51 protein-coding genes and 5 pseudogenes (1 of these 56 running past the window's edge) are annotated in these 57671 nt (G+C 46.4%); 43 read left to right on the top strand and 13 right to left on the bottom strand.

Annotation, left to right across the window (positions count from 1 at the left end; all coding sequences use genetic code 11):
* Positions 1 to 328 precede the first annotated feature (328 nt).
* From Q0174_RS00760 to gltX, 3 genes are read right to left on the bottom strand one after another with little or no spacing between them, the layout of a single operon-like run.
* Positions 329 to 1993: a lytic transglycosylase domain-containing protein gene (locus Q0174_RS00760; RefSeq protein WP_298040968.1), complete on the bottom strand. Its 1665-nt coding sequence runs from the start codon at positions 1991 to 1993 to the stop codon at positions 329 to 331.
* A complete protein-coding gene (locus Q0174_RS00765) occupies positions 1990 to 2286 on the bottom strand; it encodes a YggT family protein (RefSeq protein WP_177387724.1) in 297 nt (98 codons plus the stop codon). The genes Q0174_RS00760 and Q0174_RS00765 overlap by 4 nt, the downstream gene beginning before the upstream one ends.
* Positions 2280 to 3587: a glutamate--tRNA ligase gene (gltX, locus tag Q0174_RS00770; protein ID WP_298040970.1), complete on the bottom strand. Its 1308-nt coding sequence runs from the start codon at positions 3585 to 3587 to the stop codon at positions 2280 to 2282. Before gltX ends, Q0174_RS00765 begins: the two co-directional genes overlap by 7 nt.
* A 114-nt stretch (positions 3588 to 3701) precedes the next feature.
* On the opposite strand from gltX, the gene mscL reads away from it, so the two are divergent.
* The 11 genes and pseudogenes from mscL to Q0174_RS00820 all read left to right on the top strand — a co-directional run bounded on the left by mscL (position 3702) and on the right by Q0174_RS00820 (position 15268).
* Positions 3702 to 4106, top strand: a complete 405-nt coding sequence (gene mscL / locus Q0174_RS00775; RefSeq protein WP_297897758.1) for a large-conductance mechanosensitive channel protein MscL — start codon at positions 3702 to 3704, stop codon at positions 4104 to 4106.
* Positions 4107 to 4115: 9 nt separating this feature from the next.
* Positions 4116 to 4754, top strand: a complete 639-nt coding sequence (locus Q0174_RS00780; protein ID WP_295151931.1) for a Crp/Fnr family transcriptional regulator — start codon at positions 4116 to 4118, stop codon at positions 4752 to 4754.
* A 3-nt stretch (positions 4755 to 4757) separates the two neighbouring features.
* Entirely contained in the window at positions 4758 to 5885 is a 1128-nt protein-coding gene (locus Q0174_RS00785) for a metallophosphoesterase (protein WP_298040972.1), read from the top strand.
* The gene (gene asd, locus Q0174_RS00790; protein WP_298040974.1) at positions 5886 to 6887 is read left to right on the top strand and encodes an archaetidylserine decarboxylase; all 1002 of its coding nucleotides are present in this window, start codon (positions 5886 to 5888) and stop codon (positions 6885 to 6887) included.
* 82 nt (positions 6888 to 6969) lie between these two features.
* Positions 6970 to 7455 (top strand): prepilin-type N-terminal cleavage/methylation domain-containing protein, encoded by a 486-nt coding sequence (locus Q0174_RS00795; protein ID WP_297923772.1) that lies wholly within the window; start codon positions 6970 to 6972, stop codon positions 7453 to 7455.
* Positions 7456 to 7459: 4 nt separating this feature from the next.
* Positions 7460 to 7711, top strand: a pseudogene (locus tag Q0174_RS10935) (primosomal protein N'); the annotation flags it as partial.
* Between the two features lie 702 nt (positions 7712 to 8413).
* A pseudogene (gene priA, locus Q0174_RS10940) lies at positions 8414 to 9754 on the top strand (primosomal protein N'); the annotation flags it as partial.
* 725 nt (positions 9755 to 10479) lie between these two features.
* Complete coding sequence (locus tag Q0174_RS00805) at positions 10480 to 11316, top strand: hypothetical protein (protein WP_297903843.1); 837 nt, start codon at positions 10480 to 10482, stop codon at positions 11314 to 11316.
* Positions 11317 to 11386: 70 nt separating this feature from the next.
* Positions 11387 to 11935, top strand: coding sequence for a hypothetical protein (locus Q0174_RS00810; protein WP_298040977.1), 549 nt, complete (start codon positions 11387 to 11389; stop codon positions 11933 to 11935).
* Between the two features lie 59 nt (positions 11936 to 11994).
* On the top strand, positions 11995 to 12609 hold the full coding sequence (locus Q0174_RS00815) for a hypothetical protein (protein ID WP_298040978.1): 615 nt from the start codon (positions 11995 to 11997) through the stop codon (positions 12607 to 12609).
* Between the two features lie 13 nt (positions 12610 to 12622).
* On the top strand, positions 12623 to 15268 hold the full coding sequence (locus Q0174_RS00820; RefSeq protein ID WP_298040980.1) for a calcium-binding protein: 2646 nt from the start codon (positions 12623 to 12625) through the stop codon (positions 15266 to 15268).
* Positions 15269 to 15422: 154 nt separating this feature from the next.
* On the opposite strand, the gene ybeY is transcribed toward Q0174_RS00820, so the two are convergent.
* Positions 15423 to 16052 (bottom strand): rRNA maturation RNase YbeY, encoded by a 630-nt coding sequence (ybeY, locus tag Q0174_RS00825; protein WP_298040982.1) that lies wholly within the window; start codon positions 16050 to 16052, stop codon positions 15423 to 15425.
* 54 nt (positions 16053 to 16106) lie between these two features.
* Between ybeY and Q0174_RS00830 the strand changes: the two are divergent.
* The 4 genes and pseudogenes from Q0174_RS00830 to Q0174_RS00845 all read left to right on the top strand — a co-directional run.
* Positions 16107 to 16373, top strand: a pseudogene (locus Q0174_RS00830) (7-cyano-7-deazaguanine synthase); the annotation flags it as partial.
* A gap of 528 nt (positions 16374 to 16901) precedes the next feature.
* A pseudogene (locus Q0174_RS00835) lies at positions 16902 to 17309 on the top strand (7-cyano-7-deazaguanine synthase); the annotation flags it as partial.
* Positions 17310 to 17616: 307 nt separating this feature from the next.
* Complete coding sequence (locus Q0174_RS00840; protein ID WP_298040984.1) at positions 17617 to 18063, top strand: hypothetical protein; 447 nt, start codon at positions 17617 to 17619, stop codon at positions 18061 to 18063.
* Between the two features lie 124 nt (positions 18064 to 18187).
* On the top strand, positions 18188 to 18547 hold the full coding sequence (locus Q0174_RS00845; protein ID WP_298040985.1) for a hypothetical protein: 360 nt from the start codon (positions 18188 to 18190) through the stop codon (positions 18545 to 18547).
* A gap of 263 nt (positions 18548 to 18810) precedes the next feature.
* Here the strand turns inward: Q0174_RS00845 and tsaD are convergent, their stop codons facing one another.
* The 3 genes from tsaD to Q0174_RS00860 form a co-directional block, all read right to left on the bottom strand.
* Positions 18811 to 19818 carry a tRNA (adenosine(37)-N6)-threonylcarbamoyltransferase complex transferase subunit TsaD gene (gene tsaD, locus Q0174_RS00850; protein WP_298040986.1) on the bottom strand — a complete coding sequence of 336 codons (1008 nt, stop codon included), beginning with the start codon at positions 19816 to 19818 and terminating at the stop codon, positions 18811 to 18813.
* A 300-nt stretch (positions 19819 to 20118) separates the two neighbouring features.
* Positions 20119 to 21513 (bottom strand): cell envelope integrity protein CreD, encoded by a 1395-nt coding sequence (creD, locus tag Q0174_RS00855; RefSeq protein WP_298040988.1) that lies wholly within the window; start codon positions 21511 to 21513, stop codon positions 20119 to 20121.
* A gap of 337 nt (positions 21514 to 21850) precedes the next feature.
* On the bottom strand, positions 21851 to 23920 hold the full coding sequence (locus Q0174_RS00860; RefSeq protein ID WP_298040990.1) for a TonB-dependent receptor: 2070 nt from the start codon (positions 23918 to 23920) through the stop codon (positions 21851 to 21853).
* 286 nt (positions 23921 to 24206) lie between these two features.
* On the opposite strand from Q0174_RS00860, the gene exbB reads away from it, so the two are divergent.
* From exbB to Q0174_RS00955, 19 genes are all read left to right on the top strand, one after another.
* Positions 24207 to 24626, top strand: a complete 420-nt coding sequence (gene exbB / locus Q0174_RS00865) for a TonB-system energizer ExbB (RefSeq protein ID WP_040304198.1) — start codon at positions 24207 to 24209, stop codon at positions 24624 to 24626.
* Positions 24627 to 25010 carry a TonB system transport protein ExbD gene (gene exbD / locus Q0174_RS00870; RefSeq protein ID WP_298040992.1) on the top strand — a complete coding sequence of 128 codons (384 nt, stop codon included), beginning with the start codon at positions 24627 to 24629 and terminating at the stop codon, positions 25008 to 25010. It begins immediately after the preceding gene.
* Entirely contained in the window at positions 25007 to 25837 is an 831-nt protein-coding gene (locus Q0174_RS00875) for an energy transducer TonB (RefSeq protein ID WP_298040994.1), read from the top strand. The genes exbD and Q0174_RS00875 overlap by 4 nt, the downstream gene beginning before the upstream one ends.
* Positions 25838 to 26189: 352 nt before the next feature.
* The gene (locus Q0174_RS00880) at positions 26190 to 27137 is read left to right on the top strand and encodes an NAD(P)-binding domain-containing protein (RefSeq protein ID WP_297881223.1); all 948 of its coding nucleotides are present in this window, start codon (positions 26190 to 26192) and stop codon (positions 27135 to 27137) included.
* Positions 27134 to 28375, top strand: coding sequence for a methyltransferase (locus tag Q0174_RS00885; RefSeq protein WP_298040996.1), 1242 nt, complete (start codon positions 27134 to 27136; stop codon positions 28373 to 28375). The genes Q0174_RS00880 and Q0174_RS00885 overlap by 4 nt, the downstream gene beginning before the upstream one ends.
* Complete coding sequence (locus Q0174_RS00890; RefSeq protein WP_298040998.1) at positions 28368 to 28727, top strand: YkgJ family cysteine cluster protein; 360 nt, start codon at positions 28368 to 28370, stop codon at positions 28725 to 28727. Before Q0174_RS00885 ends, Q0174_RS00890 begins: the two co-directional genes overlap by 8 nt.
* The gene (locus tag Q0174_RS00895) at positions 28706 to 30550 is read left to right on the top strand and encodes a hypothetical protein (RefSeq protein ID WP_298041000.1); all 1845 of its coding nucleotides are present in this window, start codon (positions 28706 to 28708) and stop codon (positions 30548 to 30550) included. Before Q0174_RS00890 ends, Q0174_RS00895 begins: the two co-directional genes overlap by 22 nt.
* 2 nt (positions 30551 to 30552) lie before the next feature.
* Complete coding sequence (trpC, locus tag Q0174_RS00900; RefSeq protein ID WP_298041002.1) at positions 30553 to 31353, top strand: indole-3-glycerol phosphate synthase TrpC; 801 nt, start codon at positions 30553 to 30555, stop codon at positions 31351 to 31353.
* 894 nt (positions 31354 to 32247) lie between these two features.
* The gene (locus Q0174_RS00905; RefSeq protein WP_297917433.1) at positions 32248 to 32736 is read left to right on the top strand and encodes an HIT domain-containing protein; all 489 of its coding nucleotides are present in this window, start codon (positions 32248 to 32250) and stop codon (positions 32734 to 32736) included.
* Between the two features lie 15 nt (positions 32737 to 32751).
* Positions 32752 to 33486 (top strand): WG repeat-containing protein, encoded by a 735-nt coding sequence (locus Q0174_RS00910; RefSeq protein WP_298041004.1) that lies wholly within the window; start codon positions 32752 to 32754, stop codon positions 33484 to 33486.
* 16 nt (positions 33487 to 33502) lie between these two features.
* The gene (locus tag Q0174_RS00915) at positions 33503 to 34504 is read left to right on the top strand and encodes a bifunctional 3,4-dihydroxy-2-butanone 4-phosphate synthase/GTP cyclohydrolase II (protein ID WP_298041005.1); all 1002 of its coding nucleotides are present in this window, start codon (positions 33503 to 33505) and stop codon (positions 34502 to 34504) included.
* Positions 34501 to 35658 (top strand): DNA polymerase IV, encoded by a 1158-nt coding sequence (locus Q0174_RS00920; RefSeq protein ID WP_298041007.1) that lies wholly within the window; start codon positions 34501 to 34503, stop codon positions 35656 to 35658. The genes Q0174_RS00915 and Q0174_RS00920 overlap by 4 nt, the downstream gene beginning before the upstream one ends.
* Before the next feature lie 19 nt (positions 35659 to 35677).
* Positions 35678 to 36217: a hypothetical protein gene (locus tag Q0174_RS00925; protein WP_298041008.1), complete on the top strand. Its 540-nt coding sequence runs from the start codon at positions 35678 to 35680 to the stop codon at positions 36215 to 36217.
* A 653-nt stretch (positions 36218 to 36870) separates the two neighbouring features.
* Positions 36871 to 37689 carry a prolipoprotein diacylglyceryl transferase gene (lgt, locus tag Q0174_RS00930; protein WP_298041010.1) on the top strand — a complete coding sequence of 273 codons (819 nt, stop codon included), beginning with the start codon at positions 36871 to 36873 and terminating at the stop codon, positions 37687 to 37689.
* Between the two features lie 94 nt (positions 37690 to 37783).
* On the top strand, positions 37784 to 38467 hold the full coding sequence (locus tag Q0174_RS00935; protein WP_297915476.1) for a fumarate reductase cytochrome b subunit: 684 nt from the start codon (positions 37784 to 37786) through the stop codon (positions 38465 to 38467).
* Between the two features lie 10 nt (positions 38468 to 38477).
* Complete coding sequence (locus Q0174_RS00940; protein ID WP_298041013.1) at positions 38478 to 40496, top strand: fumarate reductase flavoprotein subunit; 2019 nt, start codon at positions 38478 to 38480, stop codon at positions 40494 to 40496.
* The gene (locus tag Q0174_RS00945) at positions 40489 to 41226 is read left to right on the top strand and encodes a fumarate reductase iron-sulfur subunit (protein ID WP_298041015.1); all 738 of its coding nucleotides are present in this window, start codon (positions 40489 to 40491) and stop codon (positions 41224 to 41226) included. The genes Q0174_RS00940 and Q0174_RS00945 overlap by 8 nt, the downstream gene beginning before the upstream one ends.
* Positions 41227 to 41690: 464 nt before the next feature.
* Complete coding sequence (locus Q0174_RS00950; protein ID WP_298041017.1) at positions 41691 to 42278, top strand: hypothetical protein; 588 nt, start codon at positions 41691 to 41693, stop codon at positions 42276 to 42278.
* A 176-nt stretch (positions 42279 to 42454) separates the two neighbouring features.
* Complete coding sequence (locus Q0174_RS00955; protein WP_298041018.1) at positions 42455 to 43429, top strand: hypothetical protein; 975 nt, start codon at positions 42455 to 42457, stop codon at positions 43427 to 43429.
* Positions 43430 to 43537: 108 nt separating this feature from the next.
* Here the strand turns inward: Q0174_RS00955 and Q0174_RS00960 are convergent, their stop codons facing one another.
* Positions 43538 to 43666 (bottom strand): hypothetical protein, encoded by a 129-nt coding sequence (locus Q0174_RS00960; RefSeq protein WP_298041020.1) that lies wholly within the window; start codon positions 43664 to 43666, stop codon positions 43538 to 43540.
* 135 nt (positions 43667 to 43801) lie between these two features.
* Between Q0174_RS00960 and Q0174_RS00965 the strand changes: the two genes are divergently transcribed.
* Genes Q0174_RS00965 through Q0174_RS00975 form a run of 3 tightly spaced genes read left to right on the top strand, consistent with a single transcriptional unit; the run spans position 43802 to position 45239 of the window.
* Entirely contained in the window at positions 43802 to 44002 is a 201-nt protein-coding gene (locus tag Q0174_RS00965; protein WP_298041021.1) for a hypothetical protein, read from the top strand.
* A 30-nt stretch (positions 44003 to 44032) separates the two neighbouring features.
* Positions 44033 to 44743 (top strand): ankyrin repeat domain-containing protein, encoded by a 711-nt coding sequence (locus Q0174_RS00970; protein ID WP_298041023.1) that lies wholly within the window; start codon positions 44033 to 44035, stop codon positions 44741 to 44743.
* Between the two features lie 13 nt (positions 44744 to 44756).
* Positions 44757 to 45239 (top strand): hypothetical protein, encoded by a 483-nt coding sequence (locus Q0174_RS00975; RefSeq protein ID WP_298041025.1) that lies wholly within the window; start codon positions 44757 to 44759, stop codon positions 45237 to 45239.
* 270 nt (positions 45240 to 45509) lie between these two features.
* Here the strand turns inward: Q0174_RS00975 and Q0174_RS00980 are convergent, their stop codons facing one another.
* Both Q0174_RS00980 and rarD read right to left on the bottom strand, forming a co-directional pair.
* Entirely contained in the window at positions 45510 to 45920 is a 411-nt protein-coding gene (locus Q0174_RS00980; protein ID WP_298041027.1) for a hypothetical protein, read from the bottom strand.
* Complete coding sequence (gene rarD, locus Q0174_RS00985) at positions 45913 to 46785, bottom strand: EamA family transporter RarD (protein ID WP_298041029.1); 873 nt, start codon at positions 46783 to 46785, stop codon at positions 45913 to 45915. The genes Q0174_RS00980 and rarD overlap by 8 nt, the downstream gene beginning before the upstream one ends.
* A 104-nt stretch (positions 46786 to 46889) precedes the next feature.
* Here rarD and Q0174_RS00990 point away from each other — a divergent pair, with 104 nt between their 5' ends.
* The gene (locus Q0174_RS00990) at positions 46890 to 48233 is read left to right on the top strand and encodes a class II 3-deoxy-7-phosphoheptulonate synthase (protein ID WP_298041031.1); all 1344 of its coding nucleotides are present in this window, start codon (positions 46890 to 46892) and stop codon (positions 48231 to 48233) included.
* 1144 nt (positions 48234 to 49377) lie between these two features.
* Here Q0174_RS00990 and acpS read toward each other — a convergent pair.
* Genes acpS through Q0174_RS01005 form a run of 3 tightly spaced genes read right to left on the bottom strand, consistent with a single transcriptional unit; the run spans position 49378 to position 51015 of the window.
* Positions 49378 to 49749 carry a holo-ACP synthase gene (gene acpS / locus Q0174_RS00995; RefSeq protein WP_298041033.1) on the bottom strand — a complete coding sequence of 124 codons (372 nt, stop codon included), beginning with the start codon at positions 49747 to 49749 and terminating at the stop codon, positions 49378 to 49380.
* A 28-nt stretch (positions 49750 to 49777) separates the two neighbouring features.
* Positions 49778 to 50272 carry a peptidylprolyl isomerase gene (locus Q0174_RS01000; protein WP_298041035.1) on the bottom strand — a complete coding sequence of 165 codons (495 nt, stop codon included), beginning with the start codon at positions 50270 to 50272 and terminating at the stop codon, positions 49778 to 49780.
* An 8-nt stretch (positions 50273 to 50280) separates the two neighbouring features.
* Positions 50281 to 51015, bottom strand: coding sequence for a YebC/PmpR family DNA-binding transcriptional regulator (locus tag Q0174_RS01005; protein WP_298041037.1), 735 nt, complete (start codon positions 51013 to 51015; stop codon positions 50281 to 50283).
* A gap of 133 nt (positions 51016 to 51148) precedes the next feature.
* Here Q0174_RS01005 and Q0174_RS01010 point away from each other — a divergent pair, with 133 nt between their 5' ends.
* From Q0174_RS01010 to Q0174_RS01030, 5 genes and pseudogenes are all read left to right on the top strand, one after another.
* Positions 51149 to 51364, top strand: coding sequence for a heavy-metal-associated domain-containing protein (locus tag Q0174_RS01010; protein WP_040304091.1), 216 nt, complete (start codon positions 51149 to 51151; stop codon positions 51362 to 51364).
* Between the two features lie 11 nt (positions 51365 to 51375).
* On the top strand, positions 51376 to 53553 hold the full coding sequence (locus Q0174_RS01015; RefSeq protein WP_298041039.1) for a cation-translocating P-type ATPase: 2178 nt from the start codon (positions 51376 to 51378) through the stop codon (positions 53551 to 53553).
* 458 nt (positions 53554 to 54011) lie between these two features.
* Entirely contained in the window at positions 54012 to 55262 is a 1251-nt protein-coding gene (locus Q0174_RS01020) for an ankyrin repeat domain-containing protein (RefSeq protein WP_298041041.1), read from the top strand.
* A gap of 684 nt (positions 55263 to 55946) precedes the next feature.
* Positions 55947 to 57647, top strand: a complete 1701-nt coding sequence (locus tag Q0174_RS01025; RefSeq protein WP_298041043.1) for a Na+/H+ antiporter NhaC family protein — start codon at positions 55947 to 55949, stop codon at positions 57645 to 57647.
* Positions 57644 to 57671 (top strand): annotated as a pseudogene (locus Q0174_RS01030) (tRNA (uridine(54)-C5)-methyltransferase TrmA); its annotated part runs 452 nt beyond the window's last position; the annotation flags it as partial. The gene Q0174_RS01025 and the pseudogene Q0174_RS01030, both read left to right, overlap by 4 nt.

Raw genomic sequence — 57671 nt, forward strand, 5'->3', positions numbered from 1 at the left:
GAGCGTTTCTTCTCGTCTTTCAATGACGATACGCACAAAACGGCGGCTATTATGAGAACTACGGTCGCGATAATTTGCATGGCACGCCACCTTTCGTGCAGATCTGGAAATGGTCGTCATTAGGCATTAATAGATAAAATTTAACCACTGAAGTCAAAATAAATTCCGCACGATTTTATAACGCATTGCCTACTCGTGCGGTAAAATTTCGCCGTTTTGATCTGCCCGTCTAAGCTCTTAGCGGGCAAATTTCGCGCTTTTGGGGCGGCGGCTTTTAAAATTACTTGCTCATCGCTTTTTAAAATCATCCTCCAAGCTCGCCGCTAGCTTAGCGAAAGTTATCGCTGCGAGAGGGGATCAGCAGGTCTTGCAGCTCCTGTTGCACTGAGACTTTCGCGCGCGGATCGAGGATCTGTGAGTAGATGATGAAGTTTGCGAGCACCTTTTTGCCGTAGTCTCTGCTCTCGGCATATGGCACGAGCTCCATGCTAAGCCACGGCTCAAATTTGCCCTTATTAAACATATCGCCGCACTGAAGCATCTTTTTGACGAGCCCGAGCCCGCCGTTGTAAGCGTATGCGATGAAAACCGGGCTGTAAATTTTACGCTCCAGCCAGTCGATGTGGATGTTAGCGAAGCGGTAAGCGACCTCGGGGCGGAACATATCGTCTTGATCAAAACCCGCGATCGCAAGCTGCTTTTTGCCGATCTCGTTAGCCAAAAACGGCATAAACTGCATCATTCCGAGTGCGTACGAGGTGGAAACGGCGCTTGGGATAAAGCGGCTCTCTTGGCGTGCGAGCGCTAAAATTAGCGCTTTGCGGCGGTTGTCGCCGTCGCCGATATACTCCATAAACGGCGTCGGATAGAAGTTGTCCTTGCCGCCGCTTGCTTTATTCATAATGTATGAGTACTCGCCGATGCTTTGCTTGGTGTCGAATTTTTTAGCAAATTCCAAAAGCTGCTCGCGTGACATCCTATCGGCGCTATTTTTCGTGCGAACCCAAGCGAAAGGATCGGTTATATCGTAGCCTTCGATGGAATTTTTAGCCGGGTTTGGGATGATAATGTTTAAATTTTTATTTCCCAAGACCTCTTTGGCGTACAGCGCGTAGAGGCTGTAATAATCGCTGCTAGCAAGCTGGCGCAAGACATTTTGATCTCCATTTAGCAGGTAGATCCAAAATTTCGCATTGTGCACGTCGTGAGGTTTTTCAAAGCTCGCAGCCGCGCGGCTAAAAAACGCAAGCGCAGCCCCTTCGTCGCCCTGCATGACGGCATTTACGCCCAGCATAAACGCTACGTCCTTCTCCACGGCCAGCGGATCGACGCCCGTGAGCGAGCGGCGCAAGTGCGGGTATTTGCGGTTGATTAGCGCGTCGTTAAGAACCACCTTAAAGCTTGGCTGAGCGCTTAGGCCGGTAACGAAGGTCGCATCAGCGTCGATATCGATCAGAGCGTCTTTGCCCGCGCCTTTTAAGTAGTCATAATATAAAAAGTAGTTTTGCGCGTTGCGGCTCTGCATAAAATACTCGCTTGGATTTTCGTCGTTAAATCCGCGCAGTAAATTTACGGCGTTTCGCGAAGCCACGTCTTGGTGCTTTTCAAGCTGCGAAGCGAGCGTCTCGCGCACCGACGGGCTTAGCTTGGCGATAAAATTTGGATAGGAGCGCGCCTTTTTGCAGGTTAAATTTGCATCTAAAATATTGGCGGAGGTAACGCCTGCGCAGCGATCCGGACGCTTAGGAGGGCGAATGGCGCCGAAAATTTTATCTAGCTTCTCTTTTAGTTTGCCCTTGTAGCGAAAGATGCTCTGTTTTAAAGCTTTAATCTCCGCTTTGTTGTATTTCGTTTCATCGATCAAGCGATAGATGTAATAGTCCTTGGCTAGGGATTTGGGCTCGTCTTTGATCTCTTCGTAGCTTAAAATTTTACCGCTACTTGCGGCGCACAGCAGCCCCAAAACAAGGCTAAATTTCAGAAATATTTTCAAATGACCGTCCTATTGATGATATAGATTATCGCGCTGTCAAAGAAATTAAGCACGAGTAGGATAAGAAGCGGCGAAAGATCAAACCCGCCGAAAGTCGTAGGCAGATAGCGGCGCACCAGCGCGAACGCGGGCTCTGTAAGCGCAGAGATGACGCGGAAGATTTTATAAAATTTACCGAACGGATTTGGGCGGATAAAGCTCAAAACGCAGGCGATAAAGATCACGATCATATAGGCTTGCAGCGCGTAGTGCAGGGTGATGAGCGCGCCGTAGATTAGGCTGTTTGCTAGCATACGATCTCCTTCAGATCGGCGCGGATCAGCGGATACAGCTCGCTAAGCTCCGGTCCGTGGGGCGCGCCGGTCAGTAAAAATCTAAGCGGCATAAATAGGCTCTTGCCCTTTAAGTTTGTAGCCTGCGAAAGCGCCGCTTTGAAATCATTAAATTCCATTGGAGCGCCGTTTGAGCTTAATAAATTTAAGATCGCCTCTCGTAGCGCCTGTGCCTGCGCCGCCCACTCCTGCGGGATATCTTTCGCGCCGTAGATCGCTGCAATCTTTTCTTTAATCTGTGGGATTAGGCTCGCTTCTTGAGTGTAAAATTTTATCAAAGGCGCAAATTTCGGCTCAAGCTCAAAAAGCTCCGCTAATCGCTGCTCGCTCGCTCTTTTGATATGTTCGCGGTTTATAAAGGCGAGTTTGTCCTCGTCAAATTTTGCCGGGCTTTTTGAAATTTTAGCGATATCGAAAAACTCCACCGCTTCATCCATACTAAAGACCTCGCGCGGCGTTTTGTTGCCCAGCAGAATTAGATAATTCGCGATCGCCTCGGGCAGGTAGCCGCTTTGAAGCAGCCATTTTACCGAGGAGCTAGCTTCGCGCTTGCTCATCTTCTTGCCCTCGGAATTTAATATGATCGGCAGGTGCGCGTATTTGATCTCGCCGTCGTAGCCGAGGCTTTGGCGGATCCAGTTTTGCTTTGGCGTGTTTGAGACGTGATCCTCGCCGCGGATTACGAAGCTCACGCCCTGCATCATATCGTCGCAGGCGCAGGCGAAGTTATAAGTTGGCGTCTTGTCCGCGCGCATGATGACGAAGCTGTCGATGTTCTGCGGCTCAAATGTGATACGCCCCTTGATCGCGTCGGTAAATTCCAGCGCGTGATCAGGTTTTTTGAGGCGGATAGTAAAGGGCTTTTCGCAGCCAAGCACCTCTTCATCGCTTAAATGCTCGCACTTTCCGTCGTAGCGATACGCCTCGCCCGCGTCCTTGGCGGCTTGCTTTTTCGCTTCCAGCTCCTCCTCGCTGCAAAAACAGCAAAACGCCTTTTTCTCGGAGAGCAGCTTGGCTGCGAACTGCTGATGAAATTTTAAATTTTTACTTTGATAATACAGGCTCTGCCACGAGATGCCGAAGCGCTTTAAAATTTCGATGATCTCTTGGTCTTTGCCTTCGATATTGCGCGCAGTGTCGGTATCCTCGATACGTAAGATGAAGCCGCTTTGATCCTGCAGCGAGCAGATGTAGTTAAAGATAGCCGCGCGTAAATTTCCGATATGCATATCGCCGGTGGGCGACGGAGCGAAGCGATACAATTTAGGTCCTTTGGGTTTAAATTTAAGCTGGGATTATACTTTTTACTTCCTAATAAAAAGCAAAAACAAAGCAAAAATAGGCTAATATCGGCGCATTTTATTTAAGGAGACAATATGAGTTTCATTCAGGAATTCAAAGAATTTGCGATGAAAGGCAACGTCATCGATATGGCGGTGGGCGTCGTCATCGGCGGGGCTTTCGGCAAGATCGTAACCTCGCTCGTAAGCGACATCATGATGCCGGTTTTAGGACTTCTTACGGGAGGTATGAATTTTACTGATCTTAAGATCGTGCTAAAAGAAGCGGTGGGGCAGACCCCAGCCGTTACGATAAACTACGGCTCGTTTATCCAGGTAACGGTCGATTTTATCATCATCGCGTTTTGTATATTCTGCGCGATCAAGGCGATCAATAAGCTTAAAAAGCCCGCCGAGCCTGCGCCGGAGCCTGCCGCACCTGCCGAGCCTAGCGAAGAGATTAAACTTCTTACCGAGATAAGAGACCTGCTTAAAAAATAGGTCGCGGCGATGCTTGAGAGAATTCCTTATTTCAAAGCTCTAAGCGCAGCGCAAATCGATCGTTTGGAGCAGATTAGCATCCATAAAAGCTACAAAAAGGGCGAAATTTTATTTTTCGAGGGCGAGCGCTCGCAGTATCTATTAATCCTACTAAAAGGAATTTTAAAAATCTATAAAACCTCCGCAAAGGGGCGTGAGATCCATATGCGCGAGATCCGCCCCATCTCGCTCGTAGCCGAGATGGTAAATTTCGAAGAGACGAGCTATCCTGCAAGCGGCGTGTTTTCGACAAACGGCGAGGTGCTAAAGATCGATTATGAAAAATTTAAAAACGAGTTTATGAGCGATCCAAAGATTTGTCTGGAGCTTTTAAAATCGATGTCTGAGAAGATCCGAGCGCTAAATGCGGTCTTTGATAATCAAGTCGTGCTTAGCTGCGACGGCAAGATCGCTAAGTTTATCAGCGAGAATTTTGATATTTTTATGAGCACGAAATACACTAGAATAGCCAGAATTCTAAACGTAACTCCCGAAACATTTTCGCGCACTATCACTAAATTTAAAAAGAGCGGCGCGCTAATTTTGGACGATAAGCAAGAAATCACGGGCTTTGATAAAGATAAGCTGGACGAGTATATCCAAGGCTAGAGTTTGAAAAGCGCCTATATTTTTCCGATCGTCGGCACCATTTTATTTCTGTTTTTTAATCTTTACGTTTACAGATCGATCGGCGCGCGCTTTACGCCATATAAAAATTTCGTGATCTTTCGCCCTGCCTTGATTTTGCTTTGCGTAGCTTTGGCGATTTTAGATGCAATATTTTTTGTGGGTTTTGGGCTTAATGGAAGCTTTAAAAACGAGCTGCTTTATAAGCTATGCGTATTTTGCATGGCAGCGTCCTTTTCGCTCTTTTTTATCTGCCTTGCTTACGACGTGTTAAGCGCCGCCGCGCATGTAGTTAAATTTAGCCAAAACAGGCGAAAATTTTTAAAAACCTTTATCGACGTAACCTTTGTAATAATGGCGTTTAGCTATATTTTTAAGGGGCTTTATAATGCACTAAAAATTCCAAAAATCACCGAGCGCGAAATAAAAATCAAAAATTTAGCTAGCGAGCTAAATTTCGTCGTCATCTCGGACGTGCATCTGGGCGAGTTTTTGAAAAAGGAATTTTTGCAAGGCGTTGTAGCGCAGATAAACTCGCTAAATTACGATGCGCTACTGATCGTGGGCGATATGTTTGATCTGCGCTCGGATGAGCTCGGGGATATTTTGCAGCCTCTTGAGGCGATCAAAAAGCCTATCTTTTTCGTCACGGGCAACCACGAGTATTACCGCGACGACGCAAGCGGGCTTATAGCGGCAATGCAAAAAGCGGGTGTGCGGGTGCTGCAAAACGAAAGCGTGGAATTTGAAGGGCTAAATTTAATGGGCGTGCACGATCTTAGCGGCTTTCGCTTCGGATATATGCAGCCAGATCTCGGCGCTGCGCTAGCGCAGGCAGACCCCGATAAACCAAAAATTTTACTCGCGCATCAGCCCAAATACGTCGTGGACTTCGTGCGCGACGAGGTAGATCTGTGTATCTGCGGGCACACGCATGCAGGGCAAATTTTCCCGTGGACGCTTTTGGTGCTGCTTAGCCAGAAGTATCTTTACGGGCTGTATAACGACGGGCTGAAGCAAATTTACGTAAGCAGCGGCGTAGGGTTTTGGGGCCCGCCGATAAGGGTCTTTGCCGATGCCGAGATCGCGCTGCTTAAGCTTAGAAAGGCATAGATGAGAAGTTTTATTTCGAGGATTTTTGGGGTTATCGCCGCGGTGAAATTCCCTAAATTTATACAAAATTTTATCAACCGTAAATATGTGGAATTTTTCAAAATCGATATGAGCGAATTTGATCCGCCGCAAAGCTACGCGAGCCTAAACGCGCTTTTTACCCGCCGCTTGCTGCGTCCGCGCGAGATAGCGGCAGACGAGACGGCTTTTATAAGCCCTAGCGACGGCGTGATCTTTGAGAGCGGAAGCTGCGCCGATCTGCGGGCTTTTAGCGTAAAGGGCTGCGAATACAGCCTTAGCGAGCTGCTGGGACGTACGTTTGCGGCAAACGAAAGCGGCGGAGCGGTTAAAAATTTAGATGACGCTGCGGACGCCGCGCAAGCAAAAATCATGGACGGCAAAAGCGGCGCAACTTATTCCGCAAGTGGCGTGCGAGCTGAAATTTATAGTGATGAAAGTAGCGCGAGCCTCGAAACGAGCGCAGAGGATGCTCAAGACGGCGAAAATACAAAGGGCGTAAATTTAAGCTACGCAAACATCTATCTAAGCCCGCGCGATTATCATCATTATCATGCGCCGTGCGATCTGGGCGTGCTGCAGGCGCTTTACATACCTGCTGACCTTTACAGCGTGGCGAAGAAATTTTTACTTAAGATTCCAAACCTCTACGCTAAAAACGAGCGCGTAATTTTAAAGTGCAAAATGCGTAACGGCGGGATTTTGTGGATGGTTTTCGTGGGTGCTTTAAACGTAGGTAAGATGAGATTTGATTTCGACGCACGAATACAGACGAATGCATGCGCAAATAGAGCTGAGGCGCTTTACGAATATGAAAATTTAAACTTTAAAAAGGGCGATCATTTGGGAAATTTCGAGCTGGGCTCAACGATCGTACTCGTAGCGCAAAGCGAGTTTTTAAAATTTGAAACCCCGGCTGATACGTCCGTAAAATTCGGACAAAAAATCGCAGAATTTAATGAAATTTCACAAAATTCCATTTAAAATGCAGGATTTTTTCTTTAACTAAAATTAATTTTATTTAAATTTGGCTATAATCATCTCACTTTAAATCAAAGGATTTAACATGAAAAATTTAAAAGCTTTTACGATGATAGAGCTTGTTTTTGTCATCGTCGTTTTAGGTATTTTGGCGGGCATTGCGGTGCCTAGATTAGCCGCTACGCGCGACGATGCTACGATCGCTAAGATGCGCGGAGACATCGCCGCCATTAGAAGCGGACTTTCGCTAGTTAGAAGCGAGAATATGATGAGAGGTGTGACTACGTGGCCTGCTTTGGAAGGTTCAGACAATGCCACTCTTTTTGATGGCGTTTTGCAGCAACCTATCTATCCTATGAGAGATGGCGGTAGGAACGGCTGGACTTTGGTTAGAAATGGCAACGATAATGCTACATCTACATATACGGCTACCGTAGCAGGCAAAAGTACTAACTTTACTTATTATCCAACAAGAGCTAGTATACCTACTTCCGGTGCAAATAAAGATAGAAATGTAGGCTCATTCGACTGCAATCACGCTGATGATCTTTGTCAATCCTTAGCTCAATAGCTAAATGCTCTATTATGAAGTTGCGGTTTTGGGCGCCAGCCTAAAACCGCTTACTTATAGTTCAAATTTTAAAATCTCAGCTTATCAAATCGTATCCGTTCCCGTAAGATCGAGCGTTAAATCCGCCGTGATCCTGCGTGAGGTTTCAAAGCCGAGCTTCAAAACCAAGGAAATTTCTGAAATTTCGCAGTTTAAATTTAGCTCGTTTCAGATCGCACTTGCAAATTTTATCGCATACTACTATGTCTGCGAAAAGGGCGTTGCATTTGGGATTTTCGAGCCTGCAAGTGAGACGACGCAGGATTTGCGGAATTTGCAGGAGGATCCTATGACCGAGCGGAATTGCGCTTGCGAAAAAATTTCCGTTAGTAAGCCAACCTCCGCTTGCAAACAAGCTTCTACCCGCGAACAAAATTTTATTTCCGAGCAGGATTCCATCACCACACAAAATTCTACGCTCGATGGGAATTTTAATGCCACACAAAATTCCATTTCAATCCAAAATTCTGCATTGACGAGAGATTCTACTACCGCAGAAAATTCTGTTACTGTCATAAATTCCGTCATCGCGCTAAATTCCATGCAAAGGCAAAATTTAAAACAGGTACCAAATCCTACCTCACAAAATTCGGCATCAAATTCTATTACCGCACAGAATTCTATCCAAGAGAGGGACTTTGTCGATGAGCAAAATTCCGTTTCGATCCAAAATTCTACATTGGCTCAAAATTCCGCCACCATGAAGACCGCTATAAATTTTGCTGCCGCACCGAGTTTGGCACACAAACAAAATTTCGCCATCGCGCAAAATTCGATCCAAGAGCAGAATTTTACCGAGGGAGAGAATTCCATTTCGATTCAAAATCCTACTTCAGCGCGAAATTCCATCTCAATTCAAAATTCAGACGCCGCGGCACAAAGCCCCATCCCGACGTCGCTATCTCCGCTTCAAATAGGTAAAATTCCAAGCCTAACCCCCGCGCAGGAGCAAGCGCGTGAATTTGCCGAAGCTAATGAAACGTCGCTGATCTTCGGTGATACGGGCAGCGGCAAGAGCGAAATTTATATCGCGTTGATCGCACAGGCGCTCGCTGCGGGCAAGCAGGCGCTGTTTTTAATGCCCGAGATTTCGCTCACGCCGCAGATGACGAAGCGGCTACAAAGCTATTTCGGCGAGCGGCTCGGCGTCTGGCACTCCAAAATTTCACCCAAAAAAAAGCGTGAAATTTTAGCGAAATTTAACGCAGGCGAGATTCGGCTCATCGCGGGTGCGCGCTCGGCGCTATTTTTGCCCTTTAGCAATCTGGGGCTCATCGTCGTGGATGAGGAGCACGACGACAGCTATAAATCCGCCGCCGCGCCGCGCCTAAATGCCCGCGACGCCGCGATTTTCGTCGGTAAAAAGCTCGGCATCCGCGTGGTTTTGGGCTCCGCGACGCCTGCGCTTAGCACTTACGCGAAGCAGCTGCACTTCCGCCTGCGCGGCACCTATTTTAGCAGCGCCAAGCGTTTCATTTTCGATGAGAGCGAGACGGGACTGAGCCCTAAAATTTTAACCGAGATCGGGCGCAGCCTCGAAACCGGCAAGCAGGCGGTCGTGTTTTTGCCCACGCGCGCGAACTACAAATATATGGTTTGCGAAAACTGCGGGCAGATCGTGCGCTGTCCGTTTTGCGCCGTCGGGATGAGCTATCACGCGGACGCTGCGGCGCTAAAGTGCCATTACTGCGGCTTTAGCACGTTTTACAAGGCGTCTTGCGAAAACTGCGGCGGCGAGGTGATGCAGGCGCGCAAGATCGGCACGGGCGAGCTCGCGGCACAGCTTACGACGCGTTTCCCAAGTGCCCGCATCGCAAAATTTGATCGCGACGAGATCACCACGCAGCGCAAGCTTGAGGCGCTGCTAAATAACTTCAACGCCCATAAAATCGACATTCTGGTAGGCACGCAGATGCTTAGCAAGGGGCACGATTACCATGGCGTCGATCTTGCGGTGATAATGGGGATCGACGAGCATCTGAGCTATCCCGATTTTAGGGCGCGCGAAAAGACGCTGGCGCTTGCGATGCAGGTGGCAGGCCGCGCGGGTCGCTCGGGGCAGGGCAGGGTCGTCATACAGACGCGCCAAAGCGGCTTTTTTAGGGATTATATCGAAAACTACGACGATTTTTTACGCGACGAGGCGGAGTTTCGAGAGGGGCTCTATCCGCCGTATATGCGGCTTTTGCGCGTGCTGATCTCGCATAAAAATGAAAAGGCGGCGAGCGAGATAATGAACGCCGCGCTTGATCTTTTGCGCCGCAAGCAGGCGGGAGGCAGCGCGTTTACATCGCGTGACGGGCTGGACGCGAGGAGAGCAAATTTAAGCGCTTTAAATTTGCAAAATTCTGCGCAGCAGAGCGGTAGCAAAATATCAAATTCTAAATTTCAAAGCTCGGATCTGTGCGGGGACAATGCAAATTTAAACCGCCAAAACGTTTCAAATTTAAAAAATGCCGCGCAAATTTCAGCTTGCGACGCAGGCGCGGGTAGCGTAAATTTAAAGCCCGAAAGAAACGGCGCCGCGCAAAATTTTATAAATTTAGCGGCCGAAAATACTGCCGAAAATTCCACTCAGTATTTGAAAGAGAAGGCGAGCGAGAGCTTTGAGATCATCGGCTACGGCAAGGCGGGCATCGCCTATATCGCGTCGAAATTTCGCTTTGAAATTCTGCTGCGCGCCGGCTCGCACGTGCCGCTCATTAATGCTGCGCGCACGCTTGAACATCTGCCCGTCGAGATCGATATGGATCCCGTAAACTTCGGCTAAGCGCGATTTATAAAATTTTATTCGCATAAATTTTGTCCATAGAACCTGCAGGATTTGATGTATTGCAACGCTGAATTTTTATGCTTTACCGCCTATCTCATATTAAATCAAAATCAAAAAATAATATCAAATTGTTAAGTATAATTTAACTTGAGTGAGGATATAATGCACCCATAAGTCTAGTATGATATTGCTCTTTTTGAATGGAGGACAGAATGCCTAGATTTGCTTTACTTATAAAATTTACGCTTGTGATCATACTTAGCGTATCGTTTATAGATGCAAACGATACGAACAATACTACTACTGCTATGCCTTGGATGTTAGATTCGATTTTATCAAAGGTACGGGATAGAAATATTACTAGAAAGAGCAGTGAAACCAATGCGACTTTTGGTATTACTACTTTTAACAGTAAAAGCGTGTATTTTTGGCAAATGGATCAAAACGCGACCCTTAAGAAAGAGTATGAAGAGCATTTGGCTAAAGAAAGAGACTTTTGCACCGATTTTTACGACGATCTGTTTAAATGGAAAAATATAAGCGCTATCCGCCCTGTAGTTAACGATAGCATAGATTATAATGATCCTGAGCTAAAGCAAAATATGAGTGATTGTTGGTATATGGATATGAATAGAACGGTTCAAGCAGGGTATCGTGGCAGAGGTTTCACTTTGTATAAGATCGGCGATCATAGGCTTTTATATATAATGTTCTATAAGTATGCGGAATATAACGTATCGAACAATCTTGCTAAAAATTTAGCCTATATTTTAGATATCAAAGAGTGTACCAAAGCTATAAGGGATTTTAATTATGATCCGTATAAAAGTAGGATTCATCTAGAAAATTATAGAAATTATGTGGAAGGCGTTTATTTTAGACCCATTTTTTATGAAGATAGATACTACGCGTTGGATATTGAGAGAAATCTTCCTGGCTTGGGCTTCGGCTTTACTATAAGGCTTAAGGAGATTAAAGATAGTAAGTTGGAGACTAAATGTGAAATATCGTATCTGATAGATAAAAAGAAATTTTTTACTAAGGAGTAAATTATGCAAACGCATTCAGTTGGTTCGAGAAATACCCAATAATCTATAAAGCATCTAAAAAGGCGACGACTTGAAAAAACTACTTAGAAATTTTATGATTTTCGCAGGTTTCATCTTTATATTATACGCCTCTTATTTTCTATATTTTTATTCTAAAAAAGCCGAATATGCGGCTATTTTATTGCAGAAGGCGCTTAGTTATGAAGAGGAATTTTTTGCTGAGAAAACACAAAATTTAGACCCGTATAAGCAGATTGAGCTACGACATGAGTTTGAAAAAGAGAAATTAAAGCTAGAAAAATATTGCGGCGATGCTATAATAAACGGCGAAAATAGCCATTGCAAGGTTTATTATAACCTCGATTTCGACTATATTCATTTCTACGACGGGCGAAATCAAGATATCGCGCTGGGCTACGACTTTGATAACGAAAGCATCGAGTTTTATAAAAAGCTATCAGATCACTATGATTACAAAGGCAAAAAATGCAGATCGCGCAGGGTATACAGCGAACACCATGCGACATTTGCGATTGACAATTTTGAGCATGCGAAATTTTGGTTGGGAAATTACGGCGAATTTACCCTAAAAGATCCATATATTCATGAATGTGAATAAAATCTATTATGCTTAAAGCGAAAGGATAAATCCGCTAAAATGCCTATAAATGGAGCAATATGAGAGTATTAAAATTTATTTTTATAATAGCGGCGTCTATTTTGTTTTGTTATGTGGCGGAGGAGCTTATAAATTATTTGATAATTAAGCCGCGCATTCCTATGGAATTTACCGATATAAATTTAACTAAAGCCGGCAATAAAGCGGAATTATATATAAATAACAAAGATGATAAAATTTGTAGATATTTTACTTTGGATTTTGTCTCATACGATTACGATAGAGATATGAAGCTCTTGGATGATGAGTTCGCAAATACGTATATAGGAGGGGAATACGACGTGAACGAAACGCTGCTGCGCGGTACCAAAATACCGCTAAGTCTAAAGATATACAAAATAGATAATGAGCCGAATAAATTTGGACGCAGAAAGGAGTATTTTTATTATAAGTTAAAACCCGTGTTTGCAGAGGTGAGGAATTTACGCCCCGCGTATATGCAAACGAGTATTTATAGGGGCGAGAAACACTATGACGCATATAGTGCGACGATCGCCTGCACGCCCTTACAAAAAGGTATGTATAAGGTAGAACTAGAGAATTTACAAGATTTGCCTATTTTTTCGAATGTAGAAATTTATTTTACTACGAAAGATAGCGGTCTTAAATATTAACAAGGAGAATAAAATGACCTATAGATTAACCATAAAGATTGCAGAGAAAGGAACTATTTATATTCCGCAGGATCCGAACTACGAGAGACCTCATGGCTCATTGGCAGGTCATATGTGGTACTCTATTTCAGATGGAAGTACTGAAAAATCATATGGGTATGCACCTGGAGGGGTAACTGAATGGGATAATAATGGCTACCAAAGCACGTATTATACGGGTACCATCATTATTAATAAAACCCAATATGATATTTTAAAAAATTTTGGTCAAAAACATATTGCGATAGAATATGGTTTTGGAGATAATGATTATAACGTATTGTCTAATAGTTGTATAGATTTCGTATGGAAAGCATTAAATTTAGCGGATTTAAATCCTATTGATTTCCAAGGCAATTTAATTCCTACAGCCAATATGATGAATGTAGATAGGTCGTTATATAGATTTTTATTTAAAACAATAGATGGGTGGAAATATGATTTTCTAGAAAAAGATTATAACGTATTGTATGGAAGTAATTATGACGACGATGATCTACAGAGTAAAAATAATACTGATGTGGTTTATGGCGGAGACGGAAAAGATACCATTATAGGTAATAATTTAAATCAATACTTATATGGTAATGAAGGTAATGATACTATACAAGCGGTAGGTGGTAAAAAGAATTTTTTATATGGAGGGAATGGTGATGATATATTAGTAGGTGGAAATAATAGTATTGATGTTTTCGATGGCGGTAACGGCTATGATATATATCATGCGGATGAGAATGACACGATAAACGATTCCGATGGCAGCGGCAAAGTATATTTGAGCGAGACTAAACTAAAAGGCGGAAGGTTTATAAAAGAGCAATCGCACGGAAATATCGAAATTTATAAAAGTAATGACGATTCTATAACTTATGAGTACAATACTTCCATGAAGGTATTGAGCGCGAATGGTCTAAAGATAAACGATTTCGACAATAACGAGTTAGAGATAAATTTGCAAAAAGAGCAGTCGAATGAATTCGCCATACTTAGCGATACTACGGGCTCCATGGGTGGGGCGATAAGCTCGGTAAAATCCCAAGCAAAAGAGATCATAAAAACCGCCTTTGCTAGAGATAAAAATACCAAGGTAGGAGTATTTGGCTATAACGATCCGGGCGTTCAAACTTTTACCAATCTCACGAATGATCAAAACGCGATAATGTCTGCTATAAACTCACTTTACGCAGATGGCGGAGGCGATACGCCGGAGATGACTTGGCATGGGATTTATAATGCCGCAAATTCAAATTGGAGCGAATACTCCGTAAAAAGAATTTTCGTTTTTGGCGATGCTCCCGCGAAGGACAATGAGTTCAAATCTAAAGCAATGGTGGCGCTTTTGCCCAATAAACCAAGAGCGGTAGCAAGAAGTTTAAGCGCAGCAAACGCGCTTTATGGCAATAATCACAGTGATTTAAATAATATTCAGGTCTTTACGATTCAAACGGGCGGTGGTGAAGATGTGGCGGCGGAATTTAAAGAATTAGCCGAATCCACCGGTGGCGGCTATGTAAATATGACAAACTCGGGCTATACATCCGTGGCGGATGCTCTTTTTGACGCTATGAATACAGGTACTTCCAAAAATGAAACCATTGTCGGCAATGAGAAAAACAATATCATAAACGGCAAGGGCGGGGATGATGTATTAGAAGGAAGAGAAGGAAGCGATACCTATGTTTTTGAAGAAAATTTCGGTAAAGATACGATAATAGAAACCAACAAGGAAAATAAAGATAAAAATATCATAGATATGTCCGCTTTCAGTTTAAAAGATGTCGTTTTTAGGCAAAATAAAAATGATATCGTCGTAAATAGGTCAAAATTTGACGCGGTCACTATAAGAGATTTTTATTTAGAGGAAGAGAAGATATCGCAGATCAAATTTAAAGATGTAACGTTGGGCTATGAAGAGATCAAAGAGATAACTGCGCTTCAAAGCAACAAAGAGGTCGTTAAATTTGCAAATAAAGGCGAGAATAAGCTAAAAGCTTTACTGAAAAAGGTATTTTTCAAAGCTGATGATGAAACCGCTACGACGATAAAGGGCGGTGTAAGAAGCGATGCGCTAGTGGGATCAAATTTGAACGATAAAATTTACGGCAATCTTGGGCATGACACACTCATCGGCGGAAAGGGCGATGATTATTTAGACGGCGGCTTGGGTAACGATAAATACGTATTTCGCAAGGGAGACGGCAAAGATACTATTAAAGATTGTGGCGGAAAAGATACTTTGATATTAAAAGATATAAATCAAAACGAGCTTAAATTATCTAAAGATAAAAACGATTTGATTTTGAAATTTAAAGAAGGAAGCGATCAGATCACGATAAAGGATCATTTCAAGCGAAGCTTAGGATACAATCACAGGCTCGAAAATATTAAATTTGCGGACGGCGCGCAGATGAATTACAAACAGATCGAAGATATTGTTTGTGCGGGCGAATACACCGGTGGGCTTAAACAAGCAAGTTCCTTGAAAAACGATTATTTTGTGCCGCAAGATACAGTAAATAAAATTATCGAGCAGTTAAATTCGTACGCCGATAATTCGCAAGCACTAGAATTTATGTCAAATAATACGCAAAAAGATAATATTCAAATTTATATGAGCTAGCTTATTTGCATAGTGTGAATGGTTATGACAAACGAGTATAAATTTGAGCAAATTCAGCGAGATTAATATTCTCGCTGAATTTATATTTTATAATCCTCATTTAGTAGAATTTATACGTTATAGATTTAGCTTGCCGTTTTTCAATATACAGCGCCTACTCCTCGCTTCCCTCCGTTCGTACGATCAGACTTTTTGGAAGGCGGAATTTCTCGATGATCTCGCATTCCTTGGCGCGCATCTGCCCGTCGTCGCTTTCGTGATCGTAACCTAGCACGTGTAGCATGCCGTGCGTAAAGAGTAGCGCGGTCTCGTCATCCGTGCCGTGCCCCAGCTGCGCGGCTTTCAGCTCTACGAGGTCTAAATTTATCACAACCGAGCCGAGCAGCACGGGGGCAAAATTCTCGCCGTCAAAATTTTCATTCTTTAAATTTTCATCGTTAGGATTTTTGCTCGCGGAATTTTCAGAATTTATAGTATTAAAATTTTCGCTCGCAGAATTTGCGGTGTCTGAATTTTCACTAGTGGAATTCGCAGTATTTAAAATTTTGCCGCCGCTGTTTTTATGCGCGGAATTTTCTTCGCTCAAATCCCCACTGAAGCCCGCAAACGCCGCAGGATCGAGCGGGAAGCTCAGCACGTCGGTCGCCTTGTCGATGCCGCGCATTTGCGCATTTAGCTGCCGCATCTCCTCGTCGCGCACGAAAATTAGCTCGACGCTCCCGCCGCCCAGCTCCGCCGCGATAGCGTCCAAAATTTCGGGATAGGGCTGCTCGCAAAGTATCATTTTTACCCCTCTTTTATAAAATTTTCGTATAATTTTAGCAAAAAAAGGACAAAAATGAGAGCTTTATGTGTGATCAGCGGCGGCATGGACAGCGCGACCTGCGCCTATATCGCGAGGCGCGAAGGTTACGAGATCGTAGCGCTACATTTTGACTACGATCAGCGCACGATGGACAAGGAGCGCGAGTGCTTCGGTAAAATTTGCGACGATTTGGGGGTCGCAAAAAGGCTGATTTTAGACGCTCGCTTCATCGCGCAAATCGGCGGCAGCGCCCTTACAGACGGCGCATTGCCAATCAGAAAGGGTGCTGCAGAGCTTTGCGGTGCGGTAAATTCTACCGGCACCAAGATTGACAGCGCTGCAAATTCCAAGAGCGCCGAGTTTAGAGAACTAAATTTTATCGAGACAAATTCCGTCGCCGAACTAAACGGGCAAAATTCTATTGCGGCAAATTCTATTGATGCCGAGATTGGCGGGCAAAATTTTACTGCGTCAGATTTCTCGGCGGGCTCAGCGGACGCTCCGCTTGATGCAGATTCGGCGCGAAATAGCCGCTTGCAGAGCGGTGAAATTTTAATGCAAGACGCTGAAATTTTACTAGAGGGCGATGAGCTTTCGCTGCAAGACAGTAAAATTTTAGCCTGCGACGATAAAATTTTATCGCAGGGCAGCGAAATTCTGGTTCAAGAAGGTGAAATTTCACTTCAAAGCGGAGCCGAGTCGCAGCAGGGCGATAAAATTTCACCCAAGCACGCAGGGGGTAAAATTTTACCACAAAGCCAAAACAATCAAATTTCATCGCCAAGTCGAAGCGATAAAATTTCACCACCAAGCGGCGAGGGCGCGTTTTCAGATCTGCCGAGCACCTACGTGCCGTTTCGCAACGGCGTGTTTTTGAGCATCGCCGCTGCGCTCGCCGAGAAGGAGCGCTGCGACGCGATTTTTATCGGCGTGGTGCAGGAGGATAGCAGCGGCTACCCCGACTGCGGCGCGGAGTTCATCGGCGCGTTTGAGCGAGCGCTCGATCTGGGCACGAGCCGCGACTTTCATCCGCGCATCAAAACCCCGCTCGTGCACCTTAGCAAGGCGCAGATCGTCTCGCTGGCGCTTGAAATCGGCGTGCCGTTAGAGCTTACGTGGAGCTGCTACGAGCGCGAGGACGCTGCGTGCGGGCTTTGCGATAGCTGCCTGCTGCGACTTAAGGGCTTTGCGGGCGCCGGCGCGAAAGATAAAATCCCCTATGCGATAGAAATTTAATCGCGCCGCGGCGAAATTTAATCGCGCCGCGGTTAAATTTTACCGAGCCCGCGTAGCGTTTAAATTTGAAATGCCGTATGGTTTGCGGCAGGATTTAAACGCGCGGCGGTTTACACTTTGGTGCGCGAGCTGCGGCTGTAAATTTAAACTACGCTTTAAAATTTTAAAAATTTTAACGAGAGCGTTGCGCACGGTTCAAAGCGAAAATCAATTATAAATTTACCTCCTACGCTATATTTATTAGCGTATAGGCGAATATAAACATATCGTAAAATCTAAGATTATTAAATTTCTTAAGGAGGAGAGAATGGCGTTTGAAAATTCAATAATCACTAAAGAGGATGATGAGAAATACGGGTTGAGCAAAATTTTTTATCAATATAGTCCGTATTATGAAGAACTACCTAGAAATTTTGTTGTTGATAGACAAAAAGATATTTGGTTTCTTTTAATTGAAAGACTACCAAATGAAGGGTATGATTATGGTTATGGGAGCAAAAAGCTATGGAGGCTTTATATTCAAGGAAATAATTTAGATATTCTTTTGGACTACGAATATGATCAAGAAGTGGATGGACACAAATTCCAAAGGGTGTGGAAAATTATCGAGGTAAATGTTATAAATTCTATTATTCCAGATAATGAAGTTATTAAAATATTGAGAGATATTTTGATTGATTTTAAATTTAGACCAGGCTGGGAGGATAAGGATGATCTTAGTGTAGCGTTAATAGATGTAAGAAAGGAAAAATAAAATGGCGTTTGTTGCGGAATATATTTCTAAAGAGGATATTAAGAAATATGATATTATAAATCGTGTAGATCAGTGCTTGGCAAAATATCATTATAATCCACAAAAACCCTATCAAATAAAGTGGTTGAATTGGGTCATCGACAGGCAAAGAGATATTTGGCTTATTTTTGTTTGTAGCCCGCATCTGCCTGATCCAAGAGACGGATATACCGGAGAGGAGATTTGGCTGCTTTATTATAAGGGTAGAGAAATCGAGCTTGATATTAGACGGGTCTATGACGAAACCACAAGTAAAATGCTAGTCGATAATCCGTTTTTTATCAAATATAAGCTAGAAAATATAAATTCTAGTATTGACGGAATTTCGTTAGATGAGTTCTACAAGGTGCTTAATGAAGCTTTGATAGAATATGGAGAAAGTGGTATACACGGTAGAAAGTTTTTGCCAAAAGAACACGAAGTCGTAACTTTTCTGCATGATTAAATATAAAGGATAAAAATGACGAGTAAACCGATCAAATTTTAGCAGATATTGCAAACGGCGAGGACGTGCGCAGCGGCACCGATGGCGGTGCGAGCACGAGAGAAATTTAGCAAAACGTGGCGCGAGCTTTAAACGCGATGTGTAAATTTAAAGCGAATTTTATCCGAAACCTAACCGTGAGCGAGCGCGAGATAAATTTTACTCAAACGCCCAATGCGCGAGAATTCGCTAGCGGGCGCAGACTATTTGTAAATTTTAAAATTTTACTCAAACGCCGAGCGTAGATTTAGATGCGGGATGATCTCAAGCTCTGCGGGCGCCGTAAATTCCTTTTTACGCAGCTTTTCTATCGCTGCGCGCGCGATCATAGCGGCGTTGTCGGAGCAAAATTTCATCGGCGCAAAAAGTATCTCGCAGCCCGCCCGCTCGCACAAATCCGTCAAAAGTCCGCGCAGATGCAGGTTCGCGCTCGCTCCGCCCACGACGCCGAAGCGCGCAAAGCGGCGTAGCTCAAATATCCGCTCCAGCTTATCCAGTATGTGCGCGCAAGCCGCGTCCTCAAAGCAGCGCGCCAGATCGCGCATCGCCCGCTCATCTAGCTCGCCCGCCTCTTTTAGCTTTTCGATCTGCACGCGCACGGCATTTTTAAGCCCCGAAAAGCTATACTCTAGCCGCCTGTCGCCCTTTAGCGGCACGGGCAGCTCAAATCTCGGCTCGCCGCCTTTTGCAAGCTCTTCGATGAGCGCGCCGCCGGGGTAGCCGAGGCCTAGCATTTTGGCGATCTTATCGAAGCTCTCGCCGAAGCTGTCGTCGCCCGTGGTCGCTAAAATTTTGATACCGCCCGTCGCGTCGATATCCAAAACCATCGTGTGTCCGCCGCTAACGAGCAAAACGCCCATCGGAAATCGCGCCTCGCCACCTAAAAACAGCGAGTAAACGTGGCCTATGAGATGATTTACGCCAATGAGCGGCAAATTTAGCGCGAGCGCGAGCGCTTTTGCCATATTCACGCCGCCGATCAGGCTCACGCTGAGCCCCGGGGTATTGGTCGCTGCGACGGCGCTAAGCTCACTAAAATAGGGCTTTGCACGCTGCAAAATCCGCGGCAACACCTCAGTATGCAGCCTCGCGGCAAGCTCTGGCACGACGCCGCCGTATTTGGCGTGATCGGTCTCCTGGCTTATTTTTTCGTAAAATTTCAGCTCGAAACTACGCTCATCCATCACCGCGACCGAGCTGTCGTCGCAGCTGCTCTCAATAGCAAGTATCACACAAAATCCTTAAAATTTTTCGCTCATTATACTCAAAAATACGCACTGCGGCGCAGATGAAATTTTAAAATTTAAAACGGCGCGCTTTAAATTTTTGTCTTTGTCGTGATATGTTCGCGCTCGCGGGGCAAAATTTTAAAATGCGCCGTTCGGCTCTGCCGCGGTTTATCTGCCGCGGCGGATAAAATTTTAAATAGATGAAATTTTGGCAGTCGAAATTTAGCGGGCAAATTTAAAAAGGCCTTTGGATTTTAAAGCTCCAAAGGCCATTGCGATTAAATTTGGTGGTAAATTTAAAGGCTAAATTTCGGGCTCTTGTTCCTGTTTTTTCTCGCCGCTTGGGATCGCCGTATCGTACCAGTCGAGCTTGCGAGTAAAATACATAACGAGCGAAATCACCGCAAAGATCATCAGGCTTCCCATTAATAGGGCGTAGTCTTCGGAATTTAAGATAACATAGAGGATCGCGTATGAAACGAGCTGAACGCAAGTGATGAAAATGCCCCAGCGCGCGCCTTTGAAAATCGCGCTTGCGTAGAAAAATACTATCGCGCTTACCGCGATCGCCGAAGCAGCATAGCTGATCGCAAAGCCCATATGCTCGGAAAGCGAAAGCACCAGCAGGTAGAAAACGACGTCTTCAAGCCCGATGAGTAGATATTGGATCGGGTGGATGCGCTCGTGAGTATAAACCTCGCACAAAAAGATCGCCAAAAACGGCACCGCTAAAAATAACAGCGCGTAATCCGTGCAGCGCTTAATCAGCGAGTAGTTGTTCACGGGCTCGATGAAGCCGATGCTTACGGCGTCATTTCTATCGTCGTTGCTGCGCCAGTTCGTCATAGCGACGCGGTCATCTTGATCTGCAAGCCACGCAGGAGCAATGCCTGCGGCTAAGCCTGTAACTTCCCACGAAGCTTTAAAACCGCTAGCGCTTACCTCGCGCGATTTGGCGATGAAGCCGCCGCCAAAGCTAGGCGATGCCCAAGTAGAGCTAATTTCAAAACGGCTATTTTGCGCGATCGGAGCTAGATGAAGTGCCTCGCCGCCTTGAATTTTAAGCGTGCCGCTGATGCTAAAATCAGACGACAGCGCGGAAGCGGGGAGCTTGTAGATTAAACTTCGATCGAAAATTTTAGCCTCAGTGTTGCCGTGATATTGCTTAAGCTCCTTGCCGTTTAGGCTTAAAGCGGGGGAGGCGGTGAAGGATTTTTGATTGCCTACGCCGAGCACTAGCACGGCTTCGTCGAAATTTAGCCGCGCAGGATCGATGCCGAGCTCGGTATAGTTTATCGCCTCAAAGTCCGCCTTAAGCGCAAAATCGCCGTTATATATCGGAACTCGAAAAATTCCGCGCTTTAGATAGGTGGGGTCGATCTGCGCTGATAAGAAGTAGTTTTTTGGCACGATGATGAAATTTTTCTCTACGCGCCTTTTTACGAGTTCATTGTTGCTTTTGTCTATCGCTTCGATTATCTCTGCGTAGGGCACTACGATCGCAAGGCCCTGGATTTGCAGCTCACCACCCACCGGCGTGAGGATCGAATCCTGCGCGAGCTGCTTGGTTTCGGAGCGCGAGTAGGTAAGATTATCGATAAAGCTTAGCGGGATTAGCAGCAGCAAAAGCAGCACTAAAACGATGAAAGGTTTCGTCCAAAACGCCCCTCGGATGGCGTTTTTAGTAGAATTTAACAAAGGCTCTCCTTTTAAGTAGAATTAAAAACAGAATTTTAACGATGAAGAGTAAATGGACGGCGCTTGAAGCGGGAGGAATCTTATAAATTCTAAAGGAACTTTGGATGTGAAGCGCTGCGGATATCGCTTTGAATTTTGGGGATTTCGCTGCAAGCTAGAATTTCATTGCGAATGAGAATTTTGCTATTTGCAAGAATTTTACGAGAAAATTTCTGTTAGTAGGATTTAAAAGCTTGAAATTCAAAGCCCTTGGAATTTTGAAATTCCAAGGGCTTTGAATTTTTAAAATTTCGCCGCTTTAGCGTGCAAAATTTCGTGCCGTCATCTCGCGTAAGCTTTAAAATTTATACGCCACGCTTAGCTTGAAATTTCGTCCCGGCTCCCAGTCGATAGCGTTTGAATCTCCGGTAAAATCGGCGCTGCGCTGCGAGTGCGACGCGTAGGCTTTATCAAAGAGATTGTAAACGCCCGCGTTGATCTCAAGCCCTTTAAATCGCCCGCTATCCGGAGCGTAGGTCACATATAGATCGTGAACCGCGTAGCTAGGCACCTTGGTTTTTTCGTCGCTAGCTGCGGAGGCTACGTTTTTGGAGTCGAAAAAGAGCAAGTTATAGCCCAGCAGTAGATCCGCCGCAGAGATTGCGTACTCGGCATTGAAGGTGTATTTATCGCCATAGTCGCGGTAGCCGATGATGTTTGAGCTTAGATAGCCCGAGCCGCTGCGCACGCGGTCTTTATATTCTACGTGCTGGTGGGTATAGCCCGCAGCAAGGCTCAAATCATCTAATATCAATCTTGCGAAAAGCTCGACGCCGTCAATGTCCGCACCGCCTGCATTAGCCCTGCATAAGGTATTTGCTGCTCCTCCCGGGCAGCCGATAACGCCGCCGCGAGCATTGTTATCTACGATGAGATTTTTATATTCCGTCCTGAAATACTTCGCAGTTAGGCTTACCGAGGAATTCTCTCCTAGATCGCTTTTGTAGCGACCGCCTATTTCGTAGGCGTTACCCGTAGTGGCTTTTAAATTTTCGTTAGCCATCCAGCTTAGCGGTCTGCCGCGGCTAGTGCCCGCAGCCATCATGCTCTCCATTACGTCAGGTCCTCTAAATACTCGCGCATAGCTCGCAAACGCTCCAAATCCCGCGCCAATCTCGTAATCAAGCGCCAAGGCGGGGCTCACTTCGTCGAATTTATATTTGTAGCTAGAGATATTAGCACCTCTGCCGTTATAAGTCTTTAGCTCGTGCCTTTCGTAGCGCACGCCGGGAGTTACCGTAAGCCCGCCGTAGTGCATAGCATCCTCGATATAAAAGCTATAATTATCGACCTTCTCGGGGCGTAGATTGCCAGGCTTAACGTAGTTTTCGGAGCGGTAGTAATCAAAGCCGTAACGCAACGTATGAGCCAAATCGCCCGTTTCAAATTTACTCTTAGCGCCGATTTTGCCGCCTTTGGTCTCGACGCCCCATTTTACGTTCGTCGAAGTCGATCCGATGCGTTGATGCTTGGTGTAATATCCCGTGATGTCGAGCTCTAGCAGGTCGCTTGGATTATACGTGTATTTGATCGTGTGTGTATCGCGCTCGTATTTGCGGTTATCCAGCTGTCCGTTTAGCCATGAGCCGAATTCGGGGCGCAAAGGATACAAGCCTTTATACTGCATATGCTCGGTAGAGAGCGAAATTTTATGAAAATCCAAAAAGCTATAGCCCGCTTTTAATAAATAATTTATATCGTTGCCGTCGCCGCCCGTAGGCTTGCCGTTGCCCGATTCGCCGAAGCCGTATCCGTAGTGCTTAAACGCAGCAAGCATATCTAGGCTATCAAATGCTCTGCCGTAGAGCATCGCACTTTGCGAATAGCCTTCGTTATTACTCGTATAGCCCACTTTGAGCTTGGCGCCGATATCCTGACCGTCCTCAAGCATGTCAGAAGCGTCTACCGTCCTGAAGGCAACTGAGCCGCCCAAAGCGCCCGAGCCGTTCACGACCGAGCGCGCGCCTACATCGACCTCTACGGCTTTGATAAGATCAGGATCGATTAGTAAATCGGCGTTGTGATGGAAGGTATTGCCGTTTTGCTTCGCGCCGTCAATCGTGATATTTAGACCGCGATCGCTCACGCCGCGCATATAAATTTTTTGATTCATGCCGTTGGTGCCGCCCACATAAACGCCTGGGATGTCGCGAAATACATCTTTGACGAGCGTAGCGTTGCGAGTATTGATTTTGATATCATCCACGGTGCTAGGCGTGCTAGAATCGCTAGTAACTTCGATTACGCCTAGGCTTTGCGTATTTGAATCCTTGCTTTTGGATGCGTCCGTAGCGCTTGATTTCTCGTCTGCTTGTGCGCTTAAGCAAAGAACTGCGCACAAGGACAAAGCCAGATGAAATTTTTTCATACGAAACTCCTAAATGATAATTAAGATTAAAAAACGGTAAATAATATAAAATTAATCCTTTATTTTATATTAATTATCAAGACGTTTTAAAATCATTAGAATTTTATCTCAGAATGCTTTGTTATCATTAAATAAAGCTAAATGATAAAATATAATTTAAATATCTATCATCAAAATTTTAGTAAAAATTAAATCTACTTTTGATAAAATCGCTCATTTTTTTGGCAAGGCGATTTGCTGAATTTATAAAAATTTTTAAAATTTTTAAGGAGAGCTTATGGGCATTATGGAATTTTTGGCGCATTACGTGGATTACATTATCTTTGCGATCCTCGGATTTATGAGCTTTTTAGTCGTGTGGTTTACTATCGAAAGGCTGCTTTTTTATTCGAAGGTTAAGGCGAGCGATTACAAAAGCAAAGCGCTATATGAAGAGGCTCTGACAAAAAATTTAACGACACTTTATATTGTTTATTCAAATGCTCCGTATATCGGTCTTTTAGGTACTGTCATCGGCATTATGATCACATTTTTTGATATGAGTACTGCAAGCGGTATCGATACCAAGGCTATCATGCAGGGTCTTTCGCTTGCGCTTAAAGCTACCGCTACCGGTCTAGTCGTCGCCGTGCCTACGCTCATCATCTACAATGGCTTTGTCCGCAAGGTAGATGTGCTTCTAAACCGCTACGATGAGGTTAAATAAATGAGCATTCCTAGACGAGACGGGCTAAATATCGTCCCGTTCATCGACATCATGCTGGTACTGCTAGCGATTGTGCTTAGCGTTTCGACTTTTATCGCGCAGGGTCATATCAAGGTAAATCTGCCCTCGTCTTCAAGCTCGCAAAATCCGCAAGAGGATAAAAAAGTTACCATCAAAGTGGATAGCGAATCTAAAATTTATCTAGACGATGTCGAAATAAGCGAGGATGAGCTTGAGAAAAAAATTGCCGCACTCGATAAAAACGATCTTGTCGTGTTGAAAAACGATAAGGACTCGAAATTTTCCTCTTTCATTTCTATCATGGATGTCCTAAAAAAGGCGGGCCATGAAAAATTTGCGATCGTGACCGAAAAAGAGCAATGAATAAAGATAGCGCAGTAGGTTTTATCGTATCTTTGGTGCTGCATTGCATCATCGCTGTGGGTGTTTTCGCTCTTTTATCGTCGACACCGAAGCCGCCTAGCATGCCCGATATGATAGCCTTTTCCATCGATAGCATAATGGATGATGCCAAGCAGGGCGATATCTCCGATGAGCCCAATATCCCGCCTCCTTCCGATCAGTCCGAACCGGAACCTGAGCCAGAGCCCACTCCGCCGGAGCCCGAACCGGAACCGGAACCAACTCCGCCTGAGCCAGAGCCGATTCCTGAACCGGAGCCTATACCAGAGCCTGTAGTCGAAAAACCGAAACCGGTCGAAAAGCCTAAGCCAAAGCCGGTAGAAAAACCAAAACTGGTTGAAAAACCTAAGCCTAAAAAAGAGCATAAAGTTCAAAGCAGCGATAGGAATTTAACGGCAAAGTTTGACCCGACAAAGCCTATTTCGCTAGGTAGCGGCGGGGGCGGCGGCTCCAGTAGCGCAGGTGGCGGTAGTGACGCTATAACAAGCCGCGGCGATCCTAGCAATAGCGATGTTGGCAAGAAAATTTTCGCCATTATTTCTCGCTACGCGCAGTCGCACTACCCTAAAAATGCCCAACGTATGCGTAAAATCGGCGTCGTAGGCGTGCACTTTACCTATACGGCAAGCGGAGACGTTAAAGGTCTTCGCGTTACGTCTTCCTCGAATGTCGATTCGCTTGATGAGGGCGCGTTAAGCGCGGTCGAGCGCACCAAAGGTAGCTTTCCAAAGGTCGAGAAAGATATGGAATTTAACTTTAGCATAAAGTATACGCTAAATTTCAACTAGCCTTAAAGCTTCTACTAAAAACTCCTGCCGGAGCGGTAAAATTTTAAAATTTTACCGCCCTTGCCGCTTTATCTTAGCTCGCAAAATTCTATCTCGGCAAAGTGAAATTTTAAAATTTACTGCTCTTACTACCGCTTTTGTCGCTCTGCCGCATGAGCTTTTATAAGCGGATTGTCGCCGTGAAATTTAAAATTTAAACGGAGAAAATTATGTCTTTTCAAATTTAGCCAAGCAAGCATCTTAGAGCATTAAAATTTTAAATTTAAGCTGCGAAATTGCTAGGAAATTCCACTGATTTTAATGGAATTTTTACTATAATTTCGTATGAAATTTAAAAGATTAAAGGAAATTTATGATAGACGTTTACGACTTGGCGGTGATCGGCGGCGGTCCTTGCGGCATCGCTTCCGTAGTAGAAGCCAAAAGAAACGGGCTCGCGCACGTGCTTCTGCTCGAAAAAGGCGACAACCACTCTCAAACAATTAGGCAGTTTTACAAAGATAAAAAGCGCGTCGATAAAGAATATAAAGGTTTTGACAGCGAGACGCGCGGCTCTATTTCGTTTGAAACCGGCACGAAAGAGAGCGTGCTAAATTATTTCGACGAGCTCTTAGATAGCGACGAAATCGATACGAATTTCAAAAGTGAGGTCGAAAAGATCGAAAAGCACGCAGATGAGTTTTATATTACAACTAGCTCGGCTGGATACCGCGCGCGCAATGTCATCGTCGCAATTGGCAGGATGGGCAAGCCCAATAAGCCCGCTTATAAAATTCCGCCTTCGATCACGCAACGGGTAAATTTCAATCTTGATAAATGCACAATTAATGAAAAAATTCTAGTCGTTGGAGGCGGTAACTCAGCTGCGGAATACGCTATAGCACTATGTAAAACCAATGTCGTGACGCTTTGCTATCGCAAGGCTAAATTTACCCGCCTAAACGAGACGAATGAAAGCGACGTAATGCGCGAGACCAAATACGGCAACATCATCTTGCGCTTAGGTATCGATATAGAGGCTCTTGAGAATGAAAACGGCAAGGTGCTGGTAAAATTTGATGATGGCACCGAGCTCGTGTTTGACCGCGTGATATACGCGATCGGCGGCACGAGCCCGATCGATTTTCTTAAAAAATGCGGCATCGCTTACGACGAAAACGGCGTGCCGATCGTGGATGAAAATCTCCAGACCGCCACTAGCGGGCTTTACGTCGGCGGAGATCTCATCAGCAGAAGCGGCGGATCGATCGTGGTGGCGATAAATCACGCCCATACCATCATCAAAAATATCCGCAGATGAGGCTTTATCAGCCAAAAAAGGGTTATCGCTACACGAGCGATACGATTTTTTTGTGGAATTTTATAAGAAGCTCAGGCGTGCGTAAAGCTGACGCAGCATCGCAGAATGGCTCTTGGGCGCTGGGCTGTGGCGCGGAATTTAAAGACGCGACAGATGGAGGCTTTAATGCGCAGTTTTGCGCTTCGGATTTCGCAGGCGGCGAAGCGGAATTTTGCGCCGAGGATTGCGCTTTTAGCAAAGAAGAGTCGTATGCCGCTGACCATAGCGCGGAGAATGATCGCGATTTTAGAAGTAAGGGCTGCGCTGAACTTAAGGCGGAATTTAAAAAGGAATTTCAAGAGGCATTTTGGGCGAAATTTCAAAGCGGACGCTGCAAAAATTCCGATTTCCAAAGCGACAAAGCCTGGCATGCTTTAAAGCCTGATATCGCAAGCGGTGAAAATTTTAAATTTTGTGACGAGCAAATCGCGCAGCCTTTAGAATCTCAAAAGACGCACGATAAAGATTTCGTGAGCAAATTTGAAGACGCCAAGGTGCGCGAGGATTTTGCTGCGGAGTGCTTGCGTGACGGCGGGTTTGCAGTTTGCGATGAGCGTAGTTTAAAAAGCGCTCTAAATCCGCGAGCGATATACGGCGACGTGCTGGATGTGGGCGCAGGATGTGGAATTTTAGGGCTTTTACTAAAGCGCGATTTTAAAAGCATTAATTTAAGCTTGCTAGAAATTCAAGAGCGAAATTTAGAAATCTTAAGGCTAAATTCTTTGCAAAACGATCTGCCTGCCGAGATTTTGCACGCGGATTTCGCGGAGTTTAAAAGCAAAAAGCGTTTTGACTTTATCGTCTCAAATCCGCCATTTTATCGTGAGCGCATTTCGCTTAGCAAAGAGCCTCATATGGCGCTTAGTAAGAGCGCAGTAAGCCTTAGCCTACGGGATTTCGTGCGATCTGCGAATGCTCATCTTAAGCCTGGTGGCACACTTATTTTTTGCTACGAGGCGGGCAAGCTAGCTAAAATTTGCGAGCTTTTGGGCGAGTTTAGGCTAAATTTGACGAGGCTTGGTTTTGTCTATCCTGACATTTCAAAGCCCGCTAAGCTCGCGCTTTTGCAGGCCCGTAAGAACTCGCGCTCGCCCTGTGAGATCGTCCCTCCGATCTATGCTAGCGCGCACGGAAAGCGCACCGCACAAGCCCACGCGATCTACAAAAGCGCGGATCTGACGAGCGTGGATTATGAGTGAGTTTGGCTTTAGCTTTGATGCGAGCGCGTGTGAGCGCTGCGGCGGTAAGTGCTGCACGGGAGAGAGCGGCTACATCTGGATAGATGAGAGTGAGATCGCAGCACTTGCGGTAAAATTTGAAATTTCGCCCGCGGAGCTTAAAAGGACGTATTTGGACAAGATAGGCGCTAGATTTAGCGTAAAAGAAAAGCCCTTTGAAGGCGGTTTGGCGTGCGTATTTTTTGACGAGGCGCAGCGCAACTGCGGGATTTACGAGCTGCGCCCGAAGCAGTGCTGTAGCTTTCCGTTTTGGGAATATTTTAAAACGCATACTAAAGAATTGGAGGAAGAATGTATCGGGGTAAGGTTTTAAGCGGAATTTTAATCGCGGCGATGATTTTAGCGCCGCAGTATATAAGTGCGGAGAGTGGGACGAATGCTGCAGCGGCGAAGCAGTCCGTTACGGATAAAAAGGCGTCTGATAAGAATTCCAGCATTGGCACAAAAAACGGTACAAAAGATGCAATTAAAAAGAGCTTGATAAATCGCGGCGTAAGCGCTAAAAGTATAACCAAAGAAAAGCTAAACCACGCGATGCGAGCGCAAGAAGACGCCGAGTTAAATTTCGATTTGCTTACAGCTTTGGAGCTACTGCATAAAGATCCCGTCGCATCGATGTTTTTATACGAAAAGGCATACAATAAAACGGGCTCGTCCGTTTATCTGCTAGAAGCGCTAAAGACTGCTTTTGCGATCAAAGATCGTAAAAATACGGCGCGCTATTTAAAGCTCGGCGAAAAAAGCCTAAGCTCAGACTCTGAGTATCTGCGAGTAAAGATCGGCTACTACTTAGGCATTAAAGATAATCTAAATGCTAATACTGCTGCTCTTAAGCTAGTCACCGTAGATCCGGTTTCGCGTAGTTACGCGATCTTGGCGGCGACATATTATGCGATGGAGAATTTTACTTTAGCCAAAACCTACTTTGAAAAAGCCTATGAGCTAGACAAAACTGACGAAAATCTCATCAGATTATGCGACGTGCTGTTAAATAAACTCAATGATTCGGACGGAGCGATCCGCATCATCGAGACGCATAGGCGCATCTACGGCTGCGCCCAGGGTATGGCGTGCGAGCTGCTAGCTGATGTGTATCGCGCGAATAAGCGCTATTTAGATGTCGCTAAGATCGATGAAGCGTTGTATGAAGCCAAAGGAGATAATAAATTCTTAGACGATATGATAGCGATTTATTACTACTCAAACGACTTTGATAAAATAATCGAGCTTTTGAAGAAATACGACTACAAGCGCGAGCTTCTAATCGACGCCTACGCGCATAAGAAAGACTATAAAACCGCAATTAAAATGGCACGCGATGAGTTTATGAAGACCAAAAATTACGACTTTTTGGCGATCGAGGCGATCTACGAATATGAAAGTGCGGGCAAAAGCGTGGACGCTAAAACCCTGTCTAGCGTAGTGGCAAAATTTGAAAATATCGCGCCGCAGCTTAAAGACCCCGTGCATCTAAACTACTACGGATACATTTTAATAGATCACGATTTGGACGTTCGCAAGGGCATCGAGCTCGTCCGCCGCGCTCTACAAAAAGACCCCGACTCACCGTATTATCTGGACTCGCTTGCTTGGGGATACTACAAGCTTGGCGAGTGCGACAAGGCTAAAAATGAAATGGCTAAGATCAAAGACGCAGAATTTTTTAATTCCCCCGAAGGCAAAGAGCATTTAGAGGCGATCGATGCGTGCGCCGCTAGCACAGGCGTAGCGCCGCAGAATTCTATATCGCAAAACCCCTCTACGATAAAAGGCTCCGCGCCGAAAGATCAGGCGCCGCAAAGCCCGGCAATAAAAACTCATTCGCCTAATTCCATAAAATCTACGGCGCCCGAAAGCTCTGCGTTAGATTCCGCGCGTCCAAGTCCCACCACAACGCAGAATTTGGCGCCAAAAGACTCCGCTTCGCAAAATTCTGTTGGGTCTGCAAATTCCGCGATTCAAAACCAGACACCAAATTCCGCGGCTTCTGAAAATTTTGCGACGCCTATAAATTCCGCCGCGCAGAATTCTGCCTCGTCAAGACAAAATTCCGTATCGAGGCAGGATTTTATGCCAGAGCAAAATTCTACGTCGAAAGAGCCTGCCGGCTCTAAAATCCAGACACCAAAGCAGTAGCGATGATTTTGGATGAAATTTTAAAACGCACCCGCGAGGATCTCGCGCTTCGTAAAGAAAGACTACCCGAGGATCTGCTCGGCCGCTCGCTAAGCGCTAATCCCTACGAACCGCGCGACGTCATAAGCGCGCTTAGAAGCGATGAGAAGGATCCGCTTCGCATCATTGCCGAGATCAAAAAGGCAAGCCCGAGCAAGGGGATCATCCGCGAGGATTTTGAGCCGCTAAGCCTTGCCGTGGAGTACGAAAATGCAGGCGCTAGCGCCTTTTCGGTGCTTACCGAGCCGCATTATTTCAGAGGCGATTTGGAGTTTATCCCGCAGATCCGCCGCTACACTCGCACGCCCATTTTGCGCAAGGATTTCATCATAGATCGCTATCAGGTTCTCGAGGCACTGGTTTACGGCGCGGATTTTATACTGCTAATCGCTAAGGCGCTTGAGGGCAAACAGCTAAGAGAACTGCTTGAGTTTGCCCGCAGGCTGGGGCTTCGGGCGCTGTGTGAGATCCACGATAAGGACGATCTGAAAAAAGCGATCTTTGCAGGTGCGGGTATTATCGGCATCAACCATCGAAATTTAGAGACTTTCGAGGTCGATACGAGCCTGAGCGAGCGGCTGATCCCGCTGATTCCAAACGGCAAGATCATCGTCGCCGAAAGCGGTCTGCACTCGCATGAGCAGCTTAAAAGCTTGCACGAGGCGGGCGTCGATGCGTTTTTGATCGGCGAGCATTTTATGCGCCAAAATGACGTCGGCGCGGCGTTGCGCGAGATAAAGTTCGGCGCGGGCGGCAAAATTTAAATTCGGCTCGTTTGATCGTGCAAGCTTAAACCCGAAGCGAGCGGTTAAATTTAGCGAACGGAGCGAAATTTTAAGGCAGTAAATTTTAAAATTCGTAGAATTCGACGGACTTTAAAATTTAACAGTTCTTTAAATTTAGCGGTTGCGACGCGATCTAATATCACACGCTGCGTAAGCGTTCACGCTACGCTTTAGCGTCGTGAGTTCATTATCGTGTGCGCTGCACGAGCGGCTGCGGAGTGAGGTTTAAATTTACGCCTTTCGTTTGTATGGCTTTCCGTCGCATCACGAGATGGTGCAAAAAGCGCGGGTTTAAATTTAGCCTTGCGTTTGCGAAGCTTCGCGCGCGGGGTTGCGCTTGTAGCATTGAGCGCCGAGAATTGCGCGTCTATCGTAATGCCTTGTATGTCTAGCGCGCTCTCTCAAGCCCAGTATCGGCGATTAAATGGCGCTGTAAATTTAATCACAGCTCGCGACCTAAGCCGCCCCGGCTGCGATACGCCGCGATTGAGCCACGGCTATAATACAGCTGCGCTATGACTGCGCCGCGTTAAATTTTACCGCGTGTCGCGACGGTGATTGCGGCGCAGGTTTGGCATCGCGTACCGTGCCTGTGAGTGCGTCAAAGTTTTGTTATAATGCGCACGCAAACTGCCCGCGGATTTAATCGCCCGCCGTGCGCTTTGATTTGCAAAGCGTATGTCGCACCGAAGCGCCTTGCGTAGCACGAGATTCGTAAAGAGCGCGCATAACTTTGCGCCGTGCAAGCAAGCGCAAGCCGCGTAAATAAAATTTTATGAAATTTAGAAGTTTTAAATTCCAAATTTCATAGAATTTTGCGAAACGCAAATTTTAAAATTCCATAGAATTTTGGAATTTCGGAAAGGAAAAGAGATGGATTATCTTTGTGCCCCTTGGCGAAGCGAGTATTTTACCGAAAAAAGAAGCGGCTGTCCCTTCTGCGACGCGGCGGCGGATGCGGCGTTTGACGATCGCAACGGCGTGCTTTTTCGCGCGCAGCACTGCTTTGGGGTGATGAACCTCTACCCCTACAGCCCGGGCGCCTTTATGGTCATACCTTACGAGCATGTCGATAATATCGAGTGTCTTAGCGATGATGCGTGGGCGGAGATGAGCCGCTACGTACGCGCCGGAGTGGGGATTTTAAAGCGTACTCTAGGCGCAAACGGCGTAAATATCGGTATGAATCTCGGCGCCGCCGCGGGTGCGGGCATAGCCGAGCACGTGCACTATCATCTCGTGCCGCGGTGGCAGCGCGATACAAATTTCATCACGACGATCGCAAACGTCCGCGTAAACGGCGTTTCATTCGCCCCGCTTTTTGAGAAGCTCAAGGCGGCTTACGCGGAGATTAAAATTTAAATTCGGGAGATCGAGATGGTATCGGCATGGGTTAAAAAGAACGATAAATGGGGCTTTATCGATAAAACGGGCAAAGAAGTTATTCCCTGCATATATGATCGGGCCGAGGAGTTTTGCGAGGGCTTAGCGTGGGTTAATAAGAACGATAAATTCGGCTTTATCGATAAAACGGGTAAAGAGGTGATTTCTTGTATATATGATGATGCTTATAATTTTGACGAAGAACTGGCGGAAGTTCAAAAAAGCGGCTATTGGGGTTTTATCGATAAAACCGGCAAAGAGATCGTTCCTTGTATATATGATGACGTTGGCGTTTTTCGCGAAGGCTTGGCAGACGTTAAAAAGAACGGTTATTGGGGATATATCGATGAAACGGGAAAAGAAGTTATTCCTTGCATATATGATCGGACCGGGAGTTTTTGCGAAGGCTTAGCAAAGATTGAAAAGGACGGCAAATGGGGCTTTATCGATAAAACGGGCACAGAGGTAGTGTCTTGTATATACGAGCTTGTTTGGGATTTTGACAATACTTTGTGCGGATATTATGACGAAATCAAATATTGCGAAGGATACGTTAAAGTCAAAAAAGACGGCAAATGGGGGCTGCTAGATGATGAGGATAATGAAATTGTAAAGCCGATGTTTTACGACGAGATAGAACTCGTGAAAGTTTTAAGCGACGACTATATCAAGATTATTTTAGACGGTCGCGAAATAATCGTTGATAAAAACGGCAAGATAATATCGTAAATTTAAAGGAGAGATAATGATTAGCGTAGAGCAGGCGATCGAGGATCTGAAAAACGGCAAAATGCTCGTTATGGTCGATGACGTCGATCGCGAGAACGAGGGCGATTTGGTGTTTGCGAGCACCTTTAGCAGCGCACAGAAGGTAAACTTTGCGATCACGCACGCTCGCGGAGTGCTGTGCGTGGCGCTTAGCCCGCAGATTGCGCAGCAGCTTGATCTAAATTTGATGGTCGATAAAAACACTTCGAGCCACGAGACCGCATTTACCGTCACGATCGACGCGAAGGGCGCCAAGACGGGCGTAAGCGCGTATGAGCGCAATATGACGATCGAGCTGATGTCGCGCGTGGGCGCTCGCGCGGATGATTTCGTCCGCCCTGGGCATATATTCCCGCTCATCGCCAAAAGCGGCGGCGTGCTCGCTCGCACGGGGCACACCGAAGGCTCTACGGATCTGTGCCGCTTGGCTGGGCTTTCGCAAAGCGCCGTGATCTGCGAGATCGTCAAAGACGACGGCGATATGGCGCGCAGGGACGATCTGGAGAAATTCTGTGCGCAGCACGGCATTAATATGATCTCGGTCGCGCAGATCGTGCAGTACCGCCTAAAACACGAAACCCTCGTTAAATTTAGCGAGCCAAAAAGCGCTCTGCTGTGCGGCGAGGCGACGAAATTTTACGACGTGAGCGATCACGAGGGCAACGAGCACCGCGCATATATTTTCGGCGAGCCCGAGAAGAGCGCGCAGACGAACGTGAAATTTCATAAAATTTCAAGCGATCTGGAGTTTTTAAGCGATACGAAATTTAACGATTTTATGCGCGATCTGGACGTTTTGCGCAAAGAGGGCGGCGTGCTTTTGATGCTAAAATCCGCGCAAAATCGCGCCGATTTTAAGAGCTTTGGCATCGGAGCGCAAATTTTAGCGCATCTGGGCGTGAGAAAAATCAAAATTTTAAGCAAGAGTGAGCCGAAAGACTACGCGGGGCTTAGCGGTTTTGGGATCGACATAGTTTGATAGCTCACATCGATTTGGACAGCTTCTTCGTCTCTGTAGCGAGGCTCGCCGATCCCGCGCTTGCGGGCAAAAAGATCGCAGTCGTCGGAGGCGGCGACGAGGAGATTTTCGGCGGCAAGAGCGAGCTTGGCAGCGTGATTTTAAGCGCGAGCTATGAGGCCAGAGCGGACGGCGTGCACTCGGCTCAGCCCGTAAAACAGGCGCTTGCTTTGTGCCCAAAGCTCATTTTGGTGCGCGCCAGACATGGCGAATACCGAAAAATTTCACGCGAAATTTATGAGTTTTTACTAAACTTTACGCCCGAGATCGAAAAATTTAGCATCGACGAGTTTTTTCTAAATTTACGCGGCACGGCTTACGACGTGGACGCACTGGGCTTTGCCGCGTTTTTGCAAAGCGAAATTATGCGCCGCTTTAGCCTTCCGTGCAGCGTCGGGCTTAGCGAAGCAAAACTCATCGCAAAGCTCGCTACGAGCCTTGCTAAGCCCTTCGGCGTGCGGCAAATTTTAAAATCGCAAATCGCGCGCGAGCTATCCGCCGTGCCGATAGCAAAATTCCCGGGCATCGGCAAAGCGGCGCAAAAAACGCTCGGCAAATACGGCATTGTAAGCTTCGGCGACGCGCTAGGGCATAGAGAAATTTTTGAAAAGATGGGCGCAAACGGCAGGAAAATTTTCGCAGCCCTTAGCGGCGAGGATGAGGGCGAGGTCGTCTCGAAGCGCGAGCGCAAGAGTATCGGCTTTGGGCGCAGCTTCGCGCCGTGCGCCGATCGGGACGAGCTGCGGCGTAAAATTTTAATTTTGGCGCGCCATTTGGCGGGCGAAGTGCTCGCAAGGGGCCTAAAGCCCGCGACGTATGATCTAAAGATCCGCTACAAATCGCGCGAGGAGTTTTCGCATCAGATCAGTCAGGATAGGGCGTTTAGTCTAAGCTTGCTGAGCGAGACCGCACTTGAGCTGTTTGAGCTCTGCGACGTGAAAAAAGGCGCGCAGATAATCCACGTAGCGCTAAATCTTTCAAATTTCGGCGGCAGATCGGGCGGCTCGCTGCTCTTTGGCGAGATCGATAAAAAGCAGCAGAGCCTGGATCGATCTTTAAGCAGGATTTGGGAAAAATTCGGCATCGAAAAGCTAAAAAAAGCGAGCGAAATTTGATTAAATTTAAAGGAAAAAGATGAAATTAGGCGAGCTATACTCGGTGATCTGCATAATCTTTGCGACGAATTTCAGGGGCGTGATAGACGAGCAGAAATTGCGCGGCTTGGGCAAAAACTGGATCATCGTAAATAAAAATATCGAGAACAAAAACGGCCATGAGTTTTGGCAAAAGGTGCAGGGCGAGGACTACGCGGCGCTAGAGCGTGATTTTGAGGCGCTAAAAGTGGCGTTTGAGATGGATTTTTTCAAGCTCATTAGCGAAAGCGAAGTGGAGCTGTTTTATGAAAAATGCCGCTTCAAAAAGCCTTTCGCGGAGCTTAAAAGCGCTCACGCGGCCAATATGCTAGCACTGCTTGCCATGATCTTTAAGCAAAACACGGACGCGAAATCGCATAAAATTTTGACGCTATATCTGGCGCAATTTATCATTCCGAGCTTTTCCGCGCTTGCTACGCACGTGCAGATAAACGCCAAAAGTAGCTACTACAAGGCGCTCGGGTGGTTTTTGGCGGATTTTTGCCGCGTGATGAAAGAGACGCTAGGGCTTGGAATTTAAAATTTAGAACGCGCGCTCGGCGTTTTTGCGCGTTCGGCACAGAAAAGCGCTATGTAGAGATAGGTTTAAAGCTTGCTTTCGGAATTTCTTGCGCTGTAGCCGGTACAGCTCCTGCAGGCGCGACAAGCTAAGCGAGGCGAGCGGATTTTATCTGCGCGGATGTAAAGTGGCTGCCTTGCTGTTTTATCCGTCGGCTTTTGTCGTATCGCGCGTCATTTTTGAATTCTGCGCGGCATTCAGTATTTTGCGCATGTGCCGTTCGACGTTTGTTTTGCGCGCACTGCGAGTTTTGCTCGGCGTCCGGTGCTCTCGTTTTGCACCGCCTGCATTAAGGTACTGCGTGCTTTGTCCGCGTTGCGCCACTTTGCGTGTCGCTTTGTATGTCGTCTGGTACCGCCGCTCGGTGCTTTACGTGTGGCGCCTTACGCCCCATATAGCGCCGCTGTGTGAAATTTCATGCGAGGTGGTCCCGTGCATCGTTTGATTTTATCGCTGCCAGATACCGGCGTCTTTAGCGCTTTGCGTGTGCGACCGAGCTTGGAAGCCTGGCTTCTGCGCTCACGTATGCGCCGCCCTGCGTCTTTTGCCGAGCATGCGTTACGTAGCGTCCTGTGCACGTAGCCAAATTTTAAAATTTAAAACAAAGGAAAAATTTGAATTACTGGAACGAAATTTACGCCCACTTTGATCCCGTGGCATTTAGCGCGTTTGGCATAAACGTGCACTGGTACGGCATTATGTATGTTTTGGCGCTACTTACGGCGCTATTTATCGCCAAGTATTTCGTACGCAAAGACGGCCTTGATTTTAGCGATAAGATGCTCGATCGCTACTTTATCTGGGTCGAAGTGGGCGTCATTTTGGGCGCGCGGCTTGGATACATCGCGATCTATTCGGGCGAGGCGGCGTGGTATTTCAGCCATCCGTGGCAAATTTTCAACCCATTTCATAACGGCGAGTTCGTGGGCATTCGCGGTATGAGCTATCACGGCGCGGTCGTCGGATTCGTGATCGCGACGGTTTGGTTTTGCAAAAAATTTAAAACCGATATGTGGGCGCTGCTCGATCTCGTGGCGCTTAGCGTGCCGCTTGGGTATTTTTTCGGGCGCGTGGGAAATTTTTTAAATCAGGAGCTTTTCGGGCGCGAGACGAGCGAGCCGTGGGGGATTTTGGTAGGCGGCACGTTGCGTCACCCAAGCCAGCTTTACGAAGCGGTTTTGGAAGGACTGGTAATTTTCGTGATTTTATTTTTCTACCGTAAATTTAAGAAATTTAACGGCGAGCTGATATGTCTGTATGCGATGCTATACACGGCGTTTAGATTTTTCGTAGAATTTTTTAGAGAGCCCGACGATGGACTCGGTTTTATATTTTTAAATTTATCGATGGGGCAAATTTTATCTTTAGTGATGTTTTTGATAGCAGTTTTCTTAAAGCAGTCTTTGAAGAAAAAACTAATTTGCAGAAATTAAATTAATCTAAAGTTAAAAAGTAATATAATTTCTTTACAAAAATGTAAATTTTCGTTTAGCGGGGATTTATAATCATCTTTTTTAAGGAGAACCTATGCTAGGTCGCATTGAAGGCTTTACGGGCAGATCCATAGACGGCAAAAAGAGCCGCATTATGGCTTTGCAAGACGTGGCGCAAAGCATCAGCGGGCTGATTTTGGCCTGTTTCATGCTGTGTCATATGATATTTACCGGCACGATTTTGATCGGTAAGGGCGCGTTTGAGGGCGTCGTACATTTCGCCGAACCGGGCGGAATTTATTTCGTTACAAACATCGTCGCTTTTGTAATTTTCGTGATTTTCGTGATTCACGCGTTTTTGGCGATGAGAAAATTTCCGGCTAACTACGCCGCTTATAGGGCGTTTAAAGCGCATAAAATGCGAATGAAGCATTGCGACACGACGCTTTGGTGGTTTCAGTTTTGGACGGGATTTTTCCTATTTTTCTTTGCGGCGGCTCATATTTTAATGATCGTATTCGGTCCGAAAATTACTGCAGATCTTGCTATTGCTAGATTCGGACAGCTTCATCTATTTTATTTTGTTTTATTGATTTTCGTAGTAACTCACGCTAGTATTGGAATTTATAGGCTTTATATGAAATGGATCAGCATAGACGGCACGAAGGCTGAAATTCAAAGAAAAAGAGCCTTCATTAAAAAGGCGGTTTTTATCGTTTGGGGCGCATTTTTCCTGCTTTCGATAATCGCCGATTTCAAATGGTTAAGTTTAGAATAGGGAGTTTAGAATGAATGTAATATATTGCGATTCTTTAGTTATTGGCGGCGGTTTGGCGGGCTTAAGAGCTGCGATCGCTACCGGAGAGAAGGGGCTTAGCACCATCGTTTTGAGCCTGATCCCTGTTAAGCGCTCACACTCTGCGGCAGCTCAAGGCGGCATGCAGGCATCGCTTGGAAATTCCAAGATGAGCGAGGGCGACAACGAGGACGTGCACTTTGCCGATACCGTAAAAGGTAGCGACTGGGGCTGTGATCAGGATGTCGCTAGGATGTTTGCGCAAACGGCGCCTAAAGCGATCCGCGAACTTGCGGGCTGGGGTGTTCCTTGGACCAGGATTACTAGAGGCGAGCGAAGCGCTATTATCAACGCTCAAAAGACCACGATCAGCGAAAAAGATGAGGTTCACGGACTTATTCACAGCCGCGACTTCGGCGGTACGAAAAAATGGCGAACCTGCTATACCGCCGATGCTACGGGACATACGATGCTTTTTGCCGTTGCAAACGAAGCGCTAAAGCATAACGTCGATATTCATGATAGAAAAGAAGCGATTGCGCTAATTCATGCAAATAACCGCTGCTATGGCGCAATCGTGCGGGATTTGGTTACCGGCGAGCTAATCGCATACGTCTCAAAGGGCACGTTGATCGCTACAGGCGGCTACGGCAGAGTGTATAAACACACTACAAACGCCGTCGTTTGCGAGGGTATCGGCGCAGCTATCGCGCTTGAGACCGGCGTCGCGCAGCTTGGAAATATGGAAGCGGTGCAGTTTCACCCGACCCCTATCGTTCCGAGCGGAATTTTGCTTACCGAGGGTTGCCGCGGCGACGGCGGAATTTTACGAGATGTGGACGGCTACCGCTTTATGCCGGATTATGAGCCCGAGAAAAAGGAACTTGCTAGCCGCGACGTCGTAAGTCGCCGCATAATGGAGCATATCCGCGCAGGCAAGGGGGTAAAGAGCCCTTACGGCGAGCATGTTTGGCTTGACATATCGATCCTTGGACGCGAGCATATCGAGAAAAATTTACGCGACGTACAAGAAATTTGCGAAATTTTCAACGGCATCGATCCTGCCGACACCGAGGTAATAACCGACGAGCAGGGCAGAAAGCGCGGTAAAGGTTGGGCTCCGATCCTTCCTATGCAGCATTACTCGATGGGCGGCATCAAAACAAAAGCTACGGGCGAGAGTCCAACGCTAGCTGGACTTTTCAGCGCCGGCGAGGCTGCGTGCTGGGATATGCACGGCTTTAACCGCTTGGGCGGAAATTCCGTCGCCGAAACCGTCGTCGCGGGAATGATCGTGGGCGAGTATTTTGCGGAGTATTGCCAAGGACACGACGTCGATATCAATACGCACGATATCGAAAAATTCGTAGATAAAGAGAAAAATTATATTAAGAGCCTGCTTGAAAAAGAGGGTAAATTTAACGTATTCGAGATCAAAAACAAGATGAAAGACGTTATGTGGGAGCACTGCGCGATCTTCCGCACCGGCGAGGGATTAGCCAAAGCCGTAAAAGAGCTTGAGGAGCTTTACAAGCAGTCCTTAGATGTCAAAGTAAGCAATAAAGAGCTTTTCGGAAATCCGGAGCTTGAGGAGGCTTACCGCGTACCGAAGATGCTAAAGCTCGCGCTTTGTATCGCCAAGGGTGCGCTTGATCGCACCGAAAGCCGCGGCGCGCACTTCCGCGAGGATTATCCGAAACGCGACGATCTAAACTGGCTAAAACGAACGCTTGCGAGCTGGAAGGAGGGCGATACTATGCCTACTCTAAGCTACGAGCCGCTTGATATTATGAAGATGGAGATGCCGCCTGCATTCCGCGGATACGGCGCCAAAGGCAATATCATCGAGCATCCGGACAGCGCCGTGCGCCAAAAAGAGGTCGATGAAATTCGCGAGAAAATGCAAGCCGAGGGCAAAGGCAGATATGAAATTCAAGAGGCATTGATGCATTATGAATTGCAGCCAAAATATAAAGCACCTAACGAAAGAGCAGGTATAGGATATGAGTAGAAAAATAACAATAAAGGCATTTAAGTATAATCCGCTAAGCAAAATTTCAAAGCCGCACTTCGCTACTTACGAGCTCGAAGAGACCGACGGAATGACGCTGTTTATCGCGCTTAACGTGATTCGTGAGAAATTTGATCCCGAGCTAAGCTTCGACTTCGTTTGTCGCGCGGGTATCTGTGGTAGCTGCGGTATGCTCGTAAACGGCAAGCCACAGCTTGCGTGCCGCACGCTTACTAAGGACTATCCGGACGGCGTGATCGAGCTTATGCCGCTTCCGGTTTTCAAGCTGCTAAAAGACCTTAGCGTCGATACCGGCAACTGGATGAACGCGATGAGCAAGCGCGTAGAGAGCTGGATCCACACCGACCACGAGACCGATATCTCCAAGCTTGAGGAGAAGGTCGAGCCTGAGGTCGCGCAGGAGGTTTTCGAGCTGGATCGTTGCATCGAGTGTGGCATCTGCGTGGCGAGCTGCGGTACCGCGATAATGCGAAAGGATTTCATCGGCGCCGTCGGTATCAACCGCGTGGCACGCTTTCAGATCGATGCGCTGGATAAACGCAGCGACGAGGATTTTTACGAGCTAATCGGCGATGATGACGGAGTATTCGGCTGTATGACGCTGCTAGGCTGCGAAGACCACTGCCCTAAGCACCTTCCGCTTCAAAGCAAAATCGCATATGTTCGCCGCAAGCTTGCCGCTCAGGGCAAATGCGGCTGCGGTAAATAAAATTTAAGCGGGTTCTTCCCGCTTAAATTTATCTTCCAATTTTATAAATTTTACCTCGATAGACAAATTCCAAAATGCTTGAGTCAGACAAGCGAAGTAGCTTTAAATTTAATACTATCCCAAGCGATAAAGAAGTAAAATACGAAATCGCTTAAGATCGCTAGCGAGGGATAAGGATGAACGAAGCAAGGCTCGAAGAGCTAAAGAAAATTCTAAACGAACGGCGTCAAAATGTGGAGCAGAGCTCCGGGAATAGTTTTAATCTTGAAAGCTTAAAATACCCAATTCAAATAAACGGAATCTGGAACTAAAAAATTGTCTAGAATTTTAATGATAGAAATTCCAATATAAATATGAATACCCATTGTAAAAAAGAGTTAATAATAAAGGATTTTAGTGCCTTAATAGGTTTTTTCCAATTTTGTATATTAATATTGATCATAATACTTTCTCAAACAGGAATATTGTCTAATTTTGGTATTGAAAAATTTTCCGAATCAGAAGATTCTTATTTTTTCATTATTTTGTGCACTATTATTCCATTTATTAGAATTATTGAGCGCGATAAACCATTTAATAGGCGCTTTATAATTTTTAACGAAAAATTTATTTCGGTAGAAGTCGAAGGAATAAAAATCTTCCGAATAAATCTAGATGAAATTATTAAGATATCTAAAAATATGGATACTAGGACTTCTACACCAGAATATTTTCCAATTTCAAAAGAACTCTTCTATTTCTGTATATTTGCTACTATAATAACAATGATCTTATTTGTTTTTAAAGACTTTATAGTTGTATTTATATTGTTGGCCACAATATTCATTCTTCCAAAGAATTTAATTTGTACTGTAATTGGCGGCTTGGAAGCAAACAAAATATATGATCGTTTGGCAATATATTCTAAAGATGGCATCATAATAAATATTTTTATAAATTCTAATAAAGATTATTCGGAATTAAAGAGATACTTTTTATTACATAAGAGTATTAATATAGATAATGTTAGAAAAGAATTTATGATATTTCACAAGGAGTCTAAACATAGATAAGAGAGAATTAAATGCGCAAATTGAGCTTGATCGCGCAGAAAAGAATTTTCAAAATTTAAAGATAGTGCTCTGCTATTTTGTAATATAATTGAAGCTAGGTTCAGTAAATTTAATATCCATCTAAGCTACAAAAGGCAAAATAGGCAAACTTTCGAAATCGCTAGCGAGGGATAAGGATGAACGAAGCAAAGCCCAAAGAGTTAAAGAAAATTCTAAATGAACGACATCAAAATTTAGAGCAAGGCTCGCAAGAAGATTTTAATGCTCAAAATTCTGATGCCTTAAATTTTGATACTTCAGAATCCGATACCTCAAATTCAAATGCTTCAAATTTCAATGCCTCAGATTTAAATATTACAAATTCCAAGGCTTTAAATTCTAATGATCAAAATTCAGACGGTCTAAATTTAAACATGGAGCGCGATAGAAAATTTCAAAATTTAGATCCAAACAATGCTACTTTATTTAAAAATTCTAAGGCTAGAGACTACAACAAAGATCCGATAGTAATCAAAAATTATGAAAAGTTTTTTGTTTATGCCCATCTTCTTGTATTTCTTCAGGTATCAGGTCTTCTAATATCTTTTATTTGGGATATTGTAGATTTTGGGCATATATATGTAGACGATTATTTAGAAGCCTGTATAATGATATTACTAATCTCCGTTATTACATATATCTTTACCGCGATACGCAATAAACGCGAAATAAGATTTACCGATCAATATATAGAATTTTTAGATAAAGGGGTCGTTAAAAGGCAGTGCAAGGTGGAAAAGGATAAATTATGCAAAAACTTTTCCACGCAAAATTTTAGAACCCCATCTTTTATAGTGTTGGTTATATTTTGTGTCGGCTCGTTAGGTTTTTTCTTTGTATTTTTGCTTTGCATGTATGTGGCGAATATATTTATAAAATTCGTCGTGTATTTTTGCATAAATAAAGGCATAAAAGGATTTAAAATTTTTCCATTTATAAAAGTAGATGAGCCGTGGCATGGCGGATATTTATATTATTCCGTTGTCGTATCGGCACACTACTATTTGATTTATTTGTATAGCAGTGAAATTTACGACGAAGTTAGAGAGTATTTTCTACAGAAAAATATAAATATAGACTATATTAAAAAGGACTATACGGTTTTTATCTAGGAGGATATGCGAAGGGGCGGTAAATTTAAAACTAAAATTTCAATATTTTTGGTAGCCACCACTAAATTTCGTAGCGATACCGAGTGCAAATACGGCGTAATTTTAGCGCTAAATTTTATGCGTAGAAGCGCTTGTTGAAATTCTAACCGCCTGTCGCTGGAATAAAATTTCGTCGGTAGAATTTCGCCTCTGCGATATTTCTATGCGGAATTCTATCGGTAAAATTTCGAAGGTCAAATTTCGCGCCTAAACTCTCTTAAACCTCGCCCTGCGAATTCCGCCCAAGCGAAATTGCCTTGCGAAATTCCGCCCGTTTATATTCGGCTAAGCTCACACTCGGTAGTATTTGCCATTTTATTTGCGGGGGTCATTTTGAAAGAGATAAAATCCAAGCTCATCATAGCGTGTTTGGCTGTTTTAACGGGCGTATTGTGCCTGATCGCAGGCGGTGTGCTTATGGATAGATCCGAAACTAGACCCGCGCAAAATTCCACGGCGAGCCGCGCCGCAGCCTTCGGCAACTCCTCCGATCGGCCGCTAACGGATGAGGATCGCGCTGCACGAGCGAGGTGACTGCACGAAAGGCTGGGCGCCGAGTTAGATTTGGACGAGCGCGTAGTGCAGGGCGATGAGCGGATGGAGTATTTCCGAAAGCTTTTGTGCTCCAAGGACACTGCCCGCATTTTGGCATTTATGCGAGAGCAGCGCATTACTGCGGGCGATCCGCTGCATTTTGGCATAACGGCGATAATGTATTCTAGCTTTTACAACGATGCAAACACCACCGAGGAGCTGATCTATCACGGAGCGGATATCAACCGCACGGACGATTTTTCTCATTCGGCTCTAAGCTATGCTATCGAAAATAACTCTACCGCCGCCGTGGAAGTTCTACTTAAGCACGGAGCTAGCTTTTCTAACGTTAAATATGTTCGTCCGTGGCTTACAGACCCTGGATACGGTGACTCCTATTTGGTTGTTACTAGTGACGCACAGGTAAAGACATATTCCATAACGCCTAAAAGTGAAGGTACTAGTGCGGTATCCGATCCACTCTATTACGCCGTAGCAGGCGGATTTTTGCAGATGACGGAGCTTATGCTCAGCAGCGGTGTAAGACCTGAGATTACCGCTTGGACGGACGATCATTGTATTGCTTTTACGCTCAAACACCGCAAAGATGAGCGGCAGCCGAACTGCTCCATCTATCAGATGCTGCCGCAACGATATGACGCGAGTATGCTAAATCTGCTACTTAAATACGATTTGGCAGGACTTCCGGACGATGAGCGTATTCAAAAAAAAATACGATGACTGCCGTAAGGATTTGGATACGTTGAGGAAGTATAAGAAAATATACCTAGAGCATATGGATGATTATTGTTACGATGAGATTATTTTAGATTGGACTTTATTAAACAGCTCTAGGTATGAGCTGCTTAGATATATGATGACGGAGCGCTCAAAGTATTCGGAAAATGATGTAATCAAGCTTAACAAAGGCTCGCTGCCCGATCTTAATAGATGCGGCTCGGTAACGCCGAATACGGCGCTACTTGGTATCTACGATACGCTTATAAAGCGCTATTCCGCGCTCTGCGGCGATGAGCTTAATGGCGCGAGTGGCTTTGATCTGGATAAATTTTTTAGATATTCGCACTTAAAAGGCTTGGAATTTGATCTTAAAATAGAGTATGAGGGCAAGGTGATAAGAGTGGAGGAGTATGATAAAATTTTAAGGCGCGATGCGTCTAAGCAGCTAGAGCAAGCGGGATCCAAGACTGCAGATACCGCGTCCGCCAATGAGTAAATTCTATAAAATTTACAGACGCGATTATCGGCTTCGCGGTTGCTATGTATCTTGCAAAACTCTATAAATTACGCCGATTTAAAATTTGCGTCGTTTTGCTTTGTAAAACGCATGGAATTTTGTCGCCATGACGCAAGCGGTTTGCAAAATTCCGGCATGTATGTAAATTTTAAAAATTCCGAGAGTTGCGGCGCGTTAAATTATATAAATTTAGGCGTTAAAATTCTACTGATATAGACACCCGCGAAATTCGCCGCTTAAAATTTCGCGCTACAAATTCTTAAATTCCATCTCCAGCTGCTTGCGCCAGTCTTGCAGCGAGCGCTCTGCGCCCGCGGCGTATTTTTCGATAAGCGCGTCCGTTTTATTTAGAAACTCAAATAGCTTGCCCTCCCACACGGCGGGGTTTAGGTTGCTTTGATGCATCGTTTTGATATAGACTAACTCCTTGCTAAGAGCCTCGAGCTCGTCTAGATAACTCTCACGAGCCCCTTCTTCTCGCAGCTCTAGCCGCTTTAGATCTCGCAGTTTGTCCTCTAAAATATCGCAAAATTTCATATACCTTTGCGAGCTAAGCTCGGGATCTGCGGCGTCTGAGCGCGCGGAAGCCTTTTGGACCTGAAAATACACGAGCGCGCCCACCGCAAGGGCGACTGCGAACATCAAAGCGAAATTAGCCATTTTTTCTCCTTAAGCCGTCCAAGCCCACGACTGCGAGCCCGAACCAAATTAGCGAAAAGCTCAAAATTTTATAAGTCTCAAGCTCTTCGCCGTAAATAAACACCGCGATCAGCATGCTCATGCTAGGGCTGATGTATTGCATAAAGCCAATCGTGGATAGCGGCAGATACTGCGTGCTTGCGGCGAAGGTAAGCAGCGGCAAAATCGTAATCAGTCCGCTTGCAAACAGCAGCGCGCCGCTTACGTTAAAGCCGAAGGCGCCGCTTCCTTTTAGCGCGCAGTAGATCAGAAACGCAAGCGCGGGCAGCAGCATCAGTGCCGTCTCGCAAAACAGCCCCTCGAAGCTAGGCACTTTTACTTTTTTGCGTATGAGCCCGTAAAATGCAAAGCTAAGCGGCAGCACGAGCGAGATTATGGGAAGCCTGCCTAGCGCGTAAATTTGCACGCCGATAGCCGCAAAGGCTAGCAGCAGAGAAAATTTAGCCGCCGCACTTAGCTGCTCGTGCAGAAACAAAGCGCCCAAAAGCACCGAAAATAGCGGATTTATAAAATACCCGAGGCTCGTTGCCAAAATTTGATCGGAATTTACTGCGTAGATATAAACTCCCCAGTTCGTGCTGATCAGTAGCCCCGTACAAAGCAGCGTGAGAGCGATTTTAGGGGTGCTAAGAAGCCGCGCGACGTTTTTTAGGCGGTGCGTAAAGCAGAGAAAAACGAGCAGCAGCACGAAGGACCAAACGACGCGATGCGCTAAAATTTGCACCGCGTTTACGTCCTTTATGAGCTTGAAAAATATCGGAAAAACGCCCCACATAACAAAGGTGGCAAGAGCAAGCATTAGCCCTTTAGTGCGGTTTTCTTCCATAAAATTCCTTCCAAATTGCCTAAAGGCGCTATTTTAAGATTTTTTGGGTTAATAAAAGCTTATTTGGGTATAATCGCGGGATTTACGAAATTTAAGGAGGGGCTATGAGCTGGAGTAGGACGTCGTGGAAAGATTATAAAATTTTACAGCAGCCGATTTATCAGGATGAAAGTGCGGTGCAGGCCGCTAAAGAGCGCCTTTACAAGCTGCCGCCGTTAATTTTTGCGGGCGAGGTTCGCAACCTAAAAGCCGAGCTTGCGCGCGCTAGCGAGGGCAAGTCGTTTTTGCTTCAAGGCGGCGATTGCGCTGAGAGCTTTAATGATTTTAGCGCGAATAATATCCGCGATATGTTTAAAGTAATGCTTCAGATGGCGATCATTCTTACCTTCGCAGCGGGCTGTCCCGTCGTTAAGGTAGGTCGTATCGCAGGGCAGTTCGCAAAGCCGCGCAGCAGCGACTTTGAGGAAGCGGGCGGCGTGAGCTTGCCTAGCTACCGCGGCGACATAATCAACGGATTTGAGTTTAACGAAGCAGCGCGCAAGCCGGATCCTGCGCGCATGATCGAGGCGTATCATCAAAGCGCTTCGACGCTGAATCTGCTGCGCGCCTTTTCTCGCGGCGGTCTTGCGAACCTGCACGAGGTGCATAAGTGGAATTTGGGCTTTTTGAAAAAGGGCGAGCTGGAGGCTAAATTTAACGAGCTGAGCGATGAAATTTCGCGCACGCTTAAATTTATGGAGGCGTGCGGGCTGAGCGCCGCTAACTCTCCGAGCCTTGCCGAGACGGTGCTTTACACCTCGCATGAGGCGCTTCTGCTGCACTATGAGGAGTGTCTGACGCGCATCGACAGCACCAGCGGCGATTGGTACGACTGCTCGGCGCACATGCTTTGGATCGGCGAGCGCACGCGCGGCGCGGACGATGCGCACGTGCATTTTTTAAGCGGTATCAAAAACCCTCTCGGCGTCAAGATCGGCCCGAGCGGCACCGCGGATGAAATTTTGCGCCTTTGCGACAAGCTCAATCCGCAAAACGAAGCAGGCAGGCTAAACGTCATCATCCGCATGGGCGCGGATAAGATCGGCGCGCGGCTGCCGCAAATTTTACGCGAGCTAAAGCGCGAGGGCAGAGCGATCCTATACAGCATAGACCCGATGCACGGCAACACCGTCAAGACCGCGAACGGCTACAAAACGCGCGAGTTTTCTAAAATTTTAAGCGAGGTTCAGAGCTTTTTCGAGATCCATGCTGCGGAGGGCACGCATGCAGGCGGCATCCATCTTGAGATGACCGGTCAAAACGTCACAGAGTGCACGGGCGGCTCGTTTAACGTAACGCAAGAGACGCTAAAACAGCGCTACGAAACGCAGTGCGATCCGCGTCTAAACGCAGATCAGGCGCTAGAGCTTGCGTTTTTGCTCGCCGATAATCTAAAAAAGGCGGAGTAGTTCGCCTTTCGTTGCGCGGGAATTCGGTCGCGGCTTGGAATTTTAGTCGTAGTTTTAGGCGTTTTGACGTAAGCCAGCGCTATGATTGCACGCTTTACGTTCTAAATTTAATCGTATCTTGGCGCGAGCGATTAAAACACGGCTCTAAATACGAGGCGGCTTTGGGCGCAGTCTTAAAGCGGTCAAAATATATACATTAAAATTTATACTTCGCGCGAAAACGTAAGCCGCGTAAACTCGCCGCCGAAATACGAGCAATTTAAAAATTTGCGGCGTCGCGCTTTGATAAAATTCCACTTTGCAGAGACTTGCGAACTTCTTGGCGGCTAAATTTAGCCCCGTGAGCTCGCGGCTTAAAATTTTAAATCCGCCCTGCATGGAATTTTTAAAATTTGCGCCGCCGTGAAATTTTAAAAATTTAGCGCTAAATTTGCAGCCCGCGGAATTTCATTTGTGAATTTCGCCGTGTAAATTTTGATCGCTCGCTGCTGTGGGCATGCCGCTTATCTGTGTGTGCTTAAACTAGCGGCAGACTAAGCGGTAAATGTAGCTACGCAAGCCCGCCTCCGTCTTTTCGCACATGGCGGTAGAGAATGCCGCGCTATCTGCGGCATTTGGCATAAGTACGGCGCAAAGCTCTTGCTTAAGATGGGCACGACGAACGCACGCCGTCGCGGCGCGTGTTTCATTGGCTCATGAACTTTCGCTTAATCTTTATGATGCGATACATTAGGAAGAGCAGGCTTCGTATCCGTTGTAAATTTCAAAGCGCAATTTCGCCGTGAAATTTTAATAGAAAATCTATGCTTCTGTCGCTAAATTCGGAGCTGAAATTTTACCTTTTGAGTTTATGCCGCCTCGCCGCTATAAAATTCCAAGTCTTAAATTTAAAGCAAAATTCTGCGGCGCAATGAAATTCCAAAATTTCGTTGCGGTAAATTTTGTGCTCTAAAATTTCATCCATGAATGTAGAATTTTAAGTCGGCAAATATAAAATTTGAGATAGTCAAAGGTTTGCTGCCGCATCGTGTACTGCACCGCGAAATATTACTCTACATAATCTGCGCCTAACCTCATAAATTTCGTCGTGCAAAATTTATGCAGAATTTACGCGGAGTTCTTGCTGTCGCGCCGCTTCGCTTCGTTACTTTGAGCGCGGCTTATTAAGTTTTAGTGCGACTACCGCGATTGCGACGTTTGCGTCGTGCGTGATGCTAAGGCTTCCGGATTTGATATGAAATTTTTTACGGATTTTTTTACGGATTTTTAAATGCGGCGCCCCCAGGGCGTCTTTGTAAATTTTAGCGTCTTTAAAGCCAAATTCCGCGCCGATGCCGGTGCCTAGCGCCTTGCTAAGCGCCTCTTTGGCGGCATAGATGCCCGCGATATTTTCATCGCGCAGCGCGGATGAGCGTTCGGATTTTTTTAAAATGCGCTTTAGAAATTTCGCGCCGTATTTTGCGCGAAGCGCCGCGATCCTACGCACCGCGGTTATGTCCGTGCCGATCTTTATCACGGTCTGGCGCCCCGCGGTTTAAATTTAATCACGATTGCAGACTCTCTTTAATCTCGATATCGATGATCTTATCGCCCTGTCTGATCGCGTCCAAAACCGCCAGGCTAGGCTCATCTACGATCTGCCCGAACACCGTGTGCACGCCGTCTAGGTGCGGTTGCGCGCTGTGGCAGACAAAAAACTGACTACCGCCCGTATCGCGCCCCGCGTGCGCCATCGATAGCGCGCCGCGCACGTGCTTGTGCTTTTGGCGGTCGCATTCGCACTTTATACGCCAGCCGGGGCCTCCCGTGCCGGTGCCGCGCGGGCAGCCGCCTTGGATCACAAAATTTGGAATTACGCGGTGAAAATTTAGCCCCTTGTAAAACCCGCTGCGCGCGAGGCTAGCGAAATTCGTAACCGCCTGCGGGGCTTCGTCACCGAAAAGCTCCAGCTTCATATCGCCCTTTTCGGTTTTGATAACGGCGTATTTATCGCGCGCCAAAGCCTCTGCGTCGATGTCGTAAATTTTTAAGCTTTCCATTTTTTCTCCTATGCGATATTGGTGTAAACAGCCTGTACGTCGTCGTCATCCTCTAGCCGCTCGAGCAGTGTGTCTATGTCGCCAAGCTGCTCCTCGCTAAATTCGTGCTTTTCGTTGGCGACGAATTTTAAGCTTGCGCTGATGATCTCAAGCCCTATCTTTTCGATACCTTCGTTTAGAGTGCCGAAGCTTTCGTATTCGCCGTAGATTAGAAGCGTCTTTTCGAGCTCGCCCTTATCGTTTTCAAACTCGTTGATCTCAAGCTCGCTAAGACCGAAGTCGATGAGCTCAAGCTCCAGCTCCTCGATGTCGCGGCTCGGCAGCTTGGTCTCAAAAACGGCCTTGTGCGAAAACATAAATTTCAAACTGCCGCTCGGCAAAAACTCGCCCTTAGCTTTGTTTAAAATCGACTTTACGTTTGCGACGGTGCGGGTCGGGTTGTCGGTGGCGCATTCGATTATTAAAAGTGCGCCGTGGGGCGCCTTGCCGTCGTAAAAGATCGTTTTGATATCGGCGCTATCCTTGCCGCTTGCGCGCTTGATAGCCGCGTCGATGTTGTCTTTGGGCATATTTTGCGCCTTTGCCGTGGCGATCGCGGCGCGCAGCTTGGAGTTCATCAGCGGATCTTCGCCGCCCTCTTTCGCAGCCATCGTTATGGCCTTGCCCAGTTTTGGGAAAAGTTTACTCATCTTCCCCCATCTAGCTTCTTTTGAAGCGCGTCTGTATTCAAAAGCTCGTCCCATAAAATTCCTTAAAACTTAAATTTAAAAACAGGTGATTATAACGAAAAACCCTTAAATTTCAGGAGCGGGCGTTGAAATAAAATTTATTAAAAAGTAGTATAAGTTTTGAAATTTTAATCCAAAGGAGAGGCTTATGGCTTTGAAACAAAGCGTAAAATTTAAGGCGCAAAATATACACTGCGAAAACTGCGCAAGGACGATCAAAAACGCTCTTAAGGACGATTTCGGCGAGATCGAGGTGGACGTGGCAAGCGGAGTGGTGAGTTTAAGCCTAGATCCGCGCGACGAGGCTAAATTTAAAGAGGAGATGGACGATTTGGGCTTTAGCGTCGCAGAAAAGCTAGCCTAAAAACTAACGCAATGTCAAGTAAAATCACTCTAAATATCGTTGGGATGAGCTGCGTAAACTGCTCCAATGCGATCGAGCGGGTAAGTCGCAAGATCGAGGGGGTGCAGGACGCGCACGTAAATTTCGCAAACGGCAATGGCGAGTTCGTACTAGATGACCCCGCCATAGAGGAGACGCTAAAAGCCAAGATCAAAAAACTGGGCTATGACATCGCCGTGGATTACGAGGATTTGGAGCGCAAAAAGCGGAGCAATCTCAAAGCGGCGCTATTTAGGCTGATCCTCGCTCTCATTTTAGCCGCGGCGGTAATGGCGGTGGAGATGAGCGGGTTTTTAAGCTTCGTTCCAAAGGCGCTACTTTGTGCGGCGATGGCGTGCGTGAGCCTGTTTTATTGCGGCAAGAACTTCTTTTATCACGCTTACGGCTCTCTGAAAAACAGAAACTTCGATATGAACGTGCTCGTGGCGATGGGAAGCTTTTTTGCGTTTGCTTATTCGCTAACGGCCGCGGCGTGGGTCTATACGCACGGCGCGCAGAATGAATTTACCAATCTTTATTTCTCTTCCGCCTCGATGATAATCGCCTTTATCTCGCTCGGCAAATACCTTGAAGAGCGCAGCAAGATGAAGGCGAACGACTACATCAAGGGGCTAATCGATCTAAGCCCTAAAACCGCGCTTTTGATCAAAGACGACGGCACGATAGCCGAAGTGCGCGCAGAAGCGCTAAAGCCGGGCGATAAAGTGCTCGTAAAAAATGGCTCGCGTATCCCATGCGACGGGCTTATCGTCGAGGGCGGCGCGCAGATCGATGCTTCGCTCATAAGCGGCGAGAGCTTGGCGGTTTATAAAGGCGTGGGCGATGAGGTAAATGCGGGCTGCGTCAGCACGGACGGCGTCATCTACGTGAAAGTGACGAAATTTTCGCATCAGACGCTGCTTGCCGAGATTAAAAATCTGCTAAACGAGGCGGGCAACAAAAAGATGCCGATCGCGCGCTTTGCGGATAAAATTTCAAATATCTTCGTGCCCGCGGTGATTTTGATCGCGCTTGTTAGCTTTATAGCGTGGATGGCGCTTGACGGGCGGCTCTCATACGCCGCATCCGCCGCTATCTGCGTGCTTATCATCTCCTGCCCGTGCGCGCTAGGTCTTGCGACGCCGATCGCGATCGTTTGCGCGATCTCAAACGCCGCAAAAGCTGGAATTTTAATAAAAAATCCCGAAATTTTAGAAATTTTAAAAGGCGCCGACGTCGCGGTTTTCGATAAAACCGGCACGCTTAGCAAGGGCGAAATTTCGGTAAGCTTCAGCGATCTGGGCGCCCAAGATCTCTACGCTCTGGCAAGCGCGCAAAAGCTTAGCGAGCATCCGATCTCAAAGGCGATCGTAAAATTTGCCGAGCTGAAATTCGGCGAAATTTCTAAATTTAACGGCGAGTTTGAAAGCATCGCGGGCAAGGGGATCGTCGCTAAAAATCCAACCGGCGAAATTCTTTGCGGCAGCGCGGGCTTTCTGCGCGAGCGCGGCGTGGATGCGGGCGTCGAAGTAGAAGCGGAGGAGCTTTTAGACAAGGGCTTCGGCGTCGTTTACTGCGCGATAGGCGGCTCGTACGCGGGCTTCATCGCATTTAGCGACGAGATCAGGGCCGAAGCGCGCGGCGTCGTACAGGCGCTGCAAAAAAGCGGCGTAAAAACCGTCATGCTAACGGGCGATAACGCCAAAACGGCAAATTTTGTCGCTCGCAGCCTCGGCATCGACGAGGTGAGAAGCGGAGTGCTCCCAAGCGGCAAATATGAGTTCATCAAATCCCTGATGGACGAGGGTAAGCGGGTGCTTTTCGTAGGCGACGGCGTCAATGACGCACCGAGCTTAAAAGCCGCTAGTATCGGCGTCGCGATGAACGGCGGCAGTGACGTAGCCAAGGGCGCGGGCGACGTGATTTTTATAAAAAACGACCTTGCAAGCGTGCTATATCTATTCCGCCTATCGGGAGCTGCCATGCGGACGATCAAGCAAAACCTCTTCTGGGCGCTGTTTTACAACGCCGTATGCATCCCGATCGCAGCAGGCGCGCTATATCCGGCGCTCGGTGTGCTTTTAAAGCCGATGTACGGTGCTGCGGCGATGTGCTTTAGCTCTGTAACAGTCGTGCTAAATTCCATCAGATTGAAATTCGCTAAATTTTAACGCGACTGATTTTGCGCTAGGCGCGGAATTTCGCGCGGCGAAATTTTAATTGTTCCGTGCAAAACGCGCAAAATTATTTCATTCTGCAAGGAATTTTACCTCGCAAATTCTATCTGGCTACTAATGCGTGTAGAATTCCGCGGAACGGGCTCCACTTGAAAAAATTTTATTTCACGATAAGCTTAGCACGGAATTCCGCCAGATTTGTACAGCTTGCAAAATTTTATTTTACCGCTAGCTCGCGCGTAAATTTTAAAATTTTAGCCTGCCGATCGCTGTGCCCTCATATAGCCCTCCATTGCTGCGCCTATAACTACCATTATTTAACGCCGCTCGCCGCTGCGCCGTAAAATTTTAAAAATTCCGCAAAATTTTATAAGGTTGAAAGGAATTCTGTAGAATTCCACCGCCCGCACTAAGTTTTAATAAATAAATTTAAAGGTAAAATAACGCTTCAAATGCAATTCGAGGTAGCGATGCGAAAAATTCTAATGGGTTCGTTTGTTTTTTGCGGCACGCTTTTTGGCGCTTCTTGCGAGCAGATGCTAAGCGATCCGCGCGGCTTTTTTAGCAAAGAGCCTGCGGACGAAGAGCTGCTGCAAAGCGATTTTGGCTGTAAAGGCTCGCTAGCTGGCGCAGAATTTTTGCAAAATTTAAAAAGCGCGGCTTCTGAGATCAGGGACGAAAATATCGATTGTGTCGGTAACGAAGCCTTGCTGAACGAAAAAAGGCTTGAGCGAACCTTGGCATTTGCGGGGATGGATGGCGAGGGCTTTTTGAGCTATGCCAAAGAGAAAAACTACGCACAAATCAGCGAAAAATCGCTTGAAGCCTTAGAATTTTACTCCGAGCGCAAGATTGGAAATTTCATCGCTTATGGCAATTTTATGGGCGAGATCCCGGCAGCCAGGGAGGCGTTAAGAGATTATTTCGCCGCTAAATTTAACAAAAACGACGCCGATGAGCTGGCAAGCGCCGTGATAGCGGAATTTATCGCATACGCTGCAAAGGATCGCAAGGCAGGGGATTACGGTGAGCTTGAGCTGGCACTAAAAGGCGGAGTAGGCGCAGATGAGTTTCGTACGCTACTTTTTAGCAAGGATTTTGCGATTTACGAGCTTGATAATGCCCTGGATCTGGCACTTTTGCTAGGATATGACGAGCGTTTTAGCGGTGCTTTGATCGAGCGAGGTGCGCAGGTGAATGCGGGTGAGGAAAACTCTCTATTTTACGCGATGAATAACGTTCAAAGCGCTAAATTTATGATCTCTAAAGGCGCTTTGGTTGGCTATAAAAACTCGCTTGGGCAAACTCCGATATTTTTCGCCGCCGCGGCAAAAAATTATGAGCTCGTAAAGTTGCTAATCTACTCGCACGCTAGCGTAAATGTCCGCCAGATCGGCAGCGCTGAAGCTCAGGCTCTAGCGTCGCTAGGCGAGCGTAGCGACGGCTGTGAACGTTCGGGCGCGGGTAAGACACTGCTGATGTTTGCGGCGCAAAAAAGTACCAAACAGATCGTTGAATTGCTCGTAAAATCGGGCGCAAACGAAAAAGCAGTCGATGAGGCGGGGCTAAATGCACTAGACTATGCGCTTGCGGGTGGCGAAGCAGCTACGCAGAGCTATTTGCGCTCGCTTGGACTAAGTCCTACGCAAGTAAGCGATGATTTTACGAGCGATCCGCAAGATGCGCCTGAGCGTGAGAATTAGCGGGCTTGATTTAAAGGGCCGCTTACCGCTTCGTCGTTTTAGGTTTGCAGCGTTTTGGGTTTGCAAAAGCTTTATGAGCTTTAAATTTAGAGTTTTGCCGCTTTGCAAATTTTATAGATTTAGCGGATTTTTCGAGCGCAATTTGGTGAAATTTAACGCTTTAAAATTTTATCGTTTTGCTTGCGCAGGTTGCATGCACTGAAATTTTATAAACGCGCAGACGAGCTTTAAAAATGGCGATATTTGTGCGTTTATGCGCGATAAAATTTTTACTGAGGGATTTTGCTTTGCGATCAAGAGCGGGATTTCGTCAAATTTTGTGCGATAAACTTATCGCTTTTGCGACAAAGCAAGCGCTACAACATTGTGGAATTTTACCTTGATTTGGGTCTTTTGCTATGTTAAGTAAAATTTTAAATTCGCTTATAAAACGCTTTTGATTACGCCGCGCGCGGTATTTTGCACCGGAGGAATTTTGCTGCGCGACAAATTACTTAAAAATGCGTTCGCAAAATTGCAAACGTAGTAAAATTGTAGAGTTTGCTGCGCGATTAAGGCGCTCAAAAATCGCCGTAAAAGAAAGCGCGTGAATACGAATAGTTGCTGCAAGGCGCGCAGAATTTTAAAATTTAACCTCCGATCGGGGGTTAAATTTTAAAATTTTATCAATCATCAAGGATTAAAATGTTAAAAAATCTTTTTATCTTTTCGGCGATTTTACTGCCCGCGCTGGCGCTTGCGGACGTGGAGCCCGCCGTGCGAAACAGCGAGCTTTACGGCGTGCTGACGCTTATCCCGCCGGTTGCGGCAATCGTGCTTGCTTTCATCACCAAAGACGTGATTTTGTCGCTGTTTTTGGGCGTGCTAAGCGGAACCTTTCTTATCGGTATGGTCGATCAAAATATCGCAGCTTCGGCGCTTTTCGCTTTTACCGATCTGTGCTCGCGTATGGTAAAATCGATGGCGGATACGTGGAATGCGGGCATTTTGCTTCAGGTTATGTGTATCGGCGGGCTCATCGCTCTGGTGACCAAAAGCGGCGGTACGAAGGCGCTTGCGCTCTGGCTTAGCAAGCACGCAGACACTCCCGTTTTGGGTCAAATTTACACCTGGCTCATGGGTATCGTGATATTTTTCGATGATTACGCAAACGCCCTAATCGTGGGCCCTATCATGCGGCCGCTTATGGATAAATTTAAAATTTCGCGCGCGAAATTTGCTTTCATCATCGACGCGACCGCTGCGCCGATCACCGGCATCGCGGTGATCTCCACCTGGGTCGGAGTTGAAATTTCGGCGATCAAAGAGGCCTACTCGCAGATCGGCATAGAAAACATAAACGCCTTTACCGTGTTTGTGGAGACGATCCCGTATAGATTTTATAATATTTTCATGATCTTTTTCGTAGTCGCCACGGCAGTGATGAGCAGGGAGTTTGGCTCGATGTATCGCGCAGAGATCGCATCTCGCGGCGGCAAGAGCGGAGCTGCGGATTTTAAAATCAAAAATTTAGAGGATCAAATTTTCGTACCCAAAGAGGGCGTAGTACTTCGCAAGATAAACGCGCTAATCCCGTTAGGCGCGATGATCGTCCTCTCGGTCATCGGCTTTTATCTCAATGGCTACAGCTCGCTGGAGGGCGAGACTTTGGAGGCGGTCAAAGCAGCTCCTCTTAGCTTTACCTCTATCCGCACCGCATTTAGCGCGGCGGACGCCTCGGTAGTGCTGTTTCAATCCGCGCTCTTTTCATCGATCATCGCCGTCGTTTTAGGCATCGCGCAAAAAATTTACGGCGTCAAAGAGGCGATCGAGGTCTGGGTTGGCGGTTGGAAAAGTATGCTAAATACCGTCATAATCCTACTTTTTGCGTGGTCGCTAAGCTCGGTTATCAAGGAGCTCGGCACTTCGCGCTACCTAGTAGAGCTTCTAAGCGACGCTACGCCGCGCTTTGCTCTTGCGATCGTGATCTTCGTGCTTAGCTCGTTTATCTCCTTTTCAACGGGCACGAGCTTCGGTACCATGGGTATCGTCACGCCTTTGGCCGTGCCGTTAGCGCACGCCGTGGGGCAAAAATATGGCCTTAGCGGCGAGGAATTTCACGTTTTTATGTGTGTAAATATCAGCGCGGTACTTACGGGAGCGATATTCGGCGATCACTGCTCGCCGATTTCGGATACGACGATCCTCTCCTCGATGGGCGCAGGCTGCGATCACATCGAGCACGTAAGCACGCAGATGACCTATGCGCTGGTCGTTTGCGGCATTAGTATCATTTGCGGCTACCTGCCTGCGGGTTTTGGGCTTAGCGTGTGGGGATGTCTGATCTTGGGTATCGCGGCTATCATTCTTTTACTGCGCGTGGTGGGTAAAAGAGTGGATGTATGAATTGCGAAAGCTTCGGTAGTTGCG

It is taken from the genome of uncultured Campylobacter sp. (assembly GCF_937996225.1).
GTDB lineage: Bacteria > Campylobacterota > Campylobacteria > Campylobacterales > Campylobacteraceae > Campylobacter_B.

What these genes read in the sequence shown, in the direction of transcription:
- Q0174_RS00765 (WP_177387724.1), bottom strand. Translation starts at nt 2,286, where the DNA reads ATGCTAGCAAACAGCCTAATCTACGGCGCGCTCATCACCCTGCACTAC.
- mscL (WP_297897758.1), top strand. Translation starts at nt 3,702, where the DNA reads ATGAGTTTCATTCAGGAATTCAAAGAATTTGCGATGAAAGGCAACGTC.
- Q0174_RS00780 (WP_295151931.1), top strand. Translation starts at nt 4,116, where the DNA reads ATGCTTGAGAGAATTCCTTATTTCAAAGCTCTAAGCGCAGCGCAAATC.
- asd (WP_298040974.1), top strand. Translation starts at nt 5,886, where the DNA reads ATGAGAAGTTTTATTTCGAGGATTTTTGGGGTTATCGCCGCGGTGAAA.
- Q0174_RS00795 (WP_297923772.1), top strand. Translation starts at nt 6,970, where the DNA reads ATGAAAAATTTAAAAGCTTTTACGATGATAGAGCTTGTTTTTGTCATC.
- Q0174_RS00805 (WP_297903843.1), top strand. Translation starts at nt 10,480, where the DNA reads ATGCCTAGATTTGCTTTACTTATAAAATTTACGCTTGTGATCATACTT.
- Q0174_RS00815 (WP_298040978.1), top strand. Translation starts at nt 11,995, where the DNA reads ATGAGAGTATTAAAATTTATTTTTATAATAGCGGCGTCTATTTTGTTT.
- Q0174_RS00820 (WP_298040980.1), top strand. Translation starts at nt 12,623, where the DNA reads ATGACCTATAGATTAACCATAAAGATTGCAGAGAAAGGAACTATTTAT.
- ybeY (WP_298040982.1), bottom strand. Translation starts at nt 16,052, where the DNA reads ATGATACTTTGCGAGCAGCCCTATCCCGAAATTTTGGACGCTATCGCG.
- Q0174_RS00840 (WP_298040984.1), top strand. Translation starts at nt 17,617, where the DNA reads ATGGCGTTTGAAAATTCAATAATCACTAAAGAGGATGATGAGAAATAC.
- Q0174_RS00860 (WP_298040990.1), bottom strand. Translation starts at nt 23,920, where the DNA reads ATGAAAAAATTTCATCTGGCTTTGTCCTTGTGCGCAGTTCTTTGCTTA.
- exbB (WP_040304198.1), top strand. Translation starts at nt 24,207, where the DNA reads ATGGAATTTTTGGCGCATTACGTGGATTACATTATCTTTGCGATCCTC.
- exbD (WP_298040992.1), top strand. Translation starts at nt 24,627, where the DNA reads ATGAGCATTCCTAGACGAGACGGGCTAAATATCGTCCCGTTCATCGAC.
- Q0174_RS00875 (WP_298040994.1), top strand. Translation starts at nt 25,007, where the DNA reads ATGAATAAAGATAGCGCAGTAGGTTTTATCGTATCTTTGGTGCTGCAT.
- Q0174_RS00880 (WP_297881223.1), top strand. Translation starts at nt 26,190, where the DNA reads ATGATAGACGTTTACGACTTGGCGGTGATCGGCGGCGGTCCTTGCGGC.
- Q0174_RS00885 (WP_298040996.1), top strand. Translation starts at nt 27,134, where the DNA reads ATGAGGCTTTATCAGCCAAAAAAGGGTTATCGCTACACGAGCGATACG.
- Q0174_RS00890 (WP_298040998.1), top strand. Translation starts at nt 28,368, where the DNA reads ATGAGTGAGTTTGGCTTTAGCTTTGATGCGAGCGCGTGTGAGCGCTGC.
- Q0174_RS00895 (WP_298041000.1), top strand. Translation starts at nt 28,706, where the DNA reads ATGTATCGGGGTAAGGTTTTAAGCGGAATTTTAATCGCGGCGATGATT.
- trpC (WP_298041002.1), top strand. Translation starts at nt 30,553, where the DNA reads ATGATTTTGGATGAAATTTTAAAACGCACCCGCGAGGATCTCGCGCTT.
- Q0174_RS00905 (WP_297917433.1), top strand. Translation starts at nt 32,248, where the DNA reads ATGGATTATCTTTGTGCCCCTTGGCGAAGCGAGTATTTTACCGAAAAA.
- Q0174_RS00910 (WP_298041004.1), top strand. Translation starts at nt 32,752, where the DNA reads ATGGTATCGGCATGGGTTAAAAAGAACGATAAATGGGGCTTTATCGAT.
- Q0174_RS00915 (WP_298041005.1), top strand. Translation starts at nt 33,503, where the DNA reads ATGATTAGCGTAGAGCAGGCGATCGAGGATCTGAAAAACGGCAAAATG.
- Q0174_RS00925 (WP_298041008.1), top strand. Translation starts at nt 35,678, where the DNA reads ATGAAATTAGGCGAGCTATACTCGGTGATCTGCATAATCTTTGCGACG.
- Q0174_RS00935 (WP_297915476.1), top strand. Translation starts at nt 37,784, where the DNA reads ATGCTAGGTCGCATTGAAGGCTTTACGGGCAGATCCATAGACGGCAAA.
- Q0174_RS00940 (WP_298041013.1), top strand. Translation starts at nt 38,478, where the DNA reads ATGAATGTAATATATTGCGATTCTTTAGTTATTGGCGGCGGTTTGGCG.
- Q0174_RS00945 (WP_298041015.1), top strand. Translation starts at nt 40,489, where the DNA reads ATGAGTAGAAAAATAACAATAAAGGCATTTAAGTATAATCCGCTAAGC.
- Q0174_RS00955 (WP_298041018.1), top strand. Translation starts at nt 42,455, where the DNA reads ATGAACGAAGCAAAGCCCAAAGAGTTAAAGAAAATTCTAAATGAACGA.
- Q0174_RS00980 (WP_298041027.1), bottom strand. Translation starts at nt 45,920, where the DNA reads ATGGCTAATTTCGCTTTGATGTTCGCAGTCGCCCTTGCGGTGGGCGCG.
- rarD (WP_298041029.1), bottom strand. Translation starts at nt 46,785, where the DNA reads ATGGAAGAAAACCGCACTAAAGGGCTAATGCTTGCTCTTGCCACCTTT.
- Q0174_RS00990 (WP_298041031.1), top strand. Translation starts at nt 46,890, where the DNA reads ATGAGCTGGAGTAGGACGTCGTGGAAAGATTATAAAATTTTACAGCAG.
- Q0174_RS01000 (WP_298041035.1), bottom strand. Translation starts at nt 50,272, where the DNA reads ATGGAAAGCTTAAAAATTTACGACATCGACGCAGAGGCTTTGGCGCGC.
- Q0174_RS01005 (WP_298041037.1), bottom strand. Translation starts at nt 51,015, where the DNA reads ATGGGACGAGCTTTTGAATACAGACGCGCTTCAAAAGAAGCTAGATGG.
- Q0174_RS01010 (WP_040304091.1), top strand. Translation starts at nt 51,149, where the DNA reads ATGGCTTTGAAACAAAGCGTAAAATTTAAGGCGCAAAATATACACTGC.
- Q0174_RS01015 (WP_298041039.1), top strand. Translation starts at nt 51,376, where the DNA reads ATGTCAAGTAAAATCACTCTAAATATCGTTGGGATGAGCTGCGTAAAC.
- Q0174_RS01020 (WP_298041041.1), top strand. Translation starts at nt 54,012, where the DNA reads ATGCAATTCGAGGTAGCGATGCGAAAAATTCTAATGGGTTCGTTTGTT.
- Q0174_RS01025 (WP_298041043.1), top strand. Translation starts at nt 55,947, where the DNA reads ATGTTAAAAAATCTTTTTATCTTTTCGGCGATTTTACTGCCCGCGCTG.